This window comes from Falsiroseomonas sp. E2-1-a4 (genome assembly GCF_051433165.1).
GTDB lineage: Bacteria > Pseudomonadota > Alphaproteobacteria > Acetobacterales > Acetobacteraceae > Falsiroseomonas.
This window is the reverse complement of record NZ_JBHMFS010000004.1, coordinates 113,038-168,330: the sequence shown is the minus strand read 5'-3', so window position 1 is coordinate 168,330 and position 55,293 is coordinate 113,038. Positions and strand designations below refer to the sequence as shown.

The following is a 55,293-nucleotide window of genomic DNA, read 5'->3' as shown; positions in this document are numbered from 1 at the left end:
GCGGAGCTGAAGCCCTTCGCCGCGATTCAGGGCAGCCAGGACCAGCTCTATGGCATGTTCGACCAGCAGGTCGGCGCGGCATCGGTGGAGTTCGGCAGCTTCACCCGCACCTATGCGGAAACCCGCAACCCGAACATCGTCATCGCGGAGCCGGAGGAAGGCCAGGCGGTCGCCGCCAACTTCGCCTGCATCCCGACCGGCACTCGCAACCAAGCCCTGGCCGAGGCCTTCGTCAACCTGCATCTCGGCCTGGAATGCCAGCAGGCCTATGCGGAGCAGACCTACTACAGCCCCACCATCCGCAACATCACCCTGCCGCCGGAGCTCGCCGCCAAGCTGATCATGGGCGAGGACGCGGTGGCGAAGCTGATCGACTTCGACTGGGATGTGGTGATTCGCAACCAGGCCCGCTGGTCCAGCCGCTTCACCCGCGAGATCGCCGGCTGAACGCATAGGGTGCGCGTCTGATGCAGGACTCACCTCGCGCGGGCTGGCTGGCCGCGCCCTATGTGCTGTGGCTGCTGGCCGCCTTCGCGGCGCCGCTGGGGGCTGTCGCGCTGCTCTCCGTGCAGGAAAGCGGCGAGATCTTCGCGCCGATCTCGCTGCTGCCTTCCGCCGCGCAGTACCAGGAGATTCTGGGCGACGCGTTCTTCCTGCGGCTGCTGCTGAATACCGCGCTGCTCGGCCTGGTGGTGGCCGCAGCCTCCGCCGTGCTGGCCTATCCGCTGGCGCTGTGGCTGACGCGGCTTTCGCCGCGCGCCAAGCCTTTCGGATTTGCCATCATCCTGGTGCCGCTGCTGACCAATGTGGTGGTGCGATCGCTCGGCATCATTCTGCTGCTGGCGCCACGCGGCGTGGTCTCCAATGCCGCGCAGGCGCTGGGCTTTCCGCCGCTGAACCTGCTGTTCGGCTGGTTCGCCGTGGGGCTTTCGCTGGTGCAGGTGTTCCTGCCCTTCATGGTGCTGGCGCTATACGATGTGCTGGATGGGCAGGAGAAGCGGCTGGAGGAAGCCGCCGCCGGGCTCGGCGCTGGGCCGGCGCGGCGCTTCTGGCGGGTGATCTTCCCGCTGTCGCTGCCCGGGCTGCGCGGCGGGCTGACGCTGGTCTTTCTGATGGCCTCCACGGCTTACGTCTCCGCCACGCTGGTCGGTGGGCGCAAGGTGCAGGTCACCGGCATGGTGGTGCTGCGGGAGGGGATGGAGATCCTGAACTACCCGCTGGCCTCCGCACTCGCGATGCTCATGCTGGCGACCTCGATCCTCGTCACCTTCGCCTTCGCCCGCATCATTGGTGGCATGACCCCCTGGGTGCATGCCCGCCCGCCACGTCGCTGGCCAAGCCTGCCGCCAGCGCTGCGGCGGGGCGTGGTGATGGTGGCGGAAGCGGTGGCGCCCTTCGTCTCCCGCGTCCTGCTGCTGTCGGCCATCGCCATCCTGCTATTCCCGCTGCTGCTGGTGGCAGTCGCGTCGGTGAATGACAGCCCGCAGGCGACCGTCGCGCAATTCGTCGGCTTCACCTGGAAATGGTACGCCGCGGTGCTGCAGAATGAACGCTACCTGTCGGACGCCTGGACCAGCCTGCAGATCGCGCTGTGCTGCGTCGTTATCTCCCTCGCTTTGGCGTTGCCCGCCGCCTTCGCCCTGGTGCGCGCCGGCTTCACGGGGAAGGAAGCGGTGGGCGCCTTCCTGATGCTGCCGCTGGCGCTGCCCGGCATCGCCATCGGGCTCGGCATGCTGCGGCTGCTGCAATGGTTCAACCAAATTCCGCCCTTCCTTGGCGTGCTGGCGGTGCATGTGGTGCTGGTCACGCCCTTCATGCTGGCGCTGCTGCGCGCTTCCGTCGCGCAGCTCGACCGGGGGCTGGAGGAAGCCGCCGGCGGGCTGGGGGCGACGCCCGCGCGGGTGTTCCGCCGCGTGATCCTGCCGCAGCTGGCGCCGGGCATCGCCGTATCCTGCGTCATCGGCTTCCTGCTGTCCTTCGGCGAGGTCACCGTCACCGCCTTCCTCACCACGGCGCGGCTGCAGACCCTGCCGGTGCGGATTTATGCCGAGGCGACCTTCAGCCTGGAGAACACGGTGAACGCCATCTCCACCATCTTCATCCTGGTGACGGTGGGGCTGCTGGTGCTGGTGAACCGGCTGATGCCGCTGGACCGGGTGTGGAAGCGGTAGGCTACGGGACGCGCGGGCCATAGCGCGTGGCGCCGAGCCGCAGGCTGATTTCCTCGGCCGCATTTCGCAACGCGGCCAGCATCGCCTCGCCCGGCGGGTCCGGCACGAATTGCACTGACCCGACAATGCCGATCGAGCCCACCAGTACATCCCCCGCCGCGAAAAGCGGCGCGGCCAGCGCATTCACGCCGAGCAGCGCCTCGGATGGTGCGGTGTCCCACATCCGCTCCCGCACCACCTCCAGACGCGCCCGCAGCCGGGCGGGGTCGGTCAGGGAATGCGGGGTCAGCGCCTCCATCTTGCCGGCCAGCGCGCGGGCCTCGGCCGCCGGCGGGCCGAAGGCGAGCATGATGCGGCCCTGGGCGGAACAATGCGCCGGCGGGCGGTTGCCGGGCTGGACGGAGATTTGCACCGTGTTCGGCGCCTCCAGCGCATGCACCACCATCGGGTCGCCGCCGGTCGGCACGGCAAGCAGCACGGATTGCCCCACCGCATCGCGCAGCCGGTGCATGGCGGGTTCTGCCACGCGCTTCAGGTCGAACTGCTCCCCCGCCGCCTGGCCGATCTGGAACATGCGCCAGGTCAGGTGGTAGCGCTCCGTCGCTTCCTCCTGCGCCACCAGTCCGGCCAGGCGCAGCGTGACCAGGTGGCGATGCACGCGGCCCTTCGGCTCCGTCAGCCGGCGCGCGAGGTCCGAGACCCGCAGCGGGCCGCCGGCCAGCGCCATTGCCTCCAGCACCCGCACGGCCATCAGCACGGAGCGGACGGCGGTGGTGCCTTCCTCAGTCCCATCCTCCCCGGATGACGCTTTTCTTTGGCTTGTCATTCTGGCCAGCCTGCGGCCCAAGGGGGGGCGCTGTCCATCCCAACAGGAGTCGTCATGGCCGGAACGCCCACCTATGCCACCCCGCCGGGCTTTCTCGGCGTCACGCGGCGGGACCCGGACGCGGCGATCGGCATCGCCGGCATCCCGATGGATATCGGCACCACCAACCGCGCCGGCACCCGCGACGGGCCCCGGGCGATCCGGGCCGCGTCACGCATGCTGGTGGATGGCGCGCATCCGGGAAGCTGGGTGGACCCGGCGGCGCTGCCATTGGCCGATATCGGCGATTTCGAACTTGCCCTGGGCGACATCCCCGGCAGCCTGGCGCGGATCGAGCAGCAGGCGGCCGCGGTCGACCATCTCGTGGCGCTCGGCGGCGAGCATGGCGTGACGCTGCCGCTGCTGCGCGCGCTGCGGAAGAAGCTGGGCGCGCCGCTCGGCCTGCTGGTCTTCGACGCGCATGTGGATACCTGGGCCGATAATTTCGGCCAGGCCTATGCCCATGGCTCGGTCTTCTACCACGCGATCAATGAGGGCCTGGTGGACCCGAAACGGATGATCCAGCTCGGCATCCGGTCCCCGGTGCAGCGGGAGGTCTGGGAATGGACCCTGGCGCAGGGCGTCACCGTGGTGACCGCGCAGGATTTTCATGAGGCCGGTCCCGCGAAGGTGGCGTCGCAGGTGCGCCAAGTGCTGGGCAGCGCGCCCGCCTACCTGTCCTTCGACATCGATGCGCTGGACCCCGCTTCTGCCCCTGGCACCGGCACGCCGGAGATCGGCGGGCTGGCGACCTGGCAGGCACAGGCGGTGCTGCGGCGGCTGGGTGGGACGGATTTCCGCGGCATGGATGTGGTGGAGGTGGCGCCGGCCTACGACCACGCCGAGATCACCGCCCTGGCCGCCGCCAGCATGGTCTGGGAATACCTCTGCCGCGGCTGAAACCCTTCCGGCCAATCAACCCGATCGCAGGCAGTCCCCCGCGACGATTCTGCAAGGTCCCGAAAAAACCTCTTGCACTTCGTGGGAAAGGCCGCTATTTATCCGGCCGTGGCGACGCCCTGTGGGCCCGCCTCGAAGACCCGACGCCATCGCACGTGCCGCGAGCCCCCGCCTATCCGGGGCACAGCAACGACGGGACGCGTCCTTTGTTCAGCCGGCCCGCTTGGGCCGGAAGGTTCGAGGGAACCGCCTGTGTCGCCTGATCGCCGCCGCGCGAAGCCGGGAATCTCCCCGCGACTTTCCGCGTGACCGCGCCCGAAGCGCCGCATTCCGCCCGTCCAGGCCCGAGGGTCTGAGGCGCCGGCCTGCGACGCTTCCGCCGCCCGCGTCCCGTTCCCCACCGCAAGGTGGCGGGCGTGCCGTGCGCAGCGAGGGTTCCTCCCTTGTGGGGGCGCGCGCCGATCCGGCCCCGGTTCCCTCCTTCCCGCCGCCGCGCCCCCTCACGGGATGAAGCGCGGCGGCGGGCCAAATTGCCCGCGCTGCCGCGCAAACCCCAGGCCCCAGGGAGCCCGCCATGACCGTCCTCCGCTTCCGCGGCGCCACCGCACCGCTCCGCCGCTCCGCCGCCCCTGCCCTGCCCGCCCATGTGGCCGGCGTGGTCGAGGCGCTGCGGCCGGAGGACCCCCTGCACTGCCTGCGGCCGGCCACCATCAGCGCGGCGGGCGCGACCTTCCAGGCGGCCTTCCCGGGCACCACCATGTACGCCGTGAAGTGCAACCCGGACCCGACGGTGCTACGCGCCCTCTGGGCCGGTGGCCTGCGCCACTTCGACTGCGCCTCCGCCGGCGAAGTGCGCCTGGTCCGCAGCCTGTTCCCGAATGCGGTGATCCACTTCATGCACCCGGTGAAGGCGCGCGGCGCGATCCGCGAGGCCTATGCGACGCACGGCGTGCGCGACTTCGTGCTGGATTCCGAAGCGGAACTGGCCAAGATCCTGGACGAAACCGGTGGCGAGGGCCTGAACCTCATCATCCGCCTCGGCCTGCCGAAGGGCAGCGCGGTCTATGACCTTTCCGGGAAATTCGGCGCGGAGCCGGCGGAAGCGGTGGCGCTACTGCGTGCGGCACGCCCACATGCCGGCAAGCTCGGAGTGTCCTTCCATGTCGGCTCGCAATGCCTGGAGTCTGCCGCCTATGCCCGCGCCATCGCGCTCGCCGCTGCCGTGATCCGGGAGGCCGGCGTGGCGGTGGAGGTGCTGGATGTCGGCGGCGGCTTCCCGGTGGCCTATCCGGATGTCGTCCCGCCGCCGCTGTCCGCCTTCATGGACAGCATCGCCGCCGCCTTCGCCGAAGCGGCGCTGCCGGGGGTGGAGCTGTGGGCGGAGCCGGGCCGCGCACTGGTGGCGGGCGGTGCCTCCATCGTCGTGCAGGTACAGGCGCGGCGGGACGGCATGCTGTTCATCAATGACGGCGTCTATGGCGCGCTGTCGGATGCCGGCGTGCCAGGCTTCCGCTTCCCGGTGAAGCTGATCCGCCCCGGTTCCGCCAGCACGGCGGAGACGGTGCCCTTCAGCTTCTTCGGCCCGACCTGCGACACCGCGGACCGCATGGAAGGCCCCTTCCTGCTGCCCGGCGATGTGGCAGAAGGCGACTGGATCGAGATCGGCCAGCTCGGCGCCTATGGCGCCTGCCTGCGCACCGCCTTCAACGGCATGGACCGCGCCGGCGTGGTAGAGGTGGCGGATCTGCCGCTGCTCGAAACGCCGGGTTATGTGCAGGCCGTGCAAGCGGCTTGAAGATCAGGAGTCCGTGCAAGCGGCCTGAAGACCGGGAGGCGGTGCAAACCGCCTCCACCCAACAAACCTGAATGGAGTGCCTGGACGATGAAGCACGCAGAATTCTCCGGCCGCCTTGTCATGCTGGGCTTCGGCTCCATCGGCCAGGGCGTCCTGCCGCTGATCCTGCGGCATATCGACATCCCGGCCGAGCGCATCACCATCGTCACCGCGGAGACCCGCGGCGAGGACGTGGCGGCCGAATACGGCATCCGCTTCATCCTGCAGGCGGCGACGCGCGAGAATTTTGCCGACCTGCTCTCGCCGCTGCTGGCGCCGGGCGATTTCCTGCTGAACCTGTCGGTGGATGTGTCCTCGGTTGAGCTTATGAAGCTCTGCCAGAAGCTGGACGTGCTGTACCTGGACACCGTGGTGGAGCCCTGGGCCGGTGGCTATACCGACACGTCGCTGACGCCGTCGCAGCGGTCCAACTACGCGTTGCGCGAAGCGGCGATCGCGCTGCGCCCGGATTTCGTCGGCGGCCCCACCAGCATCACCGCGCATGGCGCGAACCCCGGCCTGGTCAGTCATTTCGTCAAGCAGGCACTGCTGAACATCGCCCGCGACACCGGCGCGCCCATCGCCACGCCGCCGCCGGCCAGCGACCGCACCGCCTGGGCCCGGATTGCCAGCGACCTCGGCGTGAAGGTGATCCACATCGCCGAGCGTGACACCCAGGTGGCCGACCGCCCGAAGAAGCCGGGGGAGTTCGTCAACACCTGGTCCGTCGATGGCTTCGTCGGCGAAGGCTGCCAGCCGGCCGAGCTCGGCTGGGGAAGCCATGAGAAGGCGTTGCCGCCGGATGGCCACCGCCACGGCTTCGGCTGCGACGCCGCGATCTATCTGATGCGCCCCGGTGCCTCCACCCGGGTCCGCACCTGGACGCCGCTGGAAGGCCCGATGCATGGCTTCCTCATCACCCACAATGAAAGCATCTCGCTGGCGGATTACTACACGCTGCGCGATGACACCGGCGCGGTCACCTACCGCCCGACCGCGCATTACGCCTACCACCCCTGCGACGATGCGGTGCTGTCGGTGCATGAACTCGCCGGCAAGAACTGGGAGATGCAGCCGGAAAAGCGGCTGATGACGGATGAGATCAGCCACGGCATGGACGAGCTCGGCGTGCTGCTGATGGGCCATGCCAAGGGCGCCTATTGGTTCGGCTCCCGCCTCACCATCGGCGAGGCCCGCCGCGCCGCGCCGCACAACAATGCCACCTCGCTGCAGGTGACGGCCGCGGTGCTGGCCGGGGTGATCTGGGCCATGGAGAACCCGCGCCAGGGCCTGGTCGAGTCGGATGAGATCGACCACGCGAGGGTGCTGGAAATCTGCGCGCCCTATCTCGGCGACATGGTTGGCGAATATGCCGGTTGGACGCCGCTGGAAGGCCGCGGCGTGCTGTTTCCGGAGGATGTGGACAGCGACGACCCCTGGCAATTCCACAACTTCCGCGTGACCTGACTAGGCCCAGCACACGTATCGGCGGCATAGTCGCGTCCGATATGGGGATGCACGGGATGAATCGATATCTTCTGGCAGGCGCCGCCTTTCTGGTCATGGGCGCCATCGAGGCGCGGGCGCAGATACTGCGCATCGGCATGGCGGCGGAGCCGACCTCCGCCGATCCGCAACAATACGCGGCCGCGCCCAACTCCACCCTGCACAACCATGTCTTCGAATCCCTCGTCGCGCTGGATGCGCGGCTGAAGGCGGGGCCATCGCTCGCCACCGCCTGGTCCCGCCGCGACGACACCACCTGGGTGTTCGACCTGCGCGAGGGGGTGAAATTCCACAACGGCCAGAATTTCACCGCGGCCGATGTGGTGTTTTCCTTCTGCCGCATCCTGAACAACGAAGGTGAGCTGGCCAGCTCCTTTTCCTCCATCGTCCGCCGCCTGGAACGGGTGGAGGCGGAGGGGCCGCACCGCATTGTCATCGGCACGCGCCAGCCGGAACCGCTGCTGCCGGCGGATCTGTCCACCCTGCGGATCATCCCGGCCGGCCTGGTGCCAGCGCGCCCCATCGCCTTCAGCCTGGCGGATCAGTGCGGCGGCCGCGGCCAACCCTGGCCGACGCTGGCGCAGTTCAATGACGGCTCCGCCGCCATCGGCACCGGCCCCTTCCGCCTGCGCCATTTCGGCCGCAGCGGCGTGACGGAGCTGGTGCGACATGACGGCTACTGGGGCGCCAGGCCGCACTGGGCCGAAGTGCGGCTGCAACCGGTGACGGCGGCCGGTCCGCGGCTGGCCGGGCTGCTGGCCGGTGACCATGATGTGGTGGAGGCGCCCGCCACCGGCGACATTCCCCGCCTGCGGAACAATGCCGCGATCGGCTTGGCCGTCGCGCCGACCACGCGGCTGATCTTCCTGCAACTCGACCAGCGCAACCCGGCGCCCTTCGTCAATGGCGGCGGCGCGCCTAATCCGTTGCAGGATGTGCGGGTTCGCCAGGCGCTGTCGCTCGCCATCGACCGCAACGCCATCGCCAGCCGGGTGATGGATGGCCTAGCCCTGCCCGCCGCGCAATTCCTGCCGGAGGGGATGTTCGGCACGATCCCCGGCCTGCCCGTGCTGCCCTACGACCCGGCCCGCGCCCGCGCCCTGCTGGCGGAGGCGGGCTACGCGAACGGCTTCAGCCTGACCCTGCACGCCACCAACAACCGCTACGTGAATGATGCCCGCGTGATCCAGGCCGTCGGCCAGTATTTCGCCCGCATCGGCGTGCGGGCGGAGGTGGATGCCATGCCGTCGAACGTCTTCTTCGGCCGCCGCGCCCGCCGCGAATTCTCGGTGCCGATGGGCGGCTGGGCGGCAAGCGCGGAGGAGACGCTGCTGTTCTTCCGCACATGGATGGCGAGCACGGATCGGGAGCGCGGCGTCGGCGGCAGCAACTACGGCAACTGGTCCCACGCCGCCTTCGATGCCGCGGCGCTGACCGCGTTGATTACCATGGGCGAGCCGGAGCGGGAGCAGTTGTTGCGCGAGGCCAGCCGGATCGGCCTGCAGGAAATGCCGATCCTGCCGCTGCATTTCGAAAGCGCCGTCTGGGCCTTCCGCCGCGGCCTGGCCTATGCCGGGCGGATGGACCAGCAGACCCTGGCGCAGGAGATTCGCCCGCAATGAGCCCACCCCTGTCTCCCCTGGCGCTCGCCTTCGCGCAGCCCGGCCGCAGCGCCATCCCCTGGGCGGATGCGGCCTGCGACCTGGCGCGGCCGCTGACCCTGCATGGCTACCGCCCGGCCAGCCACCGGCCAGAGAATCCCGTGGTCATCGTGCAGCACGGCATGCAGCGGAATGGCGACGACTACCGTGATTTCTGGATCCCGGCGGCGGACAAACACGGGCTGCTGATCGTCGCCCCGACCTATGGCAAGCAGGCCTGGCCGGAAGCCGAGCACTACAACAACGGCCTGGTGATGGACGATCTCGGCCAGCCGCGCCCAGCGGAAAGCTGGGGCTATGCCATCCCGCAGCGGGTGTTTCAGGCGCTGCGCCAGGCCGGCGTCACCACGCGGGACAAGGCGCATCTGTTCGGCCATTCGGCCGGTGGGCAGTTCGGTCACCGGCTGCTCTCCACCCAGCCGCATGACTGGCTGGAAGCGGCGACCATCGGCAACCCGGGCTGGTACACGCTGTCGACGCTGGATCGGGCCTTCCCCGAGGGGCTGGGTGGCATCGGGCTCGGTGAGGACGCGCTGCTGGCGCTGCTGGCCTTCCCCATGACCATCCTGGCCGGCGACCAGGATACCGAGACGGACGGCCCCTCCCTCCCCTCCCAGCCGGCCGCGCTGGCCCAGGGGCCGCACCGCTTCGCCCGGGCGCACAACTACCTGAAACAGGGCCAGGCGGAGGCGGCGCGGCGTGGCGTGGCCTGCAACTGGAAGCTCGTGCCCGTGGCCGGCGTGGGGCATGACGGGCGCGCCATGTCCGCCATCTGCGCAGCGCTGTGGTTCGAGGATCGGCTGATCTCAGCGGCGGAGGCAGGGGTCTCGGCGGAACGCGTCGCCTGAGCCTAGGCGGAGCGCGTCACCCACGCTGAATTGACGTCAGGCGGGTCAGCTTGTCATATCATATGATGACCGTGACCCACCGGACCAAGCTGCCATGATGCGGCGCGACATCGGCATGGCGCCGCTGCGCCCCGCCGCCAATCTCACCGGCGCGCTGGTGCATCGCCTGGCCGAGGAAATCCGCTCCGGCCGCCTCGCCCCCGGCGCCCGCCTGCCGACCGAGCAGGATCTGATGCGGGAGGCCGGCGTCAGCCGCACCGTGGTGCGGGAAGCGGTGGCGGCGCTGCGGGCGGAGGGGCTGGTGGTAACCCGCCAGGGCGTCGGCGCCTTCGTCACCGAACGCCCCGGCGAGGGCATCTTCCGGTTGACGCCCAGCGAGGCCGAGGGGCTGCAACAGGTGATCCAGGTGCTGGAACTGCGCCTGGCGCTGGAGGTGGAGGCCGCCGGGCTTGCCGCCGAACGCCGCAGCCCGGCGGCGCTCGCCTTGATCAGTGAGGCGGAGGCGATCTTCGACGCTGCCGTGGCCGCCGGCGGCGATGCGGCGGAGGCCGATTTCGCGCTGCACCGCGCCATCTTCATGGCCACCGGCAACCCACACTTCCTGCGCTTCCTGGAGGTGCTAGGCCGCCACGCCATCCCCCGCCGCGCGCTCGGCCTGGTGGAGCGCAGCGAGGCGGAGCGGAAGCAGTATCTGGCGCAGGTGCGTGGCGAACACCGGGTGGTGGCGGAGGCCATCGCGGCCAGCGACCCCGAAGCCGCCCGCGCCGCCATGCGCCGGCACCTGGAGGCGGCACGCGAGCGCTACCGCCGGCTGGCGGCACAGGTGGCGGCGTAGCGGGCGCATGGAAGGCAAAAAGGCCCGCGCCCCCAGCGGGGGAGAAGGGATCGGCTAACGCCGCCAGGGGCGCTCACGCCACAGCGCCCGATGTGTCGCGTCCACCTGCGTCAGGAAGGCGACGTAATCGGCCGGGTTCAGGTAGCGCAGCGGCTGGAAGGCGCGCTCGCTGCTGGCGCGGAAGGCGGGGTTGGCCAGCACCTTGTCCAGCGCCGCGGAAATCCGCGCCACCACCTCCGCCGGCATCCCCTTCGGCCCACCCAGCCCGCGCAGCGACCCGCCGTGGATATCGTAGCCAGCTTCCTTGAAGGTCGGCACATCGGTCGCCATCGGGTGCCGCGCATCGGACATCACGCCGAGCGTCCGCCAGGGCTGGCGCCGCGCGAAGGTCAGGCTCTCGCCGAGATTGGCGGTGGCGACCTGGATCTCCCGCGTCATCAGCGCCTGCGCGCCGGGCGCCGTGCCGGCATAGGCCACCGGCTCGAACCGCACGCCCGCCGCCTGTTCCAGCAGCATGACGCTGATGCTGCCGGCCGAGCCCGGCCCCTGGTCCGCGACGGTGATCCGGCCGGGCTCGCGCTGCGCCGCCGCGACCAGGTCGGCGATGCTGCGAATCTGGCTGTCCGGGTGCACGGATCGTCGCCGGGTCATCCACCACGCCGGCGATGAAGGTGAAGCTGTCCATCGACCAGCGCGGCGTGCGCTCGATGGGGATGGTGACGATGCCGGGCGTGTTGATGATGCCGAGCGTGTAGCCATCCGGCCGCGCATCGGCCAGCGCCGTCAGCCCGATCTCGCCGCCCGCACCGCCGCGATTCTGCACCACCACGGGCTGGCCCAGCTCCACCTCCAGGAACTGCGCCATGACGCGGGCGGAGACGTCCGTGCCGCCGCCGGCGGCGAAGGGCACGATGATGGAGAGCGGCCGCTCGGGCCAGGCGGCATGGGCCGGGCGCGTGGCGGCCAGCAGGCCTGCCCCAAGGGCAAGGCGGCGGGTGAGGATCATGGAATGTCCCTGTCTCGGCGGTTCAGCCGCGCCAGCTTTCCTTGCGCCGCGTCCCGCTCTGCCGGCGGGTGCGTTGGGCGCCAGGTCTGGATACCAGTTGCATTTCGTTTTGCCCACAGTATTGGCGGGCCGCGGGCTGGCGCCGGGCGGCGCGCGGTGCATTCTGGCGGCAAGAACCGCGGCGGCGCCGCGCTTGCACAGCTAACGGGACCGGGACCGCACGCATGGACAATCCGCTGATCCGCCTGGCCGCACATGCCGCAAGCTGGCGCGACCGGCCCTTGCCGGAGGAGGTGGCGCATCATGCCCGCCGCGCGCTGATCGACTGGTTCGCCGCCCTGCTGCCGGGCTGCGCGCAGCCGCCGGCCAGCCTGATGGCCCGCGTGCTGGCGGACCAGCGCGGCAGCGGCCGCGCCATCTGCTATATCGATGGCCAGCCGGGCGGGCTGCGCCATGCGGCGCTGCTGAACGCCACCGCCAGCCACACGGTGGAATTCGACGACATCTACCGCGATGCCGGCTACCACCCCGGCTGCCCGACCATCCCCGCCGCGCTGGCCGCCGCCCAGGTGCATGGCGGCGACATGGACCTGCTGCTGCGCGCCATCACCGCGGGCTATGAGGTGGGCTGCCGCATCGGCCTGGCGGTGCAGCCGAGCCATTACCGCTACTGGCACACCACCGGCACCGTCGGCACCTTCGGCGCGGCCGCGGCCGTGGGCGTGGTGCTCGGGCTGGACGAGACGCGCATGGCCCATGCGCTGGCCACCGCCGCCACCATGGCCGGTGGCCTGCAACAGGCCTTCCGGGGCGAGGGCATGAGTAAGCCGCTGCACCCCGGCCATGCGGCGGAGGCAGGCGCGCTGGCCGCAATTGCCGCTTCCGCGGGCGTCACCGGCGCGCTCGATGTGCTGCACGGCCCGGTCGGCTTCGCAGTCGCCACCAGCGAGGATGCGGGGAAGTGGGACAAGGCCCTGGCCAGCCTCGATGAGCACATCGCCATCACCAGCATGACCTTCAAGAATCACGGCTGCTGCGGGCATATCTTCGCGGGGCTGGATGGGCTGGCGGCGCTGCAGGCGCAGCACGGTTTTGGGGCGGAGGATGTCGCCGCCATCCATCTCGGCGGCTATTCCGCCACCAAGGATGTGTGTGACCGGCCGGAGGTGGCGACGGAGCAGCAGGCGCGCTTCTCCGCGCAATACTGCCTCGGCGCGCTGCTGGTGCTGGGCGGCGTGCGGATCGCGGCCTTCACACCGGAAAGCCTGGCCGATCCGCGCATCCGCGCGGTGATGCCGAAGGTGACGGTCAGCCTCGACCCCGCGCTCGCCGCCGATTACCCCGCCCGGCGCGCGGCCAATCTGGAAGTGCGGCTGACGGATGGCCGTGTGCTGCGGCACCACCAGCCGACCCGCAAGGGCGACCCGGACGCGCCGCTGACCGATGCGGAGCTGGCGGCGAAGTTTTTCGAATTGGCCGAGCCGGTCATCGGCACGGCGGCCGCCGCCAGACTGCTCACGCTGCTGCGGGACGGCGCTGAACTGCCCGGGCCGCTGTAGAACACCCAAAACACGATTCTAGATCGTTGATACTTGTATAACTCGTAGAATTTTGTTTAAACCCGGATCTGGCGTGAAATGCCGGCCGGGAACCCCATCATGTCGAAGCTGTCTCGTCGTCCCTTTCTCACCTTTGCGGCCGGGCTGCTCGCCGCCCCCCGGCTGGCCCGCGCCAGCACATGGCCCGAACGGACCATTCGGATGGTCGTGCCAGTCGCGCCCGGCGGCAGCCAGGATATCGTGGCACGCCTGTCCGCCCGCGGCCTGACGGAGTTGCTGGGGCAGCCGGTGGTGGTGGAAAACCAGCCCGGCGGCGGCTCCAACATCGGCTATGCCGCCGTGGCCCGCGCGGCCCCGGATGGCTACACGCTGCTCGCGGGCGCCGATACGCTCTCCATCACCGGGTCGCTGACGCCGCGGCTGAGCTTCGACCCGCTCGGTTTCGCGGCCATCCATCGCACCGTGCGGGTGCCGCAGATCCTGGTGGTGCGGGCCGACCACCCGGCGAGGAATTTCGCGGAATGGCTGGCCAGCGGCCGGGCCCAGCCATCGGCGGTCGGCACCCCCGGCCATGGCACCCTGGCGCATCTGCTGGTTGAGCAGCTCGCCCGCGCGGCGAACACCACCTGGACCCATGTGCCCTATCGCGGCGGCTCCGTCGCGCTGACCGACCTGATGGCGGGGCAGTTGCAGGGCGTCATCATCAATATCGGCGCGGTGACGGACCATGTCCGTGCCGGACGCCTGCGCGGCCTGCTGGTCAGCCCGGAGGCGCGCACCGCCGCGCTGCCGGATGTGCCGACCCTGCGTGAGCTCGGCCTTGCGGAATTCTCCGCCGTCGGCTGGCATGGCCTGGTCGCACCGCCCGGCACCAACCCCGCCATCATCGCCCGGGTGAACGCGGCCAGCCGGGAGGTGGCGATGCGCCCGGATGTGGCTGAGCGCCTTGCCTCGCTCGGCGTGGAGCCGACGGATGAGGCGCCGGAGGTGCTGCAGGCCGCGATTGCCGACGATGCGGCGCGTTACGCCGAAATCATCCGCCGCTTCGGACTCAGCGCCGCTTAATCACGAACAGAATGCGTGGTATGAGTCGTTTCGTCCGCGACGGCGGTTCGTGCGAGCCACGTACGCCGGGCCACCAGCCGCCGCATCACGGCGCGGCGCGCCTCCGGTGAAAGCTGGGTCCAGGCCGCGATCTCATCGAGACTGCGGCCGCAGCCGCGGCACAGCCCGCTGCGTGCATCGATCTCGCAGCGTTGCGTGCAGGGGCTTTCGATCATCGCGCCGCGGCCCGCCCGGCGCGCAGCCCCAGCGCGAAGGACTGCGCCAGGCCGTTGCCCGGCACATAGCCCGCGGCGCCCCGGCCCGAAATGCCGCAGGCCACGCCGCCGGCGGCGAACAGGCGCGGAATGGCGCTGCCATCGGCGCGCAGCACCCGTGCATTCGCATCCACCCGCACGCCGCCCTGGGTATGGGCGAGCGCGCCGGTGACCTCCGCCGCGTGGAAGGGCGCCCGCGGCGGCCCGTCCCAGCGGCGGCGCCCGAACCGATCCGGCGCCGCGAAGGTTTCGGCCAGCGCCGCCTCCGGCAGGCCGAAGCGCGCAGCGAGTTCGGACAGGTCCGCGCAACGCACCACGGCGCCAAGCTCCACCGCGCGCCGGAACGGCCCGCCGGCCAGCGCCGCCTGCTGCGCCGCCTCCCCCCACACCTCCACCGCCACGCCGCCGGGCTGCGCCAGCAGATGCGCGGTGAGTTCGGAGGGGCCGATATCCTCCGCCACGAAGCGCTGCCCCAGCCGGTTCACCAGCACCGCCCCCAGCGCCGGCAGCGAGGCCCCGAAGCGCGGCCGCACGCCGCCCACCAGATGCGGCGAGACATGCGGCTGACCCTGGTAGCTGCCCATGCAGAGCAATTCCGCCCCGAGCGCCGCCGCCCAGGCGATGCCCGCGCCATCGGCGTGGCTGCCGCCGACATGCACCGCCCGCGCCGCCTCCGGGCAGTAGCGGGCCACCAACCCCGGCGCGCCGCCAAAGCCGCCAGTCGCGAGCACCACGGCGCCGCCATCCATCCCACCCGCGCTGGTCGCCACGCCCTCCGGCCGCAGCGCCGTCACCGTCACGCCGTCGCGGAAGGTGATGCGCGGCTGCCTCGCCACCGCCTGGCGCAGCAGCGCCTGCAACTCCGCGCCGCTTTCCGCCGGCGTCGCATGCAGCCGCATGGCGCAATGGCCGGGCCAGCGAGAAGTGGTGTGCAGATGGATCGGCAGGCCGGCGACATCGGCGAGGAAGGCCACCGCCTCCGCCGCGCCCTGCGTCACTGTGGCGAGCAGCACCGGGTCCACCTCCGCGCCGCTTTTCGCCCGCACATCGGCGGCGAAGGTTTCAGGCGAGTCGGCCTCTCCGGCGGCGTCCTGCCAGCGCGTGCCGGCGGCGGAGATCAGGCCGCCGGAGACGGACAACGTGCTCGGCACCGCCGCATCACGTTCCAGCAGCGCGACGCGCGCGCCCGCATCGGCCGCCGCCAGCGCCGCCATCATCCCCGCCGCGCCGGCGCCGGCCACCACCACATCGAAGCGCTTCATGCGGCTGGTATGGCCCGCGGCGCCCATCCTGCCAATCCGGCTGCCTGGCGGCGCGACAGGCCTCGTCATATGCGGCCGCAGGGTCCATCTCAGGCGCCACGACAGGAGCCTGACCCATGCGCGCCGTTGCCTATACCAAGAGCCTGCCCTCCAGCGATCCCGAATCCCTGCAGGACTTCACCCTGCCCGACCCGGCCCCGCCCACCGGCCGCGACCTGCTGGTGGAGGTGCGCGCCATTTCCGTGAACCCGGTGGACGCCAAGGTGCGGATGCGCGCCGACCCGGGCGGCACGCCCAAGATGCTGGGCTATGACGCGGCCGGCGTGGTGCGCGCGGTGGGGCCGGAGGCGACCCTGTTCAGCCCCGGTGACGAAGTCTTCTATGCCGGCGACATCACCCGCCCCGGCACCAATGCCGCGCTGCATCTGGTGGATGAGCGCATTGTCGGCCCGAAGCCCAAAAACCTCTCCTTCGCCGAGGCCGCCGCCGTGCCGCTGACCGCCATCACGGCCTGGGAGGCGCTGTTCGACCGCCTGCGCATTCCGCGCGACACGGCGCAGCGGGAGGAGGCCGTGCTGATCATCGGCGGCGCCGGCGGCGTGGGTTCCATCGCTGTGCAGCTTGCCCGCCAGTTGACGGGGCTCCGCGTGGTCGCCACCGCCAGCCGGCCGGAGACGATGGACTGGGCACGCCAGATGGGCGCGCATGACGTGCTGGACCATTCGGGCGACCTGGTGGCGCAGGTCAAGGCGCTGGGCGTGCCGGTCTCCGCCATATTCGTCACCACACATACCGAGACGCATTGGCCCGCGATCTGCGAGATCATCGCGCCGCAGGGCGCCATCTGCCTGATCGACGACCCGAAATCCGCGCCCGATATCCGCATGCTGAAGACCAAGGCGGCGTCGGTGCATTGGGAGCTGATGTTCGCCCGTCCGATGCACAAGACGCCAGACATGCAGGCGCAGCACGAGTTGCTGGTGGAGGTCAGCCGCATGCTGGATGCCGGCACGCTGCGCACCACGCTGGCCGAGCACTTTGGGCCGATCACCGCCGCCAATCTGCGCCGCGCCCATGCCGCGATCGAGAGCACCACCTCCCGCGGCAAGATCGTGCTGGAGGGGTTTGCCGAGGCCTGATCAGCCGTGCAGATGGCAGGCGACGCCGCCCTGGTTCTCGCCGGATGCCAGCGTCCAGCCAGGCATCACCTGGCTGCATTGCGGCATGGCGTGGACGCAGCGCGGGTGGAACGGGCAGCCGGGCGGCGGGTTCGCGGCGGAGGGGATCTCGCCGATGATCCGCGGCAGCACGCCGCGCCGCGACGGGTCCGGGATCGGCGAGGCGTCGCGCAGCATCTGCGCATAGGGGTGCAGCGGGTTGGCCAGCACGCGGCCCGCTGGGCCCTCCTCCACGATGCGGCCGAGATACATGACCGCCACGCGGTCGCAGAACCAGCGCACCACGGACAGATCGTGGCTGACAAACAGGAAGGACAGGCCGCGGCGCTTGCGCAGGTCCTGCATCAGCAGCAGCACCTGCGCCTGCACCGAGACATCGAGCGCGGAGACCGGTTCATCCGCCACGATCAGCTCCGGCTCCACCGTCAGCGCGCGGGCGATGCCGATGCGCTGGCGCTGGCCGCCGCTGAATTCATGCGGGAAGCGATCCAGCGCGGCGGGCGGCAGGCCCACTTCCTCGAGCAAGGCACCGGCGCGGCGGCGGGCTTCCTGGCCCTCCGCCAGGCCATGCACATGCATCGGCTCCATCAGCGCAGCGCCGATGGATTGCCGCGGGTCGAGTGAGGAATAGGGGTCCTGGAACACGATCTGCATGCGCCGGCGCAGCGCCTTCAGCGCGGCGCCCTTGGCGGTGAGGACATTCTCCCCCTTCCAGGTGACGGTGCCGGCATCCGGCTCGATCAGTCGCAGCAGGGCGCGGGCGGCGGTGGATTTGCCGCAGCCGGATTCACCGACCAGACCGAAGGCCTCGCCGGCATGGATGGTGAAGGAGATGTCCTCCACGGCGCGCACGCGGATGGTGCGCGGCTTGGGGAAACCCTTCTTGGCGACGAAGTGTTTGCGCAGGCCTTCAACGACCAGAACGGGTGAGGTCATTCGTTCCTCAGCTTCGGGTCGGTGGCGTCGCGCAGCCCGTCGCCCACCATGTTCAGCCCCAGTACCAGGAACAGGATGGCAAGCCCCGGGAACACCGCGAGCCAGGGCGCATCCAGGATGTTCTCGAACCCGTCCCGCGTCATGCCACCCCAGGTCGCCGTCGGCGGCTTCACGCCGAGGCCGATGAAGGACAGGGACGCCTCCACGCGCACCGCGGTGGCCAGCCACAGCGTGCCCATCACCATCACCTCGGACATGATGTTGGGCAGGATGTGTCGGAACAGCACACGGCTGTGGCTGAAGCCGAGCGCACGGCCCGCTTCCACGAAGGCGCGTTCCTTCAGCGCCATGGTCGGCGCGCGGGCGACGCGAGCGAAAGGCGCGATGGCGGTGAGTGCGATGGCGACCACCAGGTTGACCAGCTCCGGCCCCAGCAGCGCCACCACGATCAGCCCGAGGATCAGCGAGGGGAAGGACAGCAGCACATCCATCACCTGCATCACGAACAGGTCGAACTTGCCGCCGATATAGCCGGAGATCAGGCCGATGGCGCCGCCGATGATGGCGGCAGCGAAAATGGCGCCGAGCGAGACGGTGAGCGAGATCTGCCCGCCCCACATCAGGCGCGAGAGAATGTCTCGCCCAAACTGGTCCGTGCCAAGCCAGAACTCGGCCGAGGGCGGCTGCAGGCGGTTGAAGATGTCCTGGTCGGCCGGGTCATAGGGCGCGACCCACGGCGCGAGAATGGCGGACGCCATGATGATCAGGCAGATCACCACGCCCACCGCCGTGGTCGGATTGCTGCGCGCCTTGCCCAGCGCACGCTTCCAGCCGGCGGGTGCGGCAGGCGCCACGAGTTCCTGGGTGGTGCTCATTCCGCCTTCACCCTGGGGTCGATCACGCCATAGAGCAGATCGGTGATGAGGTTCACCACCACGATCAGGAAGCAGTAGATCACCATCAGCCCCTGCAGCATCGTGTAGTCCCGCTGGTTCAGCGCGCCGACGATGATCTTGCCCAAGCCCGGTCTGTTGAAGACGATCTCCGTCAGCACCGAATTGCCGAGCAGGATGCCGACATACAGCCCCACCACGGTGACGATGGGGATGGAGGCATTGCGCAGGCCATGCACCCAGACCACGCGCCGCCACGGCACGCCCTTCGCGCGCGCCGTGCGGATATAGTCCTCGCCCAGTGATTGCAGCATGGCGCTGCGCGTCACCCGCGTGATGTAGGCCGCCATCACCAGGCCGAGCGCCACGGTCGGTAGGACCAGTTTGTGCAGCCGGTCGCCGTAATCGGACAGGTCCGCGCTGCCGATGACGGGAAACCAGCGCCAATGCAGCGAAAACGCCAGCAGCAGGAAGATTCCGGAAACAAACACCGGAAAGGACAGGCCGAGCAGCGACAGCACCCGTGCCGCCACATCCACCACGCCGTTGCGGTGCAACGCCGCCCAGATGCCGACCGGCACGCCGACGACGATGCCGAAGATCATCGAGGCCAGCGTCAGGTCGATGGTGTGCGGCAGCACCGCCGCCACCTCCGCCATGATCGACCGGCCGGTGACCATGGAGACGCCGAAATCACCGACCAGCGCGCTGGTGATGAAGCTGAAATACTGCGCCCACAGCGACCGGTCCAAGCCCAGCCGCGTGCGCAGCGCCGCGATCGCCTCCGGCGTCGCCTGGTCGCCCAGAATCACCAGCGCCGGGTCACCCGGCACGATGCGTACGATGATGAAGACCAGCGTCAGCACCGCGATCAAGGTCGGCACCGCGGCCAGCAGGCGCCGCAGGACGAAGCCGGTCATGCGGCTGCCCTCAGCCGCTTCACCGCAGTCGCGTCGCTTCGGTGATCAGCGGGCCAAGGCTCATCGACCCCTTCAGCTCGTAGCCGTAATCCAGATCCGCGCGGCGGGCGAAGACCAGCAGCGTCTCGATCAGCGGCACGCCGCAGACATTCTGCACCAGGATGCGCTGCGCCTCGGCCCACAAACGCTTCTGCTCCTCCACATCGGTGCTGACGCGCGCCGCGTCGATCTGGCTGTCCGCCTGGTCGCAATGGGAGAAGTTCGTCACCGCCGTCGGCGTGCGAACCCGCGAACGGCCATGGAAGAACTGCGTCAGGTAGATATCCGCCACCGGGAATCGTGCCGCGGCGTAATAGACCATCGGCGACAGATCCTGGCGGATCTGCTGGTGGAAGGTCGCATGTTCCACCACCTGAAGGTCGAGCGTGATGCCGGACCGGCGCAGCTGCTGCTGCACCACCTGCATCATGTTCAGCATTTCGGGCAGCTGCGTGTGGATGGCGCGGATGGTTATGCCGTTCGGATGCCCCGCCTCCGCCAGCAGCGCCCGTGCGCGCGCCGGGTCCGCCGGCAGCAGGCCATTATCGGCGCTGAAGCCGAGATAGCCGCGCGGCACCAGCGACTGGCCTTCACGCGCCACATCCTGGCCACGGAAGCGCACCAGCTCCGCCCGGTTCACCGCATGGGCCATCGCCTGGCGGATGCGGATATCGTTGAAGGGCGGCTGGTTGGTGTTGAGGTTGATGATGGCCAGCTCACCCGGCTCGAACACATCCACCACCGTGTTGGGCACGGCGCGGGTGCGGTTCAGCCAGGTCTGGTCGGCGCGGCCGTAATTCACATCCAGTTCCCGGTTCTGGAAGGCCAGGTCGCGGGAGGCGTCGGAAGGGATGAAGCGGTAGCTGATGCGCCCGATCTGCGGCGCGCCACGGAAGTAGCCCGCATGGGCCACCAGCTCCGCCGACTGGTTCGGCGTCACGCGATCCAGCGCGAAGGGGCCGGTGCCGATGGGGTTCCGCACGAAGGTATCACCCCGCTCCTCCACCGCGCGCTTCGAGACGATGTAGCCGCCCGCATAATTGGTCAGGATGCCGAGCAGGCTCGGGATGTTGTCGCGCAGCACAATGCGGACGGTGTGGCTGTTCACCGCCTCGATGGTCTCGATCGCGCGATAATCGGCGGAGAAGGCGCTGGTCGCGGCAGTACCCGCCTTCTTCAGGGAAAAGACCACGTCATCGGCCGTCAGCTCGCCGAAGTTGCCATGGAACCGCACGCCGCGGCGCAGATGGAAGGTCCAGGTCTTGCCGTCGCTGCTGCTTTCCCAGCGCTCCGCCAGGTCAGGCTCGATCTCGGCCGGGTTGATGGAGCCGGGCTTGAAGCGCACCAGCCCGTTGAACATCCACGCCACCACGACGCGATCGATGGTGGAGACGGCGAAATGCGGGTCCAGCCGCCCGACATCCTGCGCCGCCATGCCGACCCGCAGCGTCTGGCCTTGGGCCATCGCCTGCGTGTTGAGACCGAAGGCCGATGCCACGGCAAGGGCGCTGCCAAGCAGCGCCGCCCGAAATCCCCGCATGAAATTATTCCCCGTTTGCCTTGCCGGGGAGCTTAGACCGCTATCTGCGCCGCCGTGAAGCGTCCGATATCGAAGGCATCGAGCGGAACATCCGTCGCGCCATCCATCACCAGTTCCGACAGCACGGCGCCGACGCCCGGGCCGGTCTGGAACCCCTCGCCGCAGAAGCCGAAGGCGTGCAGCAGGCCTGGGGTGGTGCGGGACGGGCCGAGTACCGGGAAATGGTCCGGCATCTCGCCATCCGTGCCGGTCCAGCTGCGGATCACCATGGCATGCGCCAGGCGCGGGATCACCGCGATGGCACGCTGCATCGCCCCGAAGGCGGCATCCGGGCGCGGCCGCGTCACGCGGATTTCCGCATCGCTCTCACCGCGCCCGCCACCGAAGATGATGTTGCCGCGCGGGATCTGCCGCAGATACAGATCGCCGCCGACCACGCCGAGGCTTTCGCGCAGGAAATAGTGCAGCGGCTCCGTCACCAGCATATTCGGGTGCAGCTTCTCGATCGGCACCGGCTCCCCGAACCGCGCCGCGATCTCGCCGCCCCAGAAGCCGGCGCAGTTCAGCAGCCAGGGCGCGGTGAAGCGCGTGCCGTTGGCCAGGACCTCGAAGGCGTTGCCATCGTGGTCCAGCGCCGTCACCGCATGGTGTTCGCGGATATCGGCACCGGCAGCGCGTGCGGCGCGGGCGAGCGCCGGGGCCAGAAGGCGCGGATTGGCGCTGCCATCCTCCTCCATCAGGCTGCCGGCAATGACGACGTCGCTGAAATAGGGATGCTGTTCGCGGATCGCGTTGCGGCCGATCATGCGCGGGCGCAGGCCATGTTCGGCGGCCAGCGCATTCCAGCGCAGCAGTTCCGCCTCATCTTCCGGGCTGCGCGCCAGCTTGAGGTGGCCGCAGGGGTCGAATTCGATGTCACTGCCGGTGAGTTCGGTGATGCGCGACCAGATCTCGCGGGATTTTCGGGCCAGCGGCAGCCCGGCGGGGTGGCGGCCCTGCTGGCGCACGCCGCCGTAATTCACCCCCGTAGCCTGGCCACCGACCAGGCCACGCTCCAGCAGCAGCACCCGCACGCCGCGCTGCGCCAGATGCAGCGCCGCGGAACACCCCGCGCCGCCGCCGCCGACGACCAGCACATCCGCCTGGACCATCACCCCACCTGTTGCAACGGCACCGGCTTCACTGGCGGCTGGCCGCGCAGTCGGCCGACCTCCGGCACCTCCACTTCCAGTGCGCGCGCCAGCACCGCCGCCGCCGGCGTGCCGCAGAGGCGGCCCTGGCAGCGGCCCATTCCGACGCGGGAGAAGGCCTTGGCGCGATTCAGCTCCGGCGCGTCGGAGGCCGCTGCGGCGCGCAACTCGCCGGCCGTGATCACCTCGCAGCGGCAGACGGAGGTGCTGTCCTCCATCCGCGAAGCGAGGCGCGCCGGATAGGGGAAGGCGCGTTCCAGCGCATTGCGGAAGCGGCGTTCGGTCCGCAGGCGGCCGTCCAGGTGGTTGCTCAGCGCCATGTCCGACGGCAGCTTCGCATCCGCCAGCAGCGCCAGCGCCGCGCGCGCACCGCCCAACTCCGCCACATCCACGCCGCCAATGCCCGCGCCATCGCCCGCCAGGTACACGCCCGCCACCGGCGACCGCCCGGCGGCATCCTTGCGCGGCACCCAGTTCTGCTGCGTGTCGTCGTAATCGAAGGGCACACCGGCGAGGTCGGCCAGATGCGCCTCCGGCTTCAGGCCCCAGCCGAGCGCCACCGCATCGCAGGGCGTGACATGTTCCTTCCAGGCGGCGTCGCGCCAATGCACGGCGGTGACCTTGTCCGTGCCCTCGATCGCCAGCGGCGTCACATCCTCATACATCTTCACGCCGCGCAGCTTGAGGCTGGCGTAGAGCCCCATGCCGCGCAGCAGCGTCGGAATGTTCCACATCATACCGCCGCCGAAGCGCGCCTTGGTCAGCAGGTCCGTGGTGTCGAGCACCGCGGCGGGCTTGGCGCCGGCCTTGGCGTATTGCAGCGCGGTCAGCCACAGCAGCGGCCCGGTGCCGATCAGCACCGGGTTGGCACCCACTCCCACCCCCTGCGACTTCAGCGCCACCTGCGCGCCGCCCAGCGTGGTCGCACCCGGCAGGGTCCAGCCCGGCAGCGGCAGCACGCGGTCCATCGCGCCGGTGCAGAGGATGACGGCATCATAGGCCACCTCATCCTGCGCCGCGCCATTGGTCAGCGTATGCAGCACGCGGGCCTCGGGGCGGATGTTCCAGACCAGCGTGTCCGGCCGCCAATCCACCCGCGCCTTGAGGGAATCCAGCGCCGCATGCAGGCGCTTCGCCCGGCCGGCATCGGCACCATAAAGCGCGGCATGGCTGCGGCTGAATTCCGCCGGCGGGCGCTGCGTGACGCGGCCGCCGCCATCGGCGCCTTCCTCGATCCAGGTCGGGAACACGCCCGCGCGCACCAATTGCTCCACCGCGCGGATACCGGCCGGACCGGCGCCAACAACCACAACCTTCATCGCCTGATCACCTCAATCCCGGTTTCGACCAATGTCGTGCAGGCACGCCGAACACCCTTCCCCACCACCACCACCCAGCAATCCTGGCAGGCGCCCATCCAGCAGAAGCCGGACCGGGCGCCATCGCCGAATTCGCTGGTGCGGACATGGCCGAGGCCGGCCGTCAGCATCGCCGTCAACAGCGTGTCGCCCTGCTTTGCCGGAACGTCCACGCCATCGACCGTGAAGATGAGCGCGAGGCGGTCCTGGTCAACCAGGCGCGTGACCGTCACAGCAGCGCCTCGAAGCGGCAATTCACCTTGATCTCCCCCACCGTCGCGGTGTTGGGCAGGCGCAGCACCATCTCCACCAGGGCGGCCACATCCTCCGGCCGGCTCATCGCCTCCCTCGGGTATTTCGCGTGCAGGGTCATTTCCGTCTGCACGAAGCCGGGGCAGATGGCGGTGGCGCGGATGCCGTGTTCCCAGCCCAGCCGGCGAACCTCCTGCGTCATCGCCACCACGGCGAATTTGCTCATGGCGTAGCCGAGATTCTCATTCGCCACCCGCTTGCCGGACAGCGAGGCGAGGTTCACCACCCGCCCCTCCCCGCTCTCGATCAGATGCGGCCAGGCGGCGCGGATGACGCGCATTGGTGCCTTGACGTTCACCTGCCACATGGCGTCATGCGGTGTTTCATCCGCATCCAGCAGCCTGGCCATCGGGTTGATGCCGGCGGCGTTCACCACCGCGTCGATCCGCCCGAAGCGCGCCATGGTGGCGGCGACCCAGGCCTCGGAACTGCCTTCCTTCTCCGCATCCCAGCGATGCAGCAGCAGGTCCGGCCCGGCGACCAGCTTGCCGGCGCTGCGGATGCCGGCGCTGATCATCCAGCCGGAGCCATGCAGCCGGCGCAGCACCTCCCGCCCGATGCCGCGGGACCCACCGGTGATCAGGACGACGCGGCCGACGGGATCAAGCATGCATCAGGGCTCCGGTTGCGACATGGCAGCGCGCGGCGTGGCCCTGGGCCACCTCGGCCAGCACCTGGTCCCGCTCACACCCCGCCCGGGCCAGCGGACAGCGCGGCGCGAAGCGGCAGCCAGCGGGCATGGCGTCCAGCGGCGGCACCCGGCCGGGAATGGCGGACAACGCCTGGCCGGGCTGGTCCAGCCGCGGAATGGCGGAGAACAGGGCGCGCGTATAGGGGTGCTGCGGGTTGGCGAAGATGGCCTCGACCGGCCCCTGCTCCACGATCTCCCCGGCATACATCACCGCCACCCGGTCCGCGATCTGCGCCACCACGCCGAGGTTGTGGGTGATGAACAGCACCGCCATGCCGAAGCGGGACCGCAGATCGGCCAGCAGGCCCAGCACCTGCGCCTGGATGGTGACATCCAGCGCCGTGGTGGGTTCATCCGCCAGCAGCACGGCCGGTTCGCAGGCCAGCGCGATCGCGATCATCACCCGCTGGCGCATGCCGCCGGAAAATTGGTGCGGATACTCATCCAGCCGCTGCGGGGCGGAGGGGATCTTCACCTCCTCGAACAATTCCAGCGCGCGGGCGCGGGCGGCCTTGCGGTCCATGCCGCGATGAATCCGCAGCGCCTCCGCCACCTGGTCGCCCACGGTCATCACCGGGTTCAGGCTGGTCATCGGTTCCTGGAAGATCATCGCCATGCGGTCGCCGCGCACGGATTCCAGTGCCTGGTCGGACAGGCCGGCCAGATCCTGCCCATCCAGCAGGATCTGGCCGGCCGCCACCCGGCCGAAGGGCGGCTGGACCAGCCCCATGACGGACAGCGCGGTCACGGACTTGCCGCAGCCGCTTTCGCCGACCAGCGCCAGGGTCTCATCCCGCATGAGGGTCAGCGACAGGTCGCGCACCGCAGGGTGCCAGCTTCCGCCGATGCGGAACTCCGTCCGGAGTCCCACCAGTTCCAGGGCAGGTTTCGTCATCGGGCCAAGCCTGCGCCAGCCAGCCGCCGGCATCAAGCCGGAACGGTGAAGCGATCCTGGGTGAAGGGCGCGATGGGCAGGTTGGTGGCGCCGCGCGCCATCAGTTCCGCCACCGCGGCGCCGGCGGCGGGCGAGAGCTGGAAGCCGTGGCCGGAGAAGCCGAAGGAGTGGAACAGACCGGGAAGGCTGCGGCTTTCGCCGATCACCGGCATGTCGTCCGGCGGCCGCGCCTCCGTACCTGTCCAGGTGCGGATGATCCGCGCGCCGGCGACGCAGGGAAAGATCTCGGCCGCGATCCGGGCGGCGAAGGCCAGGCTGCCGAACAGGACGGAGGAGGTCTCCGCCGCCTTGTCGTTGCGCCCCTGGTGCCCGCCGCCGATCACCACCGTGCCGGCGGCCGTCTGCTTGAAGGACAGCGCCCGGGCCGTGGCGCCAACCGTAGGCTCGACGAAAGGCGGCAGGCGTTCCGTCACGATCATCATGCTGGCCTTGGTGCCGCAGGGAATGGTCTCGCCCGCCAGCGCGGCGAGGTCCGGAGCCCAGGCGCCGGCGCAATTGGCGACACGCTCGGCCTCAAAGGGTCCCTGGTCCGTCTGCAGCCGGATGGTGCCTTCGGCGGTGGCCTCCAGCCCGGTCACGGCCACCCCCTCGATGATTGTCACCCCCGCCTGCTCCGCGGCCCTCCGGAAGGCCATGACGGTGCGCATCGGGTCGGCCGAGCCGTCATCCCGCGTTACGATGGCGCCGACCACGTGGCGGGACACGGCGGGCAGCAGGCGGCGGATCTCGGCCTGGTCCACCACCTCCTCATGCGTCCAGCCGAGGGCGCGAACCTGGGCGACGCGGGCGTGGTTCTTCGCCATGTCCGCCTCGCTCTCGGCCACCTTCACCTGGCCGGTGGCGCGGAAGCCGCAATCATCGCCAACCAGGGCGGTAATGCCCTGCCACATCTCGGCGGCGACCACGGACAGCGCAATCTCCGGCAGCACCCGGCCGAGGCGGCGCACGCCGCCCGCATTCACCCCGCTGGAATGCCGCCCGACATGGCGGCGTTCCAGCAGCGTGACCTGCCAGCCGGGGGTGCGGGCCAGGTGCAGCGCGGTGGAAAGGCCATGCAGGCCGCCACCGATGACGAGGGCGCGGCGCATCACGGACGAGCCAAAGCCGATGCCAGTGCCACCCTCATCCCGCCAGCGCCGCCAATTCGCCCAGCGTCAGCGGCTTGGTCGGGAAGCGGGTGCGGAAGGGATCGACCTCGCCGCCCGCCACGTCGCGCGCCGCGGCGATCACGCCATGCACCGCCGGGCCACAGATGCGACCCTGGCACGGCCCCATGCCGGCGCGGGTGAAGGCCTTGGTCTGATTGGCGCCGAGGCAGCCCAGCGCCACCGCCTGCCGCACCCGCCCGGCCGTCACCTCCTCACACCGGCAGAGGATGGTCTCGTCCGGGATGGCGGCTTCCGGCAGCGGTGGAAACATGGCGTCGAGGAACGGGCGCGGGGCAAGCTGGCGGTCGCGCAGCAGGCGCAGTGGGCCGGCCCTTCCGTCACGTTCATCCGTGGTGATGCGGCCGAGCGCGCGCGCCGCCTCCAGCGCCGCGATGCGGCCGGAGAGCGCGGCGGCGCGGGCGCCGCCGATGCCGCCCGAATCCCCCGCCACCATCACCCTGGCCACCGCGGTGTTGCCCCACAGGTCCAGCGCCGGCCGCCAGCAGCGCTGCACCGGGTCCCAGCCATGGGTCAGGCCGGCAATGGCGCGCGTGATTTGGGTGTTCGGCACCACACCATCATGCAGCAGCAGCAGATCGGCCGGGTGTGCGACGCCATCCACCAGGATGCGCGCGAGCTTGCCCTCGCCTTCCGCGCGCAGCTCCCGCGCCGGGATCACCTGCGTTGCGCGCTTCACCTGGCGCTGCCAGACCAGCCCACGCCAAAGGTATTCCGGCGCCTTCAACGCCCGCAGCAGATGCGGCCGCGCCCGCGCAAACCCGCCAGGTGGCGACAGGTCGATGATGCCCGCGATCTTCCCGCCCTTGGTCAGCGCCTGCATCGCATAGAGCCACAGCAGCGGCCCCTGCCCGGCCAGCCAGACATTTCCCTCCGGCACCAGCCCCGCCGTCTTCAAGGCGATCTGTGCCGCGCCGACGCTCATCACCCCCGGCAGGGTCCAGCCCGGAATCGGCAGCGGACGCTCGGTGGCGCCGGCGCAGAGGATCAGCCGCTCCGCCTGGATGCTGCGCGCCGCGCCGCCTTCGGACCAGAAGACCTTGCCCTCGGGCTCCACCGCCCAAAGGGTGGCGCCGGGGCGGTACTGCGCGCCGGAGGCCCGGAAGGCGGCGGCCAGCTTGGCGCCGTCCTTGTCCTGATCGTCCTTCGCAACACGCGCCTCGACGGCGCCTTTTGCCAGACGCGCCTCGACGGCGCCTTTTGCCAGACGCGCCTCGACGGCGCGATGCACCTGCCCGCCCGGCGCGCCATTCTCATCGAGCACCAGCACCCGCATGCCATGCGCGCGCGCCTCCGTGGCCGCCGCCATGCCGGCCGGGCCGGCGCCGAGCACCAGCAGGTCCACGGTTTCCGCCACCGGCGCCACCGCCTCGCGCCCGGCGGTCCATTCATCGGCGACGCTCATGCGGCGTCCTCTTCGAAGCTGCGGGCGCCGTGCTGGATCCCGGCCACCATGCCGGGCGTCACCGGCACCAGGCAGGCCTGCATGTTCTGCGCGCCGGCCACCTCCACCAGGCAGTCAAAGCAGGCGCCCATCAGGCAGAGCGGGCCGCGCGCCGCCCCCGTCACGGGGGTTTCCCGAAAGCTGGTGATGCCCGCAGCGAGCAGCGCGGCGGCCAGGCTTTCCCCGGCGCGCGCCGGCAGCTCCCGACACTCCCACACAATGGTGCAATCGGTGGGTTCAGTGCGACGGAACATGGGTCATCCCAAGGAAGCGGTCCGGGTGCAAGTCGCGCGCATGCTCCGGCAGCGCGCCGGTCAGGATCGCCGCGGCCAGCGGTCCCGCATGCACCGCCGCGAGCGTCACGCCGGAATGGCAGGTGGCGACGAAGCAGCCGGGATGGGTGGCGCTTTCGGCATAGGCGGGAAAGCCATCCGGCGTCATCGGCCGCAGCGCCGCCCAGCTTCGCACCATCCGCGCCTCGCCGAGCACCGGTAGCACCCGCAGCGCGCGCGCCGCCATACGCGCCAGGGCGGCGGTGGTCGTCGCCGTCTCGAAGCTGCCGTCATCCTCGCTGGTCACGCCGATCTGCACCGTGCCGTCACCGGTCTGGCGGATGGCGCTGGCCGGCAGCGGCAGGATCGGCGCCAGGCGTTCCGTGACGATGTTCTGGCCGCGCACCGGCCGCACCGGCACATCGAGGCCGATCAGCGCCGCGATCGGCGTGGTCTTCACCCCGGCCGCCACCACGATGCGCGCGGTGGCCACCTCGCTGCCATCGGCGCGGGTGATGCGGTAGCCGCCGGCGATGGGCTCCACCGCCTGCACCGCCGCGCCGGGCAGGTGGGTGCCGCCGGCGGCCCGCATGCCCGCCTGCAGTCCGCGCAGCAGGGTCAGCGGATCGACATGGCCATCGGCGGGCTGGAAGCTGGCGCCACGCACCTCCGGCCCCAGCGGGCAGCCGGGCATCAGCTCGGCCAGTTCGCGCCGGTCCAGCATCCGCAGGCCTTCCTGGCCCTGGTTGTGCATGCGCTGCACAAACAGGCTGCGCGCCGCGAATTCATCCTCATCCAAACAGAAGGTCAGCCCGCCGACAGCGCGATACTGCACATCCCGCCCCGCCAGCACCGAGGCACGTTCCGCCAGCGCCGGCCACAGCCCCACGCTCTGCCGGGTCCAGGCGGCATAGGCCGGCATGCCATCGCCCTTCGACTGCGACCAGATCAGCCCGAAATTGCCGCGCGCCGCGCGCAGCGCGACATCGCCCTCATCCAGCACGGCAACCCGCGCGCCGCGTTCGGCGCAGCCGAAGCCGATGGCGGAGCCGACCATGCCGCCGCCGATGATCGCCACGTCAAACATATCAAGGGAAGACATGCTTGCGAGGGTGGCGCGGCCCGGCCCATCCTGCAAGCCGGGAAGGCTCTCGGAAGGATAGAACAAATGCGAAGCACGCTGCTGGCCGTTGCCCTGGCGCTGACATTGCCACTCGCCGCACAGGCGCAGACGCTACGGGTCGGGCTGATCGCGCAGGATATGGGCACCACGGACCCGCACCGCGCCAGCGCGACGCAGGACAAGGCGCCGCTCGCCTGGGCCTATGACGGGCTGGTGCGCTTCCCGCCCGGCTCCGCCGACCCGGCGAAGCTGGAGCCGGATCTGGCGGAACGCTTCACCCGCAGCGCCGATGGGCTGACCTACACCTTCCATCTGCGCCCCGGCGTACGCTTCCATGATGGCAACCCGCTGGAAGCCGAGGATGTGGTGTATTCCCTGCGCCGCGCCGCGGACCGCGCCCGCAGCGCCTTCGCCAGCAGCTACGCACCGATGACGGCGGTGGAGGTGGTGGACCCGATGACGGTCCGCGTCACCTTGAGCGAGGCAGTGGCCGGCGCGCTCGGGCTGTTCGCCAACTACCATGGCGGCATGATCGTCTCCCGCCGTGCCGATGCCGGCGGGCAGCCGCCCGGCACCGGGCCGTTCCGCATGGACCGTGCCGGCGGCGGCGCGGCGCGGATGCTGGCCTTCGACGGGCATTGGCGCGGCCGCCCGGCGATCCGCGAGATCGACCTGCGCTTCATCACCTCCGACGCCACGCGGGAATTGGCCTATACGGCCGGCGAGCTGGACCTGTTCATCGGCCGGCGCGAACAGCGCTGGGTGGCGCGGATGCAGGCGCATCCGAACACGGTGGTGGAGGTCTTCTCCCCCGGTGAGTTTCGCACCCTGCTGATCAGCAGCCGCAGCGCGCCGCTGAATGATCCGCGGGTACGCCGCGCGGTGCAGCACGCTGTCGACACGCAGGGCATCGCCCGCTTCGTCGGCCTCGATGTCGCCACCCCCTGGGCCAGCCCGGTGCCGCCCGGCTACCTCGGCGCGACGGAGGATGTGCCCCGCTTCCCGCATGATGTCGCGCGCGCCCGTGCCCTGCTGGCGGAGGCCGGGCATCCGGATGGCGTGACCATCCGCGCCGTCGTCTCATCCAATTCCGCGCAGCAGCCGGTGATGGAGGTGATCCAGGCGCAGCTACGGCGCGCCAATATCCGGCTCGACATGGATGTGGTGGAACACGCCACCTACCACGCCCGCATCCGGCAGGATCTGTCGCAGCTCACCTTCTATGGCGCCGCGCGCTACCCGGTGGCGGACAGTTATCTCAGCCAGTTCTACCATTCCCGCAGCGCGCCCGGGCAGCCGACCATGTCGCTGAACTTCGCCCATTGCAGCGCGGCCGATGCCGAGATCGACGCGGCCCGGGCCGAGCCGGATGAGGCGAAGCAGATGGCGCTGTGGGCGACGGCGCAGCGCAAGGTGATGGAGGCCGGCTGCAGCCTGCCGCTGTTCGACCTGAAGCAGGTCTGGGTGCGCCGCAGCGGGCTGAACCTCGGCTATCGACTGGAGGGTGCGCTGAACCTCGGCCCGGCCATCACCGCGGCCACGCGCCTGGAATGAGGGGGGCCAGTTGCCCCGTTCGGCGCCTTCGCTAAGGTCATGCCCCCGCAACCCAGGGCGACTCCATGACCGATACCGCGACACGTGTGGACCAGGCAGCCGAAGCAGGAGGTGAGGCAGCCGTGGTCTTCCTGCGCGACCTCATCCGCCTTCAGGCGGGTGGGGAGGAAGCGGTGCAGGCGCGGGTCGCCTCGGCCTTTGAGGATCTGGGCTGCATCGTGGAAACCCGCCGCTACCAGCCCGCCAGCATCGTGCTGCGGGAGGAATTCGCCAGCGAGACCGCCATGGCGACGGAGGAACGCGCCGCCGTCATCGCCCGCTTCCCCGGCAGCGGTGGCGGCCGCAGCGTGATCTTCTTCGCCCACCCGGATGGCGAAGCCTTCCAGCCCAACCATGGCTGGCTGCACGACCCGATGGCGGGCGAGATCGACAATGGCCGCATCCATGGCTGGGGCGTGGCCGATGATTTGGCCGGCGTCGCGACGATGGTGGAGGCGCTGCGCGCCGTGCGCGCCGCCGGGCTGACGCCGAAGGGCGATGTCATCCTTACCTCCACGCCCTCGAAGCGCCACGCCCGCGGCGTGCATGCGCTGCTGCATGGCGGCATCACCGCGGATGCGGCGGTGTATCTGCACCCGGCCGAATCCGGCATCGGGATGCGGGAGGTGAAGGCGCTCGCCTCCGGCCAGCTTGTTTTCCGCATCCTCGTGAAGGGCCGCCTGCCGGCGACGCAGGAGCCGGGCCATGCGGCATTCGCCCACACCGCCATCAACCCGATCGACAAGGCGATGTCGGTGCTCGCGGCGCTGAAGGCGCTGGATGCGAAGCGCGGCGCGCGGGTGCATCACCCGGCGCTGGATGCGGCGATTGGGCGCAGCACCAACCTGCTGGTCGGTGATTTCAAGACGCTCGGCGATGGCCGCGCCGCGCGCGTGCCGCCGGCGGTGCAACTCTCCTGCGCCCTGTCCTTCCCGCCCGGCGAGAAGCTGGCCGATGTGCAGGCAGAGGTGGAGGCGGCACTGGCCGAGGCGGTGGCCGCCGACGCGGATCTGGTGCTGGAGACCAGCTTCCTGTCCGGCGTCACCGGCGCCGGGGTGCCGCTGGATCACCCGCTGTGGATCGAGACGAGTGAGGCGGTGCGCCGCGGCACCGGCACGCTGCCGGAGATCAACCCGATGCACACCTCCTCCGACATCCGCAACCCGATGGTGCAATCAGGCATCCCCTGCGTCGGCCTCGGCCCGCTCTGTGGCGACCTGACGCAGAATGGCGGGCGGGATGAATGGGTGGATGTGGCGGATTACCGGCGCGGCGTTGCCGTGGTGGCGGCGCTGATCACCGGCTGGTGCGGCGCCGTCTGATCGAGACGCGCGCGGTTTTTTGCGTGGCGCGGCAGCGTGTGGCAACGCACCTTGCCGCCCCCTTCAGGAGCACGCCATGAGACCCCCAATCAGGATCAACGAGCCGGCCTGGCTCGTGGAATTCAAATCCTTCATCATGCGCGGCAGCGTGGTGGATCTGGCCGTCGGCATCGTCATTGGCGCGGCCTTCACCGCCATTGTCGGCAGCCTGGTGGAAGACCTCATCAACCCGCTCATCGGCCTGATGATCGGCGGCATCGACTTCTCCAACGTCTTCCTGGTGCTCAGCGGCGAACGCCAGACCACGCTGGAAGCAACGCGGGAAAGCGGCGCGGCGGTGCTCGCAGTGGGGCGCTTCATCAACGCCATCATCAAGTTCCTGATCGTGGCGATGGCGATCTTCTGGCTGCTGAAGGTTCTGACCAAGCTGCGCGTCCGGCAGGAGGCGGTGAAGGGGCCAAGCTCCACCGATGTACTGCTGGCCGAAATCCTGGCGGAGCTGCGGGCGAAGCCGTCCCTTACGGCGCCCACTCCGCCCCCTGCCACGCCTCCGGCACCCTGACCGCGCCATCCAGCACCGCCGCGCGCAGCGAATCGAGGCGCGCGGCGAGGTCAGCCGGCACATCTGCGGCGAGTGCCAGCCGCACCGCCTCCGGCGCCTCCAGCCCGATGCGGCGGTCTTCGAAGCGCCCGGCCAGGAAGGCCCCGATCGCCGCCTGTATCGCCACGCCATTATCGGCGATGGCGGAGGCGAGGAAGACCCGGTCCTGCACAGTCCAATCCCGCACATTGCCGATGGCGCGCATGCCCGCCGCCTTGCAGGCCGCGATCGCCCCGGCGCGGCCGCCATCCAGCATGGCGAAGTTCAGCGGGGCCCCGGCCGCCGCCTGGCCTTCGATCCAGCGTGCCGCGAGGTCCGGGTCGTGCTGGCTGCCGCAGAAGCCGCTCAGCAGCCGCGCGGTGGGGTTGGCGTGCGTCAGGCCCGCGGCGAAGCCGGCGCGGCCGCGCAGGCCGGGCGGCACCGGTTCGCCCGACAGATGCGCGGCGATCCCGCCCGGGGCGATCCACCAGCCGGCCAGCGCCCCGGCGAGGAAGGCTGATTGTTCCTGCAGCACCTCGAAGCCCGCGATGTTCGGGCCGGTGATGCGGCCCTGGGTGACGGCGAAGGCCACATCCGGGAAGGCCGGCGCCACGGCGGCCACCGCCGCCTCCCCCTGCCCGCCATGCGCTACCACCAGTTCCGCCCGCGCCGCCGCGGCCTCGATGGTCGCGGTGCGGCGGGCGGGATTCGGCTCCCACACCGTCTCCAGCCGCACCGGCAGGGCGGCGGCGCGGGCCAGGCCCTGGATGCCGGCGGCGTTGAAGGCACCGATCTCCAGCAGGTCCGTGCCCGGCCGCCCGAACAGCACGGCGACCACCCGGGGCAGGCTGCTCATTGCGCGGTGAGGCCCAGCGCCTTTACCGCACCGCCCACCACGCGCACCTGCTCTGCCACGAAACCCCCGAATTCCGGCTGGGTCATCGGCCGCACGGCGATGCCGAGTTCCAGAAGGCGGGTCTTCATCATCGGCGCGTTGAGGGCGGCCGCAACCTCCGTGTGCAGCCGCGTCACGATGGGCGCGGGCAGGCCGGGCGGGCCGGCAAGGCCGAGCCAGTTTTCCGCCAGCAGGTCGGGGAAGCCGGCCTCCGCCGTGGTCGGCACCTCCGGCGCCATCTCCTGCCGCGCGGGCGCGGTGATGGCGATGGGGCGCAGCCGGCCGGCGCGGATGTTTTCCACATTCTGCGGGAGCGTGTCGAAGGACAGGGGAATGGCGCCGCCCAGCAGATCCGCCTGCATCGGCGCGCTGCCGCGATAGGGCACATGCGTGAGTTGCGCGCCGGTGCGGGCGCTGAAGGCCTCACCGAAGATATGGGCGACGGACCCGGCGCCGGAGCTGCCGAAGGCGGGCGGCGCCGGCTGCGCCTTGATCCAGGTGATCAGTCCGGCGAGGTCGGTCGCCGGCACCAGGCGCGGGTTCACCACGATCACCAGCGGCGTCGCACCCAGATAGGCGATGTGGGTGAAGCCCCCCACCGGATCATACGGAACATTGGCGTAGATCGGCGGTGAGGTGACGATCGGCGCGGTGTTGGACAGCAGCAGCGTCAGCCCATCCGCCGGCTGCGTCGCGACATAGGCCGCCCCCAGCGTGCCGCCGGCGCCGGGCCGGTTCTCCACCATCACCCGCTGCGGCAGGCGCTGGGACAGCACCTCGGCCAGCACCCGCGCCACAATGTCGGAGGACCCGCCGGGCGGGAAGGTGACGATGATGCGGATGGGGCGCGACGGCCAGGCCGGCTGGGCGCGCGGTGCCCTGCTGGTGGCAAAGGCGGCGAGTGCCGCGAGAACGGGCAGATGGCGTCGGCGCATGGGCATGATCCTCGGTCGTACCGCTTCCGAGGCAATTGCCGTGCCGCGCGATGCCGGTGCAGGCTGGTCGCATGAACGCCGAGACCTTGATGCCAGAGAGGCCGCGCCTGCTGGCCAGCATCCTGCCCTCCGCCAATACGGTGGTGGAGCGCACCACCCAGGCGCTGCTGCGCGACCTTCCCGGCGTGGTGCCGATCTTCACCCGCGTCGCCAAACGCGGCGCGGTGGACCCCTTCCCGGACAGCTACGACTGGGACGCGATGATGCAGGCCGCCGAATTGCTGGCGGATGCCAAGCCGGATGCGATCATCTGGTCTGCAAGCAAAGGCGCGGTGATCGGGCTGGAGCATGACCGGGCGCTTGTGCGGCGGGTGCGGGACGCCACCGGCCTGCCCTGCGCCACCTCCGGCCTTGCCCTGCTGCGCGCGCTGGAACTGCTGGGCGCCAGCCGTGTCGCGCTGATCGGGCCGCATGCGGCGGACTACAACCATCGTGCCGCCCGCGGCCTGGCGGCGGAGGGGGTGGAGATGGTGGCGGAGGCCAGCCTCGGCATCACGGACAACCTGGCCTTTGCCTCGGTGGGTTATGAGGCGGTGGCGGCGCTGGCGCGGCAGGTGGCGCGGCCCGGGGTGCAGGCCATCATCCTGTGGAACACCAACTGCGCCGGCGCGCCGTTGGCCGCGGCGCTGGAGGCGGAGACCGGGATTCCGCTACTGGATGCGACCGCGCTCGGCGTCTGGGGCGGGCTCGGCGCGGCGGGCATCCTGGAAACCCCTGGCCGGGGGTGGGGGCGGTTGTTTACGCTGCCCGCAAAGGGGAGTGGCTGATGTCGGCTGGTATTTCGGTGCATGCTGTGGATGTGGCCAGCGGTCGGCCGGGCCTCGGGATGAAGGTGGAAATCCACCGCATCCTGCCCGATGGCAGCCGGCAATCCGTGGCGGAAGGCCGGCTCGGGGCCGATGGCGCGCTGCACCACCCGGTGACCAAGGGCGAGGGCGTGCAGGAAGGGGTGCATGAGGTGCTGTTCCATATCGGCGCCTTCTTCGCCGAATCGGCCAGCCCGCCACCGCCCTTCCTGGAACTGGTGCCCTTCCGCTTCCGCGTCTTCGACGCCAGCCTGCACTACCACCTGCCGATCAAATTCACCCCCTGGGGCTTCTCGCTGTATCGCGGCGCATGAGCGCGCTGCCAGCCGGCCTCCCTGGGGGCATGCCCCCCGCCAGCCGCGACCTGGCCGGCCGGGCCGGCGCGCCGGTTGCCGCCGCATGGCCGGGCGGCGCCAAGCTCGCCTTGTCCTTCGTGGTGAATGTGGAGGAGGGGGCGGAGCTGTCCCTCACCTCCGGCGATGCCCGCAACGAGGCGACCTATGAGGCGCGTGAGGAGGTGGTGGGCCACCCCGACCCCTGCATGGAAAGCCACTTTGGCTATGGCAGCCGCGTCGGCCTGTGGCGGATTCTGGATGCCTTCGACGCACATGGGGTGAAGGCCACTTTCTCAAGCTGCGGCCGCGCGGTGGCCGCGACGCCGATCCTGGCCGCCGAACCGCATGCGCGGGGGCACGAGATCTCGGCGCATGGCTGGCGCTGGGAGAGCCACGCAGGCATGGCGGAGACCACCGAGCGCGCCGTGATCGCCGCCACCGTCGCCGCGATCCGCGACGCCACTGGCGAACGTCCGGTCGGCTGGCACACGCGCAGCGCATCCTCGATCAACACGCGGCGCCTGCTGCAGGAGGAAGGCGGCTTCCTGTATGACAGCGACAGCTATGACGATGATTTGCCCCGGCTGATGCCCCGCCCCGATGGCACGCCGCATGTGCGCCTGCCCTATGCCTTCGACACCAACGACATGCGCTTCGCCCCCGGCGGCGGCTTCGTCCAGCCGGACGACTTTTCCCGCTATTGCATCGGCGCGATCGACTGGCTGCTGGCCGAGGGCGCGCCGCGCATGCTGTCCATCGGCCTGCATCTCCGCATCATCGGCCGCCCGGCGCGCATGCCGGGTCTGATGGCGGTGCTGCGGGATGTGGCGGGGCGCGAGGATATCTGGGTGGCGCGGCGCTGCGACATCGCCCGCCATTGGCTGACACAGGAGACGCTGCCTTGAGACTGCTGGTGGTCAACAGCAACACGACGGACAGCGTCACCAACCGCATCGCTGCGGCAGCGCGGCTTGCTGCATCCCCAGGCACAGAGATCGAGGCGGTCTCCGCCCCCTTCGGCCTGCCGCTGATTGTCACGCGCGCCGATTGGCTGGTGGCCGGGCCGGCGACGCTGGCCGCACTCGCCGCACGGCGCGGCAGCTACGACGCGGCGGTGATCGCCTGCTTCGGCGATCCGGGCCTCGATGCTGCGAAGGAATTGCTGGATGTGCCGGTGCTCGGCATCAGCGAGGCCGCCTTCCACGCCGCCTCCATGCTCGGCCGCCGCTTCGGCGTGGTGTCCTTCACCGCGGCGCTGCGGCCGATGTTCGAGGATTGCCTGGCGCATCACGGCCTCGCCGCCCGCTGCGCCGGTTTCCGCATGGGCCCCGCCTTCGCCGGCGACCCCGGCCTGGTGGCGGAAGAACGCGCCGAATTGCTGGTGGATCTCTGCCGGCAATCGGTGGAGCAGGACGGGGCGGAAGCGGTGATCCTCGCCGGCGGCCCGCTGGCAGGCCTGGCGCCCGTCATCGCGGATCGCGTGCCGGTGCCGCTGGTGGATGGCACGGCCGCGGCGGTGCGGATGGCTGAGGCCCTGGTCGGCCTGGCGCCACCCGGCGCCGCCCGCGCCAGGCGCTCCCGCGCGCTGACGGGCTTCGCGCCGGAGATCGCCGCGCTCTACGCCGCGGGCTGAGATGCGCCGACTTCTCCTGCTGCTGGCGCTGCTGGCCGCGCCGGCCGCGCAGGCGGACACCCTGGCCGCCTTCCGCATCACCCCCGCCGGCCGCGACGCACCGCAATCCCTGCTGATCCCCGGCTCGCACCAAGGCGAGGCCGGCCTGCCGTCCCCTGCGCCCTCCGTCTTCGAGGGCCGCGCCGCGCTGCTGCTGGAATCGGTGCAGGAGACGGAGGATGTTAGCGACCTGCTGCGCGCGCCGCGCGGCTTCGAGGTGCTGGCCCCCTTCCCGCCCGCCCAGCGCCGCCTGCTGGAAGCCGCCGCCGCCTGCGCGCGCCTCGGCGTTGAGCCGCTCAGCCCGATCGGCCTGTTCCTGGCCCTGATCGTCGCCAGCGCGGACGCCTCCTGCCCCGGCCTGCCCGCGCCACAGGCCACGGCAGGCCGCCCCGGCACCGGCGGCGACCCGGCGCACCCCACCTCCGGCGGTGACCCCGCGCTGCGCGCCCTCGCCGAGGCCCGCGCCATCCCCATCCAGGGCCTGGAAACACGGCGCGAGCAACTGACCGCGCTGCAACGCATGGGCGGCGATGCGCTGCTGCGGCTGGTGGCGCGGATGGCGGGCGAGATGCAGGAAAGCCGGCCGCCGGATGGCCGCTCCAGCCTCGATGCCGCGATGGTCCAGGCGCTGCTGACCGGGGATTTCGCGGCGCTGCGCACGCACACCCTGTCCACCATGGCCGCCGACCCGCCGCTGCGTGCCGCCTTCGCCCGCTTCATGCTGGATGAACGCAGCGCGCTTATGGCCAGGCGCCTGGCCGCGCGACTGCCGCGCGAAAGCCTGGTGATCGGCATCGGCGCCGCCCATGCCAGCGGGCCGGGCGGCGTCGTGGCGCTGCTGCGGCAGGCCGGCTTCACCGTGGAGCCGGTCCGCATCCCCACCCTGCCGCGGTAACCCAGGCACGGCGTTTGCATCCGGGTTCGTCACAAAACCCGGAGAGACCCGATGACGACCCGCCGCCAGCTTCTCGCCGCCGCCATGGCCGCCCCCATCGCCGCCCCTGCCCTGGCCCAGGGCGCCTGGCCGAACCGCCCGGTCCGCATCCTCAACCCCTACGCCCCCGGCGGCACCAGCGACCTGATCATCCGGCCGCTGACGGAACGGCTGGAACGCGCCTTTGGCCGGCCCTTCGTGGTGGAGAACCGGCCGGGCGCCGGCGGCACCGTCGCCACGGCGGAAGCCGCGCGCGCCGCGGCGGATGGGCACACGCTGCTGGTCTCCAACACCGGGCCGCTGGCGGTCGCCCCCTCCCTGTTTCGCAACCTGGCCTATGATCCGCAGCGTGCCTTTTCCTGGGTCAGCCTGCTCGGTGGTGCGCCCATCGTCTGTGCGGTGAAGGGCGACAGCCCGCTGAACACGCTGGCCGACTACAAGGCGATGGCCGCCCGGGCGCCGGAGACGGTGTCCTTCGGCTCCTCCGGCGTCGGCTCGGTCGGCCACCTGACCGGCGTGATGTGGGCGATGGAGGCCGGGGTGCAGATGCTGCATGTGCCGTTCCGCGGGGCGGCGGAAGCGCAGCAGAATGTGCTCGGCGGCAACACCACGTCCCTGTGGGACACCTCCGGCGCCAATGCGCCGGCGATCCGCGCCGGGACGCTGAAGGCACTGGCCGTTTCCTCCCCCGAGCGGGTCAGCGCATTGCCGGAGGTGCCGACCCTGGTGCAGAGAGGCTTCCCCGGTTCCGTTTCGACCAACTGGTTCGTGATGGCCGCGCCGGCCGGGCTGGACCCGGTGATCGCGGCGCGGCTGAACACGGAATTGCAGGCGGGACTGGCGGACGCCGCCATCAAGACGCGGCTGGAGAGCATTGGCGTGGTTTCGCTGGGGGATCTGAGCGCGGCGCGGATCGGCGAATTCGTTGCCGCCGAGGCGGCGCGCTGGGCGCCGGTGGTGCGTGCGGCGGGGGTGCAGCCGAGCTGAAGCGAGGCAACGCGCGACCCCTCTTCGCGCCGATGCGTCCGGGTGCCAGCATGTGCGGGCACCCGGACGAGTGATTGCAGATGCCTGAGCTTCCCCGGCGCAGCCTGCTCGCCTTGGCTGCGTCCTTCCCATGCCTGGCCGTGGCACAGACAGCGCGCTGGCCGAACCGCCCGCTTCGCCTCATCGTGCCCTTCCAGCCCGGCGCGGGCCCGGACCTGCTGGCGCGTGCCTATGCCCCGCTTCTGGCCGAGTTGCTCGGGCAGCCCGTGATGATCGAGAATCGCGCCGGCGCCAGCGGCCTGATCGGGGCGGAGGTCGCAGCGCGCGCCCCGGCCGATGGCTACACCCTGCTGCTGGCCGATGCCTTCGTCCTCACCATCAACCCCGCGATCCGCGCCAATTTGCCCTATGACCCGATCGGCAGCTTCGATCCGGTCGCGCTTGTCGGCGCCGATGACAGCGCGCTGGTGGTACGTGCCGACTCGCCCTTTCGCCGCGCGGCAGATGTGCTGGCGGCGGCAAAGGCGTGGCCAGGCGGGCTGAGCTATTCTTCCGCCGGCATCGGCAGCTCAACCCATATGGCGGCCGAGTTTCTCGAGCAGATGGCGGGGGTGGATTTGCTGCATGTGCCCTATCGCGGCAGCCCCCAGGCGCTGGCGGGCATGCTTACCGGGCAGGTGGACATGACCTTCACCACGATGAATGCGGCCATGACGGCGGTGCGAAGCCGCGCGGCGCGCCCCCTGGCCACAACCGGCGCGACACGCGACCCGGCGCTGCCGGAGGTCCCCACCTTCGCCGAGTTGGGTTTCCCAACCTACCAGGCGAGCGGCTGGCTCGGCTTCGTGGTGCCGGCGGGCACCCCATCGGACATCGTGGGCGAGTTGGCCGGCGCCATCGCGCAGGTTGCCGCCCAGCCCGGCCTCGCCCGGCGCGTGGCCAGCCTTGGCATGAAGCCCATCCAGAGCACCCCGGCCGCCTTCCGCGCTATCCTTCCCCCGGAGATCGCCCGCTGGAGCGAGGTGGCGCGCCAGGCCGGCGTACAGTTGGAGTGATGCGGCGGCTGGCGGCACACGCTGAGACCAACGCACCATGATCGCGGCCCGGCTGCGGCGCATCGGCGCGCTGGCGGCGCCGACGGCGGTGGTCGCGCTGCTGCAGGTGGTCGGACAATTGTTCGAGACCTGGTTGGCGGCGCGGCAGGGCACGGCGGCGCTGGCGGGATGGGCGACGGTGCTGCCCTTCGCGCTGCTGATGCAGATGATGTCGACGGGCGCCATGGGTGGCGGCGTGGTCTCCGCCATCGCCCGGGCGCTCGGCGGCGGGCGGCGGGACGAGGCCTCCGCCATGGTGCTGCATGCGGCGCTGATCGCGCTGACAGCCGGGCTGATCTTCGCGCTGCCGCTGGCGATCTTCCCGCACGCCATCTTCGGCGCCATCGGCGGCGCGGCGGTGGCGGAAGCCGCGGCGCCCTATGCGACTTGGCTGTTCGGGGCCGGGGCGGTGCCGGTCTGGATGACCAACACGCTCGCCTCCGTCCTGCGCGGCGGCGGGCGGCATGCGCTGGCGGCGCGGGTGCTGGTGCTGGCCTGGCTGGCGCTGCCGCCGGTGAGCTGGGCGCTGGCGGAGCCGCTGGGCATGGGGCTGGCCGGGCTGGGCGCAGGCATCGCGCTGGTATTCTGGGTGGCGACGCTGGCCATGGGCATCGTGGTGCTGCGCGGCGGCGCCGGCTTCGTGCCAAACCTTCGCATCCGGCCGCAGGCGGCGGTGTTCGGGAAGATTCTCTCGGTCGGGCTGGTGGCGAGCGGGCTGGCGGTGGTGGCGAACCTGGCCACCATCCTGGTGACGGCGCAGATGGCGGCCTATGGCGCTGTGGCGGTCGCGGCCTATGGCATTTCCGCCCGGCTGGAGTTCCTGATGATCCCGCTGGCCTTTGGGATCGGCTCCGCGCTGACGGCGCTGGTCGGGCGCGCGGCGGGTGCGGGGGATTGGGCGGAGGCGCGTGCGCTGGCCTGGACCGGGGCCGCGATGGCGCTGCTGCTGACCGGGGTGGCCGGGCTGGTGGTGGCGCTTTGGCCGGTGCAGGTGGCCTGGCTGTTCACGGATGATGCGGCGGTGGTGGCGATCGCGGCGCGGGGGCTGGCCTATGTCGGCCTCGGCTTCGGCGGCTTCGGGCTGGGCATGGCGCTGTACTTTGCCAGCCAGGGCGCCGGGCGCATGGGCTATCCGGTGGCGGGCGCTTTTTCGCGGCTGGCACTGGCGGTGGGCGGCGGGGCGCTGCTGGCCGGGCCGCTGGGCATGGGGATCGACGGGCATTTCCTGGGCGTCGCACTCGGCATCACCGCCTATGGCGCCGTGACCGCCGCCGGCGTGCGCGAGGCGGTCTGGCCGGGACGCGCCTGACGCGGCAGGATGCGTCGCAAGAATTGGGGGAACGCAGCCTTGGCCGAAACAGGCGAGCTTGCCGCCTTGCGCGACACCGCGCGCCGCTTTGCCGATGGCGAGGTCGCGCCGCGTGCGGCGGAACTCGACGAATCCGAAAGCTTCCCGGCGGATATCTACCGCGCGCTGGGCCAGCTTGGCCTGCTCGGCATCACGGTGCCGGAGGCGCTGGGCGGCGCGGAGGCCGGCGTGCAGGCCTATGCCATCGTCATGGAGGAACTGTCCCGCGGCTATGCCAGCGTGGCGGACCAGGTGGGGCTGGTGGAGTTGCTCGGCACGCTGCTGTCCGAGCACGGTACGCCGGCGCAACAGGCGCGTTACCTGACGCCGCTGCTGCGCTACGAGACAAGCTGCGCCTATGCGCTGACCGAGGCGGAAGCCGGATCGGACCTCGCCAACCTCAAGACCACCGCGCGGCGGGACGGCACGGATTGGGTGCTGAACGGCGAAAAGATGTGGATTCACATGGCCCCGCGCGCGGATTTCGCCGCGGTGCTGGCGCGGACCGACCCGGCGGCGGGCCATCGGGGCATGTCGATCTTCCTGGCCGACCTCAACGCGCCGGGGGTGGAGCGGCTGCGCGCGGAACACAAGATGGGCCAGCGGGCTTCGCCGGTCGGTGGGTTGCGTTTTTCCGATGTCCGGCTGCCGGGAGATGCATTGCTGGGGCCGGAGGGGCGCGGCTTCCACATGATGATGTCGGTGCTGGACAAGGGCCGCATCGGCATCGCCGCGCTGGCGCTCGGCATCCTGCAACGCGCGCTGGAGGAAAGCGTGAGCTACGCCAAGCAGCGCGTGCAATTCGGCAAGCCGATCGCGGAACAGCAGGCCATCCGCTTCCTGATCGCGGACATGGCGAAGGACGCGCATGCGGCGCGGCTGCTGGTGCGCGATGCCGCGCAGGGCATGGATGAAGGCCGCCGCGTGACACTGGAGGCCAGCATGGCGAAATGCTTCGCCAGTGACGCCGCCGTGGCTCGCACCGCGGATGCCGTACAGATTCATGGCGGCACTGGCTACATTCGCGGCGTGACGGTCGAGCGGCTGTATCGCGACGCCAAGATCACGCAGATCTACGAAGGCACCAACCAGATCCAGAGGGTCATCATGGCACGCGAGATTTTGTCGTGACGCGCCCCGTCGCACTCGTCACCGGCGCACGCCGTGGCATCGGCCGGGCCGCCTGCGTGGCGCTGGCCGCCAAGGGCTATGATGTGCTCGGCTGCGATATTGGCGCGGACGGGTTCGATGAGACGGCGCAGGCGGTGGAGGCGGAAGGCGGGCGCTTCGCCTGGCATCTCTGCGACGTGTCGGACCTCGGCCAGATCGAGCTTCTCGTCGACTGGGCATGGCAGATCTGGGGCGGGGTGGAGGTGCTGGTGAACAATGCCGGCGTCGGCGCCATGCAGCGCGGCGATTTGCTGGAGGTCTCGCCGGAATCCTGGGATCGCTGCCTGGACATTAACACCCGCGCGCCCTTCTTCGTCTCCCAACACGTGGCGCGGCGGATGGTGGCCGCGGGCGCGCCGGTGCGCGGCAATCGTTCGCTGGTCTTCATCTCCTCCGCCAATGCCGCGCTGGTCAGCGCCGATCGAACGGAATACAGCGCCAGCAAGATCGCCGTCAGCATGGTGGCGCGCTGCTTCGCCGTGCGCATGGCGGAGGAAGGCGTGCCGGTCTACGACATCCGCCCCGGCGTGATCCGCACGGACATGACGGCCGCCGTGACCGCGCGCTACGACCAGCGCATCGCCGAGGGCCTTTCCCCGGTGAAGCGCTGGGGCGAGCCGGAGGATGTGGGCCGCGCCATCGCCGCACTGGTCACCGGCGCCATTCCCTTCTCCACCGGCGATGCCTTCCACATCGACGGCGGCCTGCACATGCACCGCCTATGAAAATCGATCCTGCGCTGCTGCGCTATGAACAGGTGGAACCCGGCCTGGTCATTGAGACGGGCGGCATCACGGTGACGGAAGCCCACATCATCGCCTTCGCCGGTCTGACCGGCGATTTCTTCGACATCCACATGGATGATGATTATGCCCGCGGCCTGGGCTATCCCGGCCGCGTCGCACATGGCTTGCTGGGGCTGGCGCTGTGCGACGGGTTGAAAAACCGCGCGCCGCAAAAATTCGCGGCGATCGTGTCGCTGTCCTGGCGCTGGTCTTTTGCGGGTCCGATCCTGGTGGGGGACCGCATCGCGGCCCGGATCACCCTGCTGTCCAAGCGGCTGACGAAGAATCCGGCGCGCGGCATCGTCACCATGGATTTCGCGCTCACCAACCAGCGCCGTGAGGTCGTTCAGAAGGGGGAGAACGACCTCATGGTCCATACGCTACAGGTCGACGAAGGCGCCTGATTCCGAGCTACGCAGAATCGCCTCGATGGCGTGCAGCACGGGCAGGCCGGTGGCGCCGTCATTGGTCGGCGCGCGGCGCTCCGTGATGGCGGCGCACATCTCGGCGATCATGGCGCGGTGCGGGCTGTGGTCGAAGGCCATGGGGTCGGCGCCGCCACCGCCGGCCATGGCGCCCTCCAGGATCTCTACCTTGCGGCCCTTCACGTGCAACTCCAGCCGTTCCGCAACAAGGGACGCGCTGCCGCCGGTGCCGGCGATCTCGACGCGCTCGGGGTAGCCTGGTTCCGCCACCGTCGTCGCATCCAGCGAGCCGATCGCGCCGCTGGTGAATTGCAGCGCGGCGCAGGCCATGTCCTCCGTATCGATGGCGCGCAGCCCGCTGGTCTTGGCCAGGGCCCCGACGCGCGCCAGCGGGCCGGCGACGTGCAGCAGAAGATCCATCGTGTGGATCGCCTGGGTCAGCAGCACGCCGCCGCCATCGCGCGCCTTTGTACCCCGCCCGGTCTGTGCGAAATAGGCCGCATCGCGCCACCAGCGGATGGATGCGGAGCAGGATAGCAGCGTGCCGAGTTCGCCCGCCTGCACCGCCTGCTTCAGCCGCAGCGCGGCCGGGCGGAAGCGGTGTTGGAACACGACGCCGAGCGTCACCCCGGCATCCCGCGCCGCCTGCACCAGCGCCGTGCCCTCCGCCACGCTGCGCTCCAGCGGCTTCTCCACCAGCAGGTGCTTGCCCACAGCCGCCGCCGCCCGTACCACCGGCAGATGCGCGCCCGGCGGCGTCAATACCAGCACCAGGTCCAGCCCCGGCGCCGCCAGCAGCGCCTCCTGGCTGTCGAAGACCGGCGCCTTCCAGCGCTGGGCAAAACCTTCGCGCCGTTCCGCGCTGGGGGAGAGGCCGCCGATCAGCCGCGCGGTACCGGCTTCCTCCAGGTCCCGGATCGCCAGCATGTGCGGCTGGGTCGCCATGCCCAGCCCGACAATTCCAATGCCGATCATCGTACCGTTCCTTCCCGCATGGCTGCCAGGCACAGCACGTTCATCTCGTTCTCATAGGCGAGGCCCGCCGTCAGCGGCGCCTCCAGCGATTGCCGCACCGCCGCCTTCACCGCCTGCACGGCCACGGGGCTGAGCGCCGCCAGCCGGGCGCACAGCGCCCGCGCCGCATCTTCCAGCGCCTCATCGGGCACGAGCTGTTCCACCAGCCGCAGGCGCAGCGCCTCCGCGCCGTCGATCTGCTCGCCGGTCAGCAGCAGGCGCATCGCCTGGCCGAATCCCGCCACGCGCGGCAGCATCTGGGAGGCCCCGCCACCCCCAACCCAGCCGCGCGTCACTTCCGGAAAGCCAATGCGGCTGGACTCGGCGGCGATGCGGATGTCGGCGGCCAGCGCCAGCTCGAACCCGCCGCCCAGCGCCCAGCCCTTGATGGCGGCGACCACCGGCTTGCGGATGGCGCGCACGGCGCCGGGGTAGTCCGGCCGATGCCGGAAATCCCAGGCGGTACGGAACGCCTCGATGGCGCGCAGGTCCATCCCCGCGCAGAAGGCCCGCGTCCCAGCGCCGCGCAGCAGCACCGCGCGTACAGCCTCATCGGCATTGATGGCCTGCGCATGGGCGGCGAGCTGGGCGGCCATCGGATTCGTGATGGCGTTGTGCTTGGCCGGGCGGTCGAGCGTCAGCACCGCCACGCCATCCGTCACCTCCAGCGTCACCTGGCCGTCCTCCATCCCGTTTCCTCCCACGCACCGCGCCGCTAGACTGGTGGCAACACGGTTGGGGAAACGGGCGCAATGCGCAAGGTCACGGCGCAACAGGCGGCATCGCTGGTGCAGGATGGCGATACGCTGCTGATCGGCGGCTCCGGCGGCGGGCATGCCGTGCCGGATGCGCTGCTGGCGGCGCTCGGTACCCGTTTTCGCGACTCGGGCGCACCGCGAGGCATTACGGCGCTGCATCCGGTGGGCGTGGGTGATGGCGGCACTCGCGGCCTGGGTCACCTTGCGCAGAAGGGTTTGTTGCGCCGCAACATCGCCGGCAGCTATGTGAACAGCCCGCCGATCGGCGCCATGGCGCTGGCCGATGAGATCGAGGCCTGGTCCCTGCCGCAGGGCGCGCTCAGCCAGTTGATGCGCGAAATGGCCGCAGGCCGCATGGGCCTGTTTACCAAGACCGGCCTGCACAGCTTCGTCGATCCGCGCCTCGGCGGCGGCCGCCAATCCCCCTCCGCGAAGGAGGACCTGGTGGAGCTAGTGACTTTGCGCGGCGAGGAAATGCTGTTCTTCAAGCCCTACCACGTCGACATCGCCTTCCTGCGCGGCACCACGGCGGACGAAGACGGCAACGTCTCCATGGAGCAGGAGGCGGTGACGCTCGAAATGCTGTCCGAGGCGCAGGCGACGAAGCGTTGCGGCGGCATTGTCGTGGTGCAGGTCAAGCGCATGGTCCGCCGCGGCAGCCTGCACCCCAAGATGGTGAAGATCCCCGGCATATTGGTGGATCTGGTGGTGGTGGCGCCCGATCAGGAACAGACTTTCCTGACCCCCTACTCGCCGTCCTATTCCGGCGAGTTCCGCATCCCGCTGGATGACATTCCGCGCCTCAAGCTCGATGCCCGCAAGGTGGTGGCACGGCGCGGCACGCTGGAGTTGTTCCCCGGCGCCATCTGCAACCTCGGCTCCGGCATCTTCACCGGCATCGCCAATGTGGCGGCGGAGGAAGGCTGCCTGGATGCCATCTGCCTGACCAATGAACAGGGCAATATCGGCGGTGCCCCGGCCTCGGGCGGAGAAGCCGGTGCCGCGATGAATCCGGACGCCACGGTGGACCAGCCCTACCAGTTCGATTTCTACGATGGCGGCGGGCTCGACCTCGCCTTCCTGTCCTTCGCGGAGTTCGACGCGGCGGGCAATGTGAACGTCTCCCGCTTCGGCGGGCGCATCATCGGGCCGGGTGGCTTCATCAACATCAGCCAGAACGCGCAGCGCGTGATCTTCGGCGGCACGCTGACCGCCGGCGGCAAGCCGAAGGCGGTGGCGCAGGTGGAGCAAATCACCTTTTCCGGCGCCTTCGCCCGCGAACGCGGCCAAGCGGTGCTGTATGTGACGGAAGCGGCCGTCTTCCGCCTTGGCGAGTCCGGCCCGGAACTGACGGAAATCGCACCCGGCCTGACGGTGGAAGAGGTCTGCGGCCGCATGGCGTTCCGCCCCGCCATCGCGCCCGATCTGCGGGAGATGGAGGCGCGGCTGTTTGCGGAAGCGAAGATCGGCCTGGCCGCCCATATCGCCGGCCGTCCTGCCAAGCCCGCTTCCCCCCGCCTGGCCGAGCTATGAGCCTCGGCCTGGAAATCGGGGCGGAGGCGCGCTTCACCAAGACGGTGACGGAGCGCGACCTGCTGCTGACGGCGGAAATCACCGGCGACCACGACCCGCTGCATGTGGACGCCGCCTATGCCGCCACCACCTCCTTCGGGCAGCGTATCGCCCATGGCGCCCTGGTGCTCGGCGTGCTGTCCGCCACGGCCTCCGAAATCGCGCATCGCGCCATCGCCGCGGGCTGCGCGGGCGTGCCGGTTTCCCTCGGGTATGACCGGGTGCGCTTCCTCGCGCCGGTCTTCATCGGCGATGTGCTGGCGGCACACTACCGGGTGGAGATGCTGGACGCGGCGCGGGGCCGGTCGGAGGCCGCCTGCATGGTCGTGAACCAGAAGGGGGAGACGTGCCTGGTCGCCCGGCACATCCTGCGCTGGGTGCTAGCGCCCGGGTAACTGGGCAGTTTCCAGCGCCGCGGGACCGGGTTAAGCTGCGTAGGCAACCGGGCATTCGACCCGTAACCAGAGGGGAAATCATCCATGGAACGTCGTGCCCTGCTCGGCGGCATCGCCGCCGCAACCGGCCTTCTTGCCACGCCGCATGTGGCCCGCGCCCAGGCACCGATCACGCTGAACGGCGCCAGCCAGTTCAACGAGGAACACGTCTTCACGCGCGCCATGAAGCACTTCGCCACGAAGGTGCAGGAATATTATGGCCGCCCGGTGAATTTCGTCTGGCACCTGAACAGCTCGCTCGGGCTGGAAAAGCAGTATTTCGAGTATATGTCGGCCGGCCGCGCGGTTGATTTCGCCATCGTCAGCCCGGCGCACATGTCCACCTTCAGCCGCGCCGCGCCGTTCATCGACGCGCCCTTCCTGTTCCGTGACCTGGCGCATTGGAACAAGGTGCTGGACGGGGACATGCTGAAGCCCGTCTCGGACGAGGTGGAGCGCCGCGCCCGCGTCGCGCTGATCGGCTATGCCGGCGGCGGCACGCGCAACATCTTCTCGAACCGCCCGGCGTCCAACATGGCCGAACTGCGCGGCCTCCGCATCCGCGTGCAGGGCGCGCCGATCTGGTCGCGCACCTTCCAGGCGATCGGCATGGCGCCGCAGGTCATCGCCTATAACGAGGTCTACAACGCCATCCAGAACAACGTCATCCAGGCCGGTGAGAACGAGGCCGCGGGTGTCGAGCAGATGCGGTTCTACGAGGTCGGGCCGAACCTGATCATGACGGAACACGCCATCACCGTGCGGCCGCTCTGCTTCTCCGCCCAGACCCTGTCCCGCCTGCCGGCGCCGCTGCAGGAAGCGATCCGTCGCGCAGGCCGCGAGGCCGGCGTCTTCGGCCGCAATGCCGAGAGCAGCGAGGACGCGGCGAAGATCACGGCACTGGAATCGGCCGGCCGCCTCAAGAAGGTTGCCTTCACCCAGCGCGCCGAGATGAACGCCGCCGTTGCGCCGGTGATGGAAGCCTATGCGAAGGAGATCGATGCCGATCGCATCTTCTCCGCCATCAACGCACTGACCTCCTGAGTACCCGGGCGGGGCGCCATGTGCGCCCCGCCCTTCCTGACAAAATCCCCACAAGCGAAGGATACCCACCCGCATGCCGCCCCAAGGCGCGCGCGGATTGTTCCGCCGCATCACCGCGATCTATGCGCGAATACTCGAAATCCTGCTGGTGCTGACGGTCGTCGCCATCATCCTGCCGGTGACGATGCAAATCTTCGCGCGCTTCGTGGAATGGATTCCGCGCTACATCTGGACCGAGGAGCTGTCACGCTTCCTGCTGGTCTGGATGATCATGATCGGCGGCATGATCGGGGTGCGGGAGGGTACGCATTTCAACGTGGACCTGTTCCACAACCTGCGCGGTCGCGCCAAGGCGGCGATGGACATCCTGGCTTCGCTGTTCGTGCTCGGCCTCGCCTACGTCTTCATCGTCTATGGCTGGGAATTCACCGATACCGCCTGGTTCCGGATCAGCGAGCTGGCAGAACTGCCGCTCTGGACGATTCACATGGCCTGGCCGATCGCCGGCGTCACCTGGGTGATCTTCGCCGGTGAACGTGTGTGGGACGATTTGCAGATCCTGCTGCACGGTGAGAAGGCGGAGTCCTAATGGGCGGCAATGTGTTGGCCACGGGCGAAGCCGCGTGGATCATGTTCGGTATTTTCTTCGCCCTGCTGGCGCTGCGCGTGCCGGTGGCGGTCTCGCTGGGCATCGCCTGCCTGCCGGCCTTCATCCTGGAAGACCGCCTCTGGCCGATGATCTTGGTGCAGGAGACGTTCAACTCCTACAATTCCTTCATCCTGCTGGCGGTGCCCTTCTTCCTGCTGGCCGCCAACCTGATGACCGCGGGCGGCATCACGGACCGATTGGTCACGCTGTCACGCTCCATGGTCGGGCACCTTCCGGGCGGGCTGGCGCAGATCAACGTGGTGCTGTCCGTGTTCTTCGCCGGCATCTCCGGCAGTTCCACCGCGGATGCCGCGAGCCAGGGGCGCGTCTTCATTGAGGCGCAGATCAAGGAAGGCTATTCGCCGAGCTTCTCGGTCGCCATCACGGCGGTGTCCTCCGTGCTCGCCGTGGTCATCCCGCCCTCGATCCTGATGATCGTCTGGGGCGGCGTGCTGACCACCTCGATCGGCGCACTGTTCCTGGCGGGCATCCTGCCCGGGCTGATGCTGGCGATGTCGCAGATGGGCACCGTCCACGTCTATTCGAAGATCCGCAACTACCCGACCTACCCCAAGGCGAGCTGGAGCGAACTCGCCTACGCGCTGTTCATCTCGATCCCCGCCCTGATGACGCCCTTCATCATCATCGGCGGCAAGATCTTCGGCTGGTTCACGCCCACGGAAGCCGCCTGCATAGCGGTGCTCTACGCGCTGGCGCTGTCGCTGCTGGTCTATCGCAAGATGGACATGCGCGCGCTGTATGACGCCTTCAGCCGCACCGGCCGCTTCGCCGCCATCACGCTGTTCTGCGTCGGCACCGCCAGCGTCTTTGGCTGGCTGATGGCCTTCTATCAGATTCCGCAGGCGCTGCTGGCCGGCGTTTCTGCCTGGGATATGGGTCCGATCGCAGCCGGGTTCTTCATCGCCGCCACCTTCCTGGTGGTGGGCTGCTTCCTGGATGCGATCCCGGCCATCATCATCGTCGGCACCATCCTGCAGCCGATTGCGGCGGCGGCAGGCATCCACCCCGTGCATTTCGCGATGATCAGCATCGTCTCCCTCGCCTTCGGGCTGGTGACGCCACCCTATGGGCTATGCCTGCTGATCTGTTGTTCCATCGCGGGACTGCGGCTGGTGGATGTGCTGAAGGATGTGATCATCATGCTGGTGCCGATGTTGCTGGTGCTGATCCTGCTGATCCTTTGGCCCGACATGGCGCTGATGATCCCGCGCTTCCTGGAGCCCGGGTTCATGGAGTAGCCCAGGGGGGATCGCGGCGCGGTTGCGGAACGGCGGAGCGGGGCGCATTTACCGGGGGTGACGACCGACCCCTCCCCCCGCCCGCCCGCTGCCGCACCCGTCGCCTCCCTGGGGTTGCTGCTGCCGCATCTGCGGCCCTACCTCTCCCGCGCCCTCGCTGCCGGCTTTGCGCTGATTGCGGCATCCGGCCTGACGCTGGCGCTGGGCCAGGGTCTGCGGCATCTGATCGACAATGGCTTCGCCGGCGGCGCCACGGCGCTGGACCAGGCGGCGATCTTCATGGGCAGCGTGGTGGCGCTGCTCGCGGTCGCGACCTCCGCACGCTTCTACCTGGTGTCCTGGCTGGGGGAGCGGGTGGCCGCCGACCTGCGGCGGCGGGTCTTCAACCATGTGCTGTCGCTGTCGCCCAGCTATTTCGAGACGGCGCGCACCGGCGACATCCTGTCCCGCATGACGGCGGATGTGGCGCTGCTGCAATCGCTCATCGGCTCCGCCATCTCCATGGGGCTGCGCAACACGCTGACCGGCCTCGGCGCGCTGGCCATGCTGCTGGCGACCAGCGCCAAGCTGGCCGGCATCGTGCTGGCCGTGCTGCCGCTGGTGATCGTGCCGCTGGTGGTGTTCGGAAGGCGCGAACGCCGCCTGTCCAAGGTGGCGCAGGAACGCGTGGCGGATCTGGCGGCGACGGCGGAGGAGGCACTGAACGGCCTTCGGATCGTGCAGGCCTTCACCCATGAGCCGGAAGACCGCCGGCGCTTTTCGCGCGAGGTGGAAGGCTCGGTCGCCGCGGCGCTGCGGCGCATCGCCTCCCGCGGCTTTCTGATCCTGGCGGTGATCCTGCTGGGCTTCGGCGCCATCACCTTCAGCCTCTGGGTCGGCGGGCATGACGTGGTGGCAGGGCGGATGACGGGGGGCGAGTTGACCGCCTTCGTCTTCTACGCCGTGCTGCTGGCTTCCTCCGGCGCCTCGATGAGCGAGCTGTGGGGCGAGATCCAGCGCGCCGGCGCGGCCGCGGACCGGCTGCTGGAACTGCTCGCCGCCCGCCCGGACATTCCCGTCCCGGCGAGACCCACGGCGCTGCCGGAGCCGGCGCAGGGGCGCGTCGCCTTCGAGAACATCCACTTCGCCTACCCCACCCGCCCCGCCCAGAACGCGCTTGAGGATTTCTCCCTGGTGGTGGAGCCGGGGGAGACGGTGGCGCTGGTCGGCCCCTCCGGCGCCGGCAAGACCACGGTGTTCCAGCTGTTGCTGCGCTTCTACGACCCGCAATTTGGCCGCGTGCTGGTGGATGGGGTCGATGTGGCGCAGGCGGACCCCGCGGCGCTGCGCGGCCGCCTCGGGCTGGTGCCGCAGGACCCGGCGATCTTCTCCACCTCCGTCGCGGAGAACATCCGCTACGGCCGCCTTGGTGCCTCGGATGCGGAGGTGGAAGCGGCCGCGGTGGCCGCGGCGGCGGATGAGTTCATCCGCAAGCTGCCGCAGGGCTACGCCACCCATCTCGGCGCCCGCGGCGTGACGCTTTCGGGCGGCCAGCGCCAGCGCATCGCCATCGCACGCGCCATCCTGCGCGACCCGCCCATCCTGCTGCTGGATGAAGCGACCAGCGCGCTGGATGCGGAATCCGAGCAATCGGTGCAGAGGGCGCTGGAGGCATTGTCCCAGGGCCGCACCACGCTGGTGGTGGCGCATCGCCTGGCCACGGTGCGGAAGGCCGACCGGATCGTGGTGATGGAAGCCGGGCGCATCGTCGCGGTGGGCACGCATGACGCGCTGGTGCGGGCGGGCGGGCTCTATGCCCGCCTCGCCGCCTTGCAGTTCCAGGAAGTAGCCTGAAGCCAGACGGCTACTTACGCCCGGCGCGGCGGCTCCTCGTCCGGCAGGCAGCCGCCGGGGGTGCACTCGTCCACCGTCTTCGGCAGGTCGCGGGCCAGCCGGGCCAGCAGTTCCTGGCGCGAAAGGCCGGTCTGGCGGGTCAATTCATCCAGGGTCTCGGCGCCAATGGCGCGTTCGAGGCGATCGGGCGCCAAATCCTGGTTCGGGCCCTGGCGAACCCAGGACTCGGCCGTCTCGCCCTCGCCGGATTGGCGGAAGCGGTCCAGCAGGTCCCGCAGCCCGCCACTCAGCCCGCCGGAGGCCGCGCTGCCGCCGAGCAATCCGCCCAGCATGCCCTGAAGCCCGCCCTGCCCAGCCGGCGCCTGCCCGCCCGCACCCTTGGCGCCGTTCAGCATTTCGGAAAGCTTGTCGCGATTCTGGTAGCCGAGGACGGCCAGCACGCCCAGCAGGGCCGTCATGGAGGGGAAGCCGCGGCTCATGTTTCGCTCCGGATTATGGGCGAGCAGAACCCCGCGGCGAGGCCGGAGTTCCGGCCTGTGCCGTCAATCCGCGCCCGGTGCGGCGAAGGGCACGCCCACGGTCCGCACCAGCCAGGCCAGACGGTGGCGCTGTGCCGCCTGGGCATGGGCACGGCTGGCGGCCTCCGCCGCCGCGCCATCGCGTGCCCGCAGCGCGGCGAGGATCGCCTGGTGCTCGGCATGCGCCGCCTCCGCCCGCCCGGCTACGGTCAGCAGGCTGGGCAGCAGGGCCATGGTGGCGGAAATCAGCTCAAGGCTGCGCAGCAGGTAGCGGTTGTGGGCGGCGAGGTACAACAGGCCGTGGAGGCGCTGGTTGGTCTCGGCCAGGGCGCGCGCATCGGTGAACAGAGCCGGTTCGCTGGCGATCAGCTCGGCCATGGCGCCGATCTCGGTCGGGCTGGCGTGCTGGGCGGCGAGGCGCGCGGCGGCGCCCTCCAGCTCCTCCCGCATCACGTACAGTTCCACCACCTGCTGGTGGTCCGGGCGGGTCACGCTCAGGCCGCGGCGCGGTTCGTGGGTCAGCAGCCCCTCCGACTCCAGCCGCGCGATGGCCTGCCGGACCGGGGTGCGGGAGACGCCGAAGCGGGCGGCGAGGTCCGTCTCCGTCACCCGAAAGCCGGGCGCCAGCGCACCTTCGCGAATGGCGGCGCGGATGCGGCCATAGGCTTCCTGGCCGAGATCACGAGGCGGGGGCGGCTGGTCCATGCCAGGGGTGTAGCGCAGGCGGCTCGCGGAATGGAACAACCGACTGGACATCAGTGGATACGAGTGGATACAAGAATGCGCCAGTTCCACGGGAGAACCCAACAGTGCCGGATTTCGCGCGCCTTTATGACGTGCTGGTGGTCGGCGGCGGCAATGCCGCGCTCTGTGCCGCCATCACCGCGCGCCGGGCCGGCGCCTCCGTCATCCTGTGCGAAGCCTCCCCGCCGCCGATGCGCGGCGGCAATTCGCGCCACACCCGCAACCTCCGCGCGCTGCATCCCGAGCCCACCAAGGTGCTGACCGACAGCTACCTGGAGGAGGAGTACTGGGACGACCTCAACCGCGTCACCGGCGGCAAGACGAATGAGGACCTCGCCCGGATGTGCATCCGCGCCAGCCAGCACGCGCCGGATTTCCTGGCGAGCTGCGGCGTGGTGTTCCAGCCCTCGCTCTCCGGCACGCTGTCCCTGTCCCGCACCAACGCCTTCTTCCTCGGCGGCGGCAAGGCGCTGGTGAATGCGCTGTACCGGGAGGCGGCGAAGCTCGGCATCGTCACGCTGACGGATACGGAGGTGCACCACATCCAGGTGGATGACGGCTTCGCCAGCGAGGCCATCATCTCCCATTGCGGCTTTCCGCAGCGCATCCGCTTCAAGGCGCTGGTCGCGGCCAGCGGCGGCTTTCAGGCCAATCGCAATTGGCTGCGGGAGTATTGGGGCGATGCGGCCGATAATTTCCAGATCCGCGGCACCCCCTATGCCCAGGGCGCGGTGCTGAAGGATC

Annotated in this window: 54 protein-coding genes and 1 pseudogene (2 of these 55 cut by a window edge); 32 read left to right on the top strand and 23 right to left on the bottom strand. The window is 70.3% G+C overall.

From position 1 onward, the window contains the following. A protein-coding gene (locus ACFHNC_RS06325) for an extracellular solute-binding protein (protein ID WP_437168374.1) crosses the window boundary here: on the top strand, positions 1-447 show its final stretch. 597 nt of this gene lie to the left of the window's left edge; 447 of the gene's 1,044 nt are visible here — the last part of the coding sequence; its start codon lies off the left edge, out of view; the stop codon is at positions 445-447. Positions 448-467: 20 nt separating this feature from the next. Next, positions 468-2,171 carry an ABC transporter permease subunit gene (locus ACFHNC_RS06320; RefSeq protein ID WP_437168373.1) on the top strand — a complete coding sequence of 568 codons (1,704 nt, stop codon included), beginning with the start codon at positions 468-470 and terminating at the stop codon, positions 2,169-2,171. A 1-nt stretch (position 2,172) separates the two neighbouring features. Here the strand turns inward: ACFHNC_RS06320 and ACFHNC_RS06315 are convergent, their stop codons facing one another. Beyond that, positions 2,173-2,997, bottom strand: a complete 825-nt coding sequence (locus tag ACFHNC_RS06315) for an IclR family transcriptional regulator (protein ID WP_437168372.1) — start codon at positions 2,995-2,997, stop codon at positions 2,173-2,175. A 54-nt stretch (positions 2,998-3,051) separates the two neighbouring features. Between ACFHNC_RS06315 and speB the strand changes: the two genes are divergently transcribed. The 6 genes from speB to ACFHNC_RS06285 all read left to right on the top strand — a co-directional run bounded on the left by speB (position 3,052) and on the right by ACFHNC_RS06285 (position 10,620). Beyond that, positions 3,052-3,936: an agmatinase gene (gene speB, locus ACFHNC_RS06310; RefSeq protein ID WP_437168371.1), complete on the top strand. Its 885-nt coding sequence runs from the start codon at positions 3,052-3,054 to the stop codon at positions 3,934-3,936. 574 nt (positions 3,937-4,510) lie between these two features. Next, complete coding sequence (locus ACFHNC_RS06305) at positions 4,511-5,731, top strand: type III PLP-dependent enzyme (RefSeq protein WP_437168370.1); 1,221 nt, start codon at positions 4,511-4,513, stop codon at positions 5,729-5,731. 87 nt (positions 5,732-5,818) lie between these two features. Then, positions 5,819-7,237: a homospermidine synthase gene (locus ACFHNC_RS06300; protein WP_437168369.1), complete on the top strand. Its 1,419-nt coding sequence runs from the start codon at positions 5,819-5,821 to the stop codon at positions 7,235-7,237. Between the two features lie 56 nt (positions 7,238-7,293). Further along, a complete protein-coding gene (locus tag ACFHNC_RS06295) occupies positions 7,294-8,898 on the top strand; it encodes an ABC transporter substrate-binding protein (RefSeq protein ID WP_437168368.1) in 1,605 nt (534 codons plus the stop codon). Then, positions 8,895-9,785 carry an alpha/beta hydrolase gene (locus tag ACFHNC_RS06290; protein ID WP_437168367.1) on the top strand — a complete coding sequence of 297 codons (891 nt, stop codon included), beginning with the start codon at positions 8,895-8,897 and terminating at the stop codon, positions 9,783-9,785. Before ACFHNC_RS06295 ends, ACFHNC_RS06290 begins: the two co-directional genes overlap by 4 nt. Before the next feature lie 94 nt (positions 9,786-9,879). Next, positions 9,880-10,620, top strand: a complete 741-nt coding sequence (locus tag ACFHNC_RS06285) for a FadR/GntR family transcriptional regulator (RefSeq protein ID WP_437168366.1) — start codon at positions 9,880-9,882, stop codon at positions 10,618-10,620. Positions 10,621-10,674: 54 nt separating this feature from the next. Here the strand turns inward: ACFHNC_RS06285 and ACFHNC_RS06280 are convergent. Then, positions 10,675-11,485 (bottom strand): annotated as a pseudogene (locus tag ACFHNC_RS06280) (tripartite tricarboxylate transporter substrate binding protein). A 365-nt stretch (positions 11,486-11,850) separates the two neighbouring features. Here ACFHNC_RS06280 and ACFHNC_RS06275 point away from each other — a divergent pair. Beyond that, entirely contained in the window at positions 11,851-13,185 is a 1,335-nt protein-coding gene (locus ACFHNC_RS06275; protein ID WP_437168365.1) for an MmgE/PrpD family protein, read from the top strand. A 99-nt stretch (positions 13,186-13,284) separates the two neighbouring features. Beyond that, positions 13,285-14,250 carry a Bug family tripartite tricarboxylate transporter substrate binding protein gene (locus ACFHNC_RS06270; protein WP_437168364.1) on the top strand — a complete coding sequence of 322 codons (966 nt, stop codon included), beginning with the start codon at positions 13,285-13,287 and terminating at the stop codon, positions 14,248-14,250. Here the strand turns inward: ACFHNC_RS06270 and ACFHNC_RS06265 are convergent. Together ACFHNC_RS06265 and ACFHNC_RS06260 are read right to left on the bottom strand one after the other, a co-directional pair. Next, positions 14,247-14,465 carry a DUF1289 domain-containing protein gene (locus ACFHNC_RS06265; protein WP_437168363.1) on the bottom strand — a complete coding sequence of 73 codons (219 nt, stop codon included), beginning with the start codon at positions 14,463-14,465 and terminating at the stop codon, positions 14,247-14,249. The genes ACFHNC_RS06270 and ACFHNC_RS06265 overlap by 4 nt on opposite strands. Then, entirely contained in the window at positions 14,462-15,793 is a 1,332-nt protein-coding gene (locus ACFHNC_RS06260; RefSeq protein ID WP_437168362.1) for an FAD-dependent oxidoreductase, read from the bottom strand. The genes ACFHNC_RS06265 and ACFHNC_RS06260 overlap by 4 nt, the downstream gene beginning before the upstream one ends. Before the next feature lie 89 nt (positions 15,794-15,882). On the opposite strand from ACFHNC_RS06260, the gene ACFHNC_RS06255 reads away from it, so the two are divergent. Then, complete coding sequence (locus tag ACFHNC_RS06255) at positions 15,883-16,905, top strand: zinc-binding alcohol dehydrogenase family protein (RefSeq protein WP_437168361.1); 1,023 nt, start codon at positions 15,883-15,885, stop codon at positions 16,903-16,905. On the opposite strand, the gene ACFHNC_RS06250 is transcribed toward ACFHNC_RS06255, so the two are convergent. The 13 genes from ACFHNC_RS06250 to ACFHNC_RS06190 are packed head-to-tail and all read right to left on the bottom strand — an operon-like array spanning position 16,906 to position 29,747. Then, the gene (locus tag ACFHNC_RS06250) at positions 16,906-17,880 is read right to left on the bottom strand and encodes an ABC transporter ATP-binding protein (protein ID WP_437168360.1); all 975 of its coding nucleotides are present in this window, start codon (positions 17,878-17,880) and stop codon (positions 16,906-16,908) included. Then, entirely contained in the window at positions 17,877-18,755 is an 879-nt protein-coding gene (locus ACFHNC_RS06245; RefSeq protein WP_437168359.1) for an ABC transporter permease, read from the bottom strand. The genes ACFHNC_RS06250 and ACFHNC_RS06245 overlap by 4 nt, the downstream gene beginning before the upstream one ends. Further along, positions 18,752-19,693, bottom strand: coding sequence for an ABC transporter permease (locus ACFHNC_RS06240; RefSeq protein ID WP_437168358.1), 942 nt, complete (start codon positions 19,691-19,693; stop codon positions 18,752-18,754). Before ACFHNC_RS06240 ends, ACFHNC_RS06245 begins: the two co-directional genes overlap by 4 nt. A gap of 19 nt (positions 19,694-19,712) precedes the next feature. Continuing rightward, on the bottom strand, positions 19,713-21,272 hold the full coding sequence (locus ACFHNC_RS06235; RefSeq protein WP_437168357.1) for an ABC transporter substrate-binding protein: 1,560 nt from the start codon (positions 21,270-21,272) through the stop codon (positions 19,713-19,715). 32 nt (positions 21,273-21,304) lie between these two features. Further along, positions 21,305-22,423 (bottom strand): NAD(P)/FAD-dependent oxidoreductase, encoded by a 1,119-nt coding sequence (locus tag ACFHNC_RS06230; protein WP_437168356.1) that lies wholly within the window; start codon positions 22,421-22,423, stop codon positions 21,305-21,307. Next, positions 22,423-23,781, bottom strand: coding sequence for an FAD-dependent oxidoreductase (locus ACFHNC_RS06225; RefSeq protein WP_437168355.1), 1,359 nt, complete (start codon positions 23,779-23,781; stop codon positions 22,423-22,425). The genes ACFHNC_RS06230 and ACFHNC_RS06225 overlap by 1 nt, the downstream gene beginning before the upstream one ends. Beyond that, positions 23,778-24,053 carry a (2Fe-2S)-binding protein gene (locus tag ACFHNC_RS06220; protein ID WP_437168354.1) on the bottom strand — a complete coding sequence of 92 codons (276 nt, stop codon included), beginning with the start codon at positions 24,051-24,053 and terminating at the stop codon, positions 23,778-23,780. The genes ACFHNC_RS06225 and ACFHNC_RS06220 overlap by 4 nt, the downstream gene beginning before the upstream one ends. After that, positions 24,050-24,742, bottom strand: coding sequence for an SDR family NAD(P)-dependent oxidoreductase (locus ACFHNC_RS06215; protein ID WP_437168353.1), 693 nt, complete (start codon positions 24,740-24,742; stop codon positions 24,050-24,052). Before ACFHNC_RS06215 ends, ACFHNC_RS06220 begins: the two co-directional genes overlap by 4 nt. Then, complete coding sequence (locus tag ACFHNC_RS06210; protein ID WP_437168352.1) at positions 24,735-25,718, bottom strand: ABC transporter ATP-binding protein; 984 nt, start codon at positions 25,716-25,718, stop codon at positions 24,735-24,737. Before ACFHNC_RS06210 ends, ACFHNC_RS06215 begins: the two co-directional genes overlap by 8 nt. 32 nt (positions 25,719-25,750) lie before the next feature. Further along, positions 25,751-26,866 (bottom strand): NAD(P)/FAD-dependent oxidoreductase, encoded by a 1,116-nt coding sequence (locus tag ACFHNC_RS06205; protein ID WP_437168351.1) that lies wholly within the window; start codon positions 26,864-26,866, stop codon positions 25,751-25,753. A gap of 34 nt (positions 26,867-26,900) precedes the next feature. Further along, the gene (locus tag ACFHNC_RS06200) at positions 26,901-28,349 is read right to left on the bottom strand and encodes an NAD(P)/FAD-dependent oxidoreductase (protein WP_437168350.1); all 1,449 of its coding nucleotides are present in this window, start codon (positions 28,347-28,349) and stop codon (positions 26,901-26,903) included. Then, positions 28,346-28,642, bottom strand: coding sequence for a (2Fe-2S)-binding protein (locus ACFHNC_RS06195; RefSeq protein ID WP_437168349.1), 297 nt, complete (start codon positions 28,640-28,642; stop codon positions 28,346-28,348). Before ACFHNC_RS06195 ends, ACFHNC_RS06200 begins: the two co-directional genes overlap by 4 nt. Beyond that, on the bottom strand, positions 28,626-29,747 hold the full coding sequence (locus tag ACFHNC_RS06190) for an NAD(P)/FAD-dependent oxidoreductase (protein ID WP_437168469.1): 1,122 nt from the start codon (positions 29,745-29,747) through the stop codon (positions 28,626-28,628). The genes ACFHNC_RS06195 and ACFHNC_RS06190 overlap by 17 nt, the downstream gene beginning before the upstream one ends. Before the next feature lie 81 nt (positions 29,748-29,828). Here ACFHNC_RS06190 and ACFHNC_RS06185 point away from each other — a divergent pair, with 81 nt between their 5' ends. The 3 genes from ACFHNC_RS06185 (at position 29,829) to mscL (ending at position 33,260) form a co-directional block, all read left to right on the top strand. Further along, complete coding sequence (locus tag ACFHNC_RS06185) at positions 29,829-31,337, top strand: ABC transporter substrate-binding protein (protein WP_437168348.1); 1,509 nt, start codon at positions 29,829-29,831, stop codon at positions 31,335-31,337. A gap of 65 nt (positions 31,338-31,402) precedes the next feature. Further along, the gene (locus ACFHNC_RS06180; protein ID WP_437168347.1) at positions 31,403-32,698 is read left to right on the top strand and encodes a M20 family metallopeptidase; all 1,296 of its coding nucleotides are present in this window, start codon (positions 31,403-31,405) and stop codon (positions 32,696-32,698) included. Positions 32,699-32,774: 76 nt separating this feature from the next. Then, entirely contained in the window at positions 32,775-33,260 is a 486-nt protein-coding gene (gene mscL, locus ACFHNC_RS06175) for a large conductance mechanosensitive channel protein MscL (RefSeq protein WP_437168346.1), read from the top strand. Here mscL and ACFHNC_RS06170 read toward each other — a convergent pair. Together ACFHNC_RS06170 and ACFHNC_RS06165 are read right to left on the bottom strand one after the other, a co-directional pair. Then, entirely contained in the window at positions 33,217-34,134 is a 918-nt protein-coding gene (locus ACFHNC_RS06170; RefSeq protein ID WP_437168345.1) for a BMP family ABC transporter substrate-binding protein, read from the bottom strand. The genes mscL and ACFHNC_RS06170 overlap by 44 nt on opposite strands. Next, the gene (locus ACFHNC_RS06165; RefSeq protein WP_437168344.1) at positions 34,131-35,108 is read right to left on the bottom strand and encodes a Bug family tripartite tricarboxylate transporter substrate binding protein; all 978 of its coding nucleotides are present in this window, start codon (positions 35,106-35,108) and stop codon (positions 34,131-34,133) included. Before ACFHNC_RS06165 ends, ACFHNC_RS06170 begins: the two co-directional genes overlap by 4 nt. Before the next feature lie 71 nt (positions 35,109-35,179). Between ACFHNC_RS06165 and ACFHNC_RS06160 the strand changes: the two genes are divergently transcribed. From ACFHNC_RS06160 to ACFHNC_RS06110, 11 genes are all read left to right on the top strand, one after another. After that, entirely contained in the window at positions 35,180-35,935 is a 756-nt protein-coding gene (locus tag ACFHNC_RS06160; RefSeq protein WP_437168343.1) for a maleate cis-trans isomerase family protein, read from the top strand. Continuing rightward, a complete protein-coding gene (locus ACFHNC_RS06155) occupies positions 35,935-36,288 on the top strand; it encodes a hydroxyisourate hydrolase (protein WP_437168342.1) in 354 nt (117 codons plus the stop codon). Before ACFHNC_RS06160 ends, ACFHNC_RS06155 begins: the two co-directional genes overlap by 1 nt. A gap of 29 nt (positions 36,289-36,317) precedes the next feature. After that, the gene (locus ACFHNC_RS06150) at positions 36,318-37,214 is read left to right on the top strand and encodes a polysaccharide deacetylase family protein (protein ID WP_437168341.1); all 897 of its coding nucleotides are present in this window, start codon (positions 36,318-36,320) and stop codon (positions 37,212-37,214) included. After that, the gene (locus ACFHNC_RS06145; protein WP_437168340.1) at positions 37,211-37,942 is read left to right on the top strand and encodes an aspartate/glutamate racemase family protein; all 732 of its coding nucleotides are present in this window, start codon (positions 37,211-37,213) and stop codon (positions 37,940-37,942) included. The genes ACFHNC_RS06150 and ACFHNC_RS06145 overlap by 4 nt, the downstream gene beginning before the upstream one ends. Position 37,943: 1 nt before the next feature. Continuing rightward, positions 37,944-38,876, top strand: a complete 933-nt coding sequence (locus ACFHNC_RS06140; RefSeq protein ID WP_437168339.1) for a TraB/GumN family protein — start codon at positions 37,944-37,946, stop codon at positions 38,874-38,876. Positions 38,877-38,927: 51 nt separating this feature from the next. Beyond that, positions 38,928-39,902, top strand: a complete 975-nt coding sequence (locus ACFHNC_RS06135; protein WP_437168338.1) for a Bug family tripartite tricarboxylate transporter substrate binding protein — start codon at positions 38,928-38,930, stop codon at positions 39,900-39,902. 80 nt (positions 39,903-39,982) lie between these two features. Next, positions 39,983-40,957, top strand: coding sequence for a Bug family tripartite tricarboxylate transporter substrate binding protein (locus ACFHNC_RS06130; protein WP_437168337.1), 975 nt, complete (start codon positions 39,983-39,985; stop codon positions 40,955-40,957). 37 nt (positions 40,958-40,994) lie between these two features. Then, a complete protein-coding gene (locus ACFHNC_RS06125; RefSeq protein WP_437168336.1) occupies positions 40,995-42,305 on the top strand; it encodes an MATE family efflux transporter in 1,311 nt (436 codons plus the stop codon). Between the two features lie 39 nt (positions 42,306-42,344). Then, on the top strand, positions 42,345-43,475 hold the full coding sequence (locus ACFHNC_RS06120) for an acyl-CoA dehydrogenase family protein (RefSeq protein WP_437168335.1): 1,131 nt from the start codon (positions 42,345-42,347) through the stop codon (positions 43,473-43,475). Next, a complete protein-coding gene (locus tag ACFHNC_RS06115) occupies positions 43,472-44,239 on the top strand; it encodes a 3-ketoacyl-ACP reductase (RefSeq protein WP_437168334.1) in 768 nt (255 codons plus the stop codon). The genes ACFHNC_RS06120 and ACFHNC_RS06115 overlap by 4 nt, the downstream gene beginning before the upstream one ends. Further along, positions 44,236-44,703, top strand: a complete 468-nt coding sequence (locus ACFHNC_RS06110) for a MaoC family dehydratase (RefSeq protein ID WP_437168333.1) — start codon at positions 44,236-44,238, stop codon at positions 44,701-44,703. Before ACFHNC_RS06115 ends, ACFHNC_RS06110 begins: the two co-directional genes overlap by 4 nt. Here ACFHNC_RS06110 and ACFHNC_RS06105 read toward each other — a convergent pair. Beyond that, the gene (locus tag ACFHNC_RS06105) at positions 44,680-45,699 is read right to left on the bottom strand and encodes a Gfo/Idh/MocA family protein (RefSeq protein ID WP_437168332.1); all 1,020 of its coding nucleotides are present in this window, start codon (positions 45,697-45,699) and stop codon (positions 44,680-44,682) included. The genes ACFHNC_RS06110 and ACFHNC_RS06105 overlap by 24 nt on opposite strands. Further along, complete coding sequence (locus tag ACFHNC_RS06100; protein WP_437168331.1) at positions 45,696-46,427, bottom strand: enoyl-CoA hydratase/isomerase family protein; 732 nt, start codon at positions 46,425-46,427, stop codon at positions 45,696-45,698. The genes ACFHNC_RS06105 and ACFHNC_RS06100 overlap by 4 nt, the downstream gene beginning before the upstream one ends. 63 nt (positions 46,428-46,490) lie before the next feature. On the opposite strand from ACFHNC_RS06100, the gene ACFHNC_RS06095 reads away from it, so the two are divergent. The 6 genes from ACFHNC_RS06095 (at position 46,491) to ACFHNC_RS06070 (ending at position 53,287) form a co-directional block, all read left to right on the top strand. Then, a complete protein-coding gene (locus ACFHNC_RS06095; protein ID WP_437168330.1) occupies positions 46,491-48,029 on the top strand; it encodes an acyl CoA:acetate/3-ketoacid CoA transferase in 1,539 nt (512 codons plus the stop codon). Next, positions 48,026-48,463, top strand: coding sequence for a MaoC family dehydratase (locus tag ACFHNC_RS06090; RefSeq protein ID WP_437168329.1), 438 nt, complete (start codon positions 48,026-48,028; stop codon positions 48,461-48,463). Before ACFHNC_RS06095 ends, ACFHNC_RS06090 begins: the two co-directional genes overlap by 4 nt. Positions 48,464-48,547: 84 nt before the next feature. Next, on the top strand, positions 48,548-49,546 hold the full coding sequence (locus tag ACFHNC_RS06085; protein ID WP_437168328.1) for a TRAP transporter substrate-binding protein: 999 nt from the start codon (positions 48,548-48,550) through the stop codon (positions 49,544-49,546). A gap of 73 nt (positions 49,547-49,619) precedes the next feature. Further along, positions 49,620-50,135: a TRAP transporter small permease gene (locus tag ACFHNC_RS06080; RefSeq protein ID WP_437168327.1), complete on the top strand. Its 516-nt coding sequence runs from the start codon at positions 49,620-49,622 to the stop codon at positions 50,133-50,135. Positions 50,136-50,176: 41 nt separating this feature from the next. Continuing rightward, complete coding sequence (locus ACFHNC_RS06075; RefSeq protein ID WP_437168326.1) at positions 50,177-51,454, top strand: TRAP transporter large permease; 1,278 nt, start codon at positions 50,177-50,179, stop codon at positions 51,452-51,454. Between the two features lie 57 nt (positions 51,455-51,511). Beyond that, a complete protein-coding gene (locus ACFHNC_RS06070) occupies positions 51,512-53,287 on the top strand; it encodes an ABC transporter transmembrane domain-containing protein (protein WP_437168325.1) in 1,776 nt (591 codons plus the stop codon). A 14-nt stretch (positions 53,288-53,301) separates the two neighbouring features. Here the strand turns inward: ACFHNC_RS06070 and ACFHNC_RS06065 are convergent, their stop codons facing one another. Beyond that, positions 53,302-53,766: a YidB family protein gene (locus tag ACFHNC_RS06065; RefSeq protein WP_437168324.1), complete on the bottom strand. Its 465-nt coding sequence runs from the start codon at positions 53,764-53,766 to the stop codon at positions 53,302-53,304. A gap of 63 nt (positions 53,767-53,829) precedes the next feature. Beyond that, positions 53,830-54,549: a GntR family transcriptional regulator gene (locus tag ACFHNC_RS06060; RefSeq protein WP_437168323.1), complete on the bottom strand. Its 720-nt coding sequence runs from the start codon at positions 54,547-54,549 to the stop codon at positions 53,830-53,832. A 65-nt stretch (positions 54,550-54,614) separates the two neighbouring features. On the opposite strand from ACFHNC_RS06060, the gene tcuA reads away from it, so the two are divergent. Beyond that, on the top strand, positions 54,615-55,293 hold the 5' portion of the coding sequence (tcuA, locus tag ACFHNC_RS06055; protein ID WP_437168322.1) for an FAD-dependent tricarballylate dehydrogenase TcuA. Its footprint extends 719 nt past the window's final position; 679 of the gene's 1,398 nt are visible here — the first part of the coding sequence; the start codon lies at positions 54,615-54,617; its stop codon lies off the right edge, out of view.

Bases quoted from the DNA above. Each gene is read 5' to 3' on its own strand.
- ACFHNC_RS06125 (WP_437168336.1), top strand. From the start codon at position 40,995: ATGATCGCGGCCCGGCTGCGGCGCATCGGCGCGCTGGCGGCGCCGACG.
- ACFHNC_RS06195 (WP_437168349.1), bottom strand. From the start codon at position 28,642: ATGTTCCGTCGCACTGAACCCACCGATTGCACCATTGTGTGGGAGTGT.
- ACFHNC_RS06160 (WP_437168343.1), top strand. From the start codon at position 35,180: ATGAACGCCGAGACCTTGATGCCAGAGAGGCCGCGCCTGCTGGCCAGC.
- ACFHNC_RS06235 (WP_437168357.1), bottom strand. From the start codon at position 21,272: ATGCGGGGATTTCGGGCGGCGCTGCTTGGCAGCGCCCTTGCCGTGGCA.
- ACFHNC_RS06285 (WP_437168366.1), top strand. From the start codon at position 9,880: ATGATGCGGCGCGACATCGGCATGGCGCCGCTGCGCCCCGCCGCCAAT.
- ACFHNC_RS06225 (WP_437168355.1), bottom strand. From the start codon at position 23,781: ATGAAGGTTGTGGTTGTTGGCGCCGGTCCGGCCGGTATCCGCGCGGTG.
- ACFHNC_RS06230 (WP_437168356.1), bottom strand. From the start codon at position 22,423: ATGGTCCAGGCGGATGTGCTGGTCGTCGGCGGCGGCGGCGCGGGGTGT.
- ACFHNC_RS06130 (WP_437168337.1), top strand. From the start codon at position 39,983: ATGCCTGAGCTTCCCCGGCGCAGCCTGCTCGCCTTGGCTGCGTCCTTC.
- ACFHNC_RS06265 (WP_437168363.1), bottom strand. From the start codon at position 14,465: ATGATCGAAAGCCCCTGCACGCAACGCTGCGAGATCGATGCACGCAGC.
- ACFHNC_RS06245 (WP_437168359.1), bottom strand. From the start codon at position 18,755: ATGAGCACCACCCAGGAACTCGTGGCGCCTGCCGCACCCGCCGGCTGG.
- ACFHNC_RS06110 (WP_437168333.1), top strand. From the start codon at position 44,236: ATGAAAATCGATCCTGCGCTGCTGCGCTATGAACAGGTGGAACCCGGC.
- ACFHNC_RS06165 (WP_437168344.1), bottom strand. From the start codon at position 35,108: ATGCGCCGACGCCATCTGCCCGTTCTCGCGGCACTCGCCGCCTTTGCC.
- ACFHNC_RS06205 (WP_437168351.1), bottom strand. From the start codon at position 26,866: ATGCGCCGCGCCCTCGTCATCGGTGGCGGCCTGCATGGCCTTTCCACC.
- ACFHNC_RS06290 (WP_437168367.1), top strand. From the start codon at position 8,895: ATGAGCCCACCCCTGTCTCCCCTGGCGCTCGCCTTCGCGCAGCCCGGC.
- ACFHNC_RS06090 (WP_437168329.1), top strand. From the start codon at position 48,026: ATGAGCCTCGGCCTGGAAATCGGGGCGGAGGCGCGCTTCACCAAGACG.
- ACFHNC_RS06270 (WP_437168364.1), top strand. From the start codon at position 13,285: ATGTCGAAGCTGTCTCGTCGTCCCTTTCTCACCTTTGCGGCCGGGCTG.
- ACFHNC_RS06210 (WP_437168352.1), bottom strand. From the start codon at position 25,718: ATGACGAAACCTGCCCTGGAACTGGTGGGACTCCGGACGGAGTTCCGC.
- ACFHNC_RS06135 (WP_437168338.1), top strand. From the start codon at position 38,928: ATGACGACCCGCCGCCAGCTTCTCGCCGCCGCCATGGCCGCCCCCATC.
- ACFHNC_RS06185 (WP_437168348.1), top strand. From the start codon at position 29,829: ATGCGAAGCACGCTGCTGGCCGTTGCCCTGGCGCTGACATTGCCACTC.
- ACFHNC_RS06085 (WP_437168328.1), top strand. From the start codon at position 48,548: ATGGAACGTCGTGCCCTGCTCGGCGGCATCGCCGCCGCAACCGGCCTT.
- ACFHNC_RS06295 (WP_437168368.1), top strand. From the start codon at position 7,294: ATGAATCGATATCTTCTGGCAGGCGCCGCCTTTCTGGTCATGGGCGCC.
- ACFHNC_RS06215 (WP_437168353.1), bottom strand. From the start codon at position 24,742: ATGCTTGATCCCGTCGGCCGCGTCGTCCTGATCACCGGTGGGTCCCGC.
- speB (WP_437168371.1), top strand. From the start codon at position 3,052: ATGGCCGGAACGCCCACCTATGCCACCCCGCCGGGCTTTCTCGGCGTC.
- ACFHNC_RS06315 (WP_437168372.1), bottom strand. From the start codon at position 2,997: ATGACAAGCCAAAGAAAAGCGTCATCCGGGGAGGATGGGACTGAGGAA.
- ACFHNC_RS06140 (WP_437168339.1), top strand. From the start codon at position 37,944: ATGCGCCGACTTCTCCTGCTGCTGGCGCTGCTGGCCGCGCCGGCCGCG.
- ACFHNC_RS06200 (WP_437168350.1), bottom strand. From the start codon at position 28,349: ATGAGCGTCGCCGATGAATGGACCGCCGGGCGCGAGGCGGTGGCGCCG.
- ACFHNC_RS06260 (WP_437168362.1), bottom strand. From the start codon at position 15,793: ATGGGCGCCGCGGGCCATACCAGCCGCATGAAGCGCTTCGATGTGGTG.
- ACFHNC_RS06250 (WP_437168360.1), bottom strand. From the start codon at position 17,880: ATGACCTCACCCGTTCTGGTCGTTGAAGGCCTGCGCAAACACTTCGTC.
- ACFHNC_RS06320 (WP_437168373.1), top strand. From the start codon at position 468: ATGCAGGACTCACCTCGCGCGGGCTGGCTGGCCGCGCCCTATGTGCTG.
- mscL (WP_437168346.1), top strand. From the start codon at position 32,775: ATGAGACCCCCAATCAGGATCAACGAGCCGGCCTGGCTCGTGGAATTC.
- ACFHNC_RS06300 (WP_437168369.1), top strand. From the start codon at position 5,819: ATGAAGCACGCAGAATTCTCCGGCCGCCTTGTCATGCTGGGCTTCGGC.
- ACFHNC_RS06255 (WP_437168361.1), top strand. From the start codon at position 15,883: ATGCGCGCCGTTGCCTATACCAAGAGCCTGCCCTCCAGCGATCCCGAA.
- ACFHNC_RS06180 (WP_437168347.1), top strand. From the start codon at position 31,403: ATGACCGATACCGCGACACGTGTGGACCAGGCAGCCGAAGCAGGAGGT.
- ACFHNC_RS06240 (WP_437168358.1), bottom strand. From the start codon at position 19,693: ATGACCGGCTTCGTCCTGCGGCGCCTGCTGGCCGCGGTGCCGACCTTG.
- ACFHNC_RS06305 (WP_437168370.1), top strand. From the start codon at position 4,511: ATGACCGTCCTCCGCTTCCGCGGCGCCACCGCACCGCTCCGCCGCTCC.
- ACFHNC_RS06275 (WP_437168365.1), top strand. From the start codon at position 11,851: ATGGACAATCCGCTGATCCGCCTGGCCGCACATGCCGCAAGCTGGCGC.
- ACFHNC_RS06095 (WP_437168330.1), top strand. From the start codon at position 46,491: ATGCGCAAGGTCACGGCGCAACAGGCGGCATCGCTGGTGCAGGATGGC.
- ACFHNC_RS06170 (WP_437168345.1), bottom strand. From the start codon at position 34,134: ATGAGCAGCCTGCCCCGGGTGGTCGCCGTGCTGTTCGGGCGGCCGGGC.
- ACFHNC_RS06190 (WP_437168469.1), bottom strand. From the start codon at position 29,747: ATGTTTGACGTGGCGATCATCGGCGGCGGCATGGTCGGCTCCGCCATC.
- ACFHNC_RS06150 (WP_437168341.1), top strand. From the start codon at position 36,318: ATGCCCCCCGCCAGCCGCGACCTGGCCGGCCGGGCCGGCGCGCCGGTT.
- ACFHNC_RS06155 (WP_437168342.1), top strand. From the start codon at position 35,935: ATGTCGGCTGGTATTTCGGTGCATGCTGTGGATGTGGCCAGCGGTCGG.
- ACFHNC_RS06065 (WP_437168324.1), bottom strand. From the start codon at position 53,766: ATGAGCCGCGGCTTCCCCTCCATGACGGCCCTGCTGGGCGTGCTGGCC.
- ACFHNC_RS06105 (WP_437168332.1), bottom strand. From the start codon at position 45,699: ATGATCGGCATTGGAATTGTCGGGCTGGGCATGGCGACCCAGCCGCAC.
- ACFHNC_RS06080 (WP_437168327.1), top strand. From the start codon at position 49,620: ATGCCGCCCCAAGGCGCGCGCGGATTGTTCCGCCGCATCACCGCGATC.
- ACFHNC_RS06075 (WP_437168326.1), top strand. From the start codon at position 50,177: ATGTTCGGTATTTTCTTCGCCCTGCTGGCGCTGCGCGTGCCGGTGGCG.
- ACFHNC_RS06100 (WP_437168331.1), bottom strand. From the start codon at position 46,427: ATGGAGGACGGCCAGGTGACGCTGGAGGTGACGGATGGCGTGGCGGTG.